This window comes from Bordetella tumbae (assembly GCF_965139195.1).
Lineage (GTDB): Bacteria > Pseudomonadota > Gammaproteobacteria > Burkholderiales > Burkholderiaceae_B > Bordetella_A > Bordetella_A tumbae.
In genome coordinates this window covers 1-57334 of record NZ_CBCSJH010000014.1, presented here as the reverse complement: position 1 = coordinate 57334, position 57334 = coordinate 1, and the positions used below count along the sequence as shown (strand labels likewise).

Sequence of the window (57334 nt, the reverse complement as noted above, 5' to 3'; positions counted from 1 at the left end):
GCCGGACGGCAATATTGGTGGGCAGCGTCAAAATGGGGCGGGGAATCGCGATCTCGGCCAAGGCCGGATTTTTCTTCAGCATGGGCAATGCCAAAATGGCCAGCACCACATTGCAGTCGGCACGGCCCGTCGCCACCGCCAACACGGCTTCATCCCGGGTCTTGAACGACAAAATCGTGGCGTTCGGCGCGTAGCGCCGCGCGATCAATTCGTGCGCCGATCCCATGTCGACGGAAATACGCACTTCAGGCTTATTCAGGTCATTCCAGGTCTCGGGCTTGGCAAACCCCTTGCGCGTGACCGCGGTAAACGAGTGCACCAGGATAGGCGTAGCAAAATCCACCATGAGCGCCCGCTCGGGGGTGGGATTCACGGCGAAAGCCAGGTCAATCTTGTTCGATTGCAGATCCAGAATCTGATTGCCCCAGGTGGTTTCAACGGTCTCCACTTTGGCATTCAGCTTTTTCGCGATGTCGTTCGCCATGCTCAGACACGCACCCGACCACGTGCCATCGGTCAGGTTTTTGGTGAAGTACGGCGCCTGTCCCACGATCACCCCCATGCGCAATATCCCCGTTTTACGCACACGGTCCAAGGTGGAATCATTACTTGACGCCGCCTGTGCCGAAGCACGCGCGGGAATCCCGACGCTGGCAATGGCGGCGGCGCCAATCAGGGCGGAATGACTAAACAACTCTCTGCGCTTCATCGATTAACCCCTTGTATATGTATGAGAAAGGCGCCGAGACGGCACCGCACAGCGGATGAATGTGTACACCAAACTGTGCACATATATTGAATATTGTTTTGTATACAGTCAAGTGTTATGATTTTTTCACCCTGGGCGGCGCTTTACGCCACGTCCTTTCCTCACCGGTATCTCAATGGGCACAGATCAACACATCGTCATCATTGGCGCCGGCGCAGTCGGCGCAGCGACCGCCGTGCAAGCGCTCAACGCGGGAATGCGAGTCACCCTGGTCGAGGCCGACACGCCCGGAGGCCGGCAGGTATCCAGCTATGGCAATGCAGGTTGGTTGTCGTCGCACTCCATCTTGCCCCCAGCCGCGCCTGGCGTCTGGAAACAGGTTCCTACCTGGCTGAAAGACCCCCTGGGCCCATTGGCAATCCGCTGGAACTATCTGCCGCGCGCCATCCCCTGGCTGGTACGTTACCTGGCCTCGGCCTGGACATGGCCGCGCGTGGAACGCATCGCACATGCCCTGCGTTCATTACTGGCCGGTGCGCCCGCGCTGCATCAAGCTTTGGCCGAGCAGGCAGGCGTCTCGCACCTGATCGAGCAACGCGGCCTATTGCATGCCTATCTCTCGGAACAACATTTCCGCGCCGATAGCCGGGCATGGGACATCCGCCGCAACGAAGGAATCCAGTGGCAAGAGTTGAATACCGAGGCCCTGCGCGCGCTGGAACCCGACCTGCACCCGCGCTACACCTTTGGCGTACTGGTTCCTGAAACTGGCCACTGCCGCAACCCAGGCGCCTATGTAGCGGCCCTGGTACAACTCGCTCAAACTCTCGGCGCCGACCTGCGTCATACACGCGCCACCGGGTTTGATATACAGGCAGGAAAATTGCGGGCCGTGCGCACCGAGAGCGGTGACATTCCCTGCGACAAGGCCGTCATCGCGACCGGCATACGCTCACGCGAACTTGCGCGCCTGGCTGGGGATCGCGTCCCGCTTGCGGCTGAACGCGGCTACCACGCCGTCATCAAACAACCAGAGGGTGCGCCGCGCGTATCCACCATGTTTGCCGACTGCAAAGTCGTGATCAACAACATGGAAAATGGCCTGCGAGTCGCAGGGCAAGTCGAAATCGCCGATGTCGACGCACCGCCCGACTGGCGGCGTGCCCACATCCTGCGCGACTTGCTGATGTCTATTTATCCCGCACTGCCGGCCAAGCCCGCCGACGAACGCATCGACTATTGGCAAGGATGCCGCCCCAGTATGCCCGATGGCCTGCCTTGCATCGGTGCGGCCTCGGCGAGTCCTGATATCGTGCATGCGTACGGACACGGCCACATCGGCCTGGTCGGTTCAGCCCGCACAGGAGAGCTCGTCGTGCAACTGCTGCAGGGCCAAGCCACAACGATTCCGCTAGAGCCATTCAGTCCGCGTCGTTTCGCGTGACTCTCCCCTTCCCTCAAGGAACCCGTCATGTCCACGCTTTCCTCACCCGGCCGCATTGCCCGCGGCGGCAAATCGCTATACGGCGCCCCGCTGGGCATATTGATGCTAGATGCGCGTTTTCCCCGGATTCTCGGCGACATGGGCAATGGCCAGACGTGGCCATTCCCCGTTCTATACCGAGTCGTACGCGGCGCCAGCCCTGAAAAAGTCGTTTTACAAGGCGCACGCGGGACATTGGACGCCTTCATCGAGGCAGGCCGAGAATTGGTCGACCTGGGCGCAGAAGCCATCACCACGAACTGCGGCTTCCTGGCCCTCTTCCAACAGGAATTCTCGCAGGCGCTGGGAGTCCCCGTTGCCACATCGTCAATGATGCAAGTGCCATGGGTGCAAGCCACCTTGCCTCCAGGCAAGCGCGTAGGACTGGTCACTGTTAGCGGATCCACCTTGTCCCCAGCGCATCTGGCAGCGGTCAACGTCCCGGCTGACATCCCCGTCGCCGGCACCGAGAACGGCAAGGAATTCTTCCGTGTCCTGATCAAAGCCGAGAAAGAAGACATGGACATCGATCTGGCGCAACAAGACATCCTGGAGGCTGGACGGGACCTAGTGCGCCGCCATCCTGACGTCGGTGCGATCGTGCTGGAATGCACCAACATGCCGCCGTATGCCGCAGCGCTGCAAGCCGAACTCGGATTGCCGGTCTACGATATCTACTCAATGATTACGTGGTTCCATGCCGGGCTACGTCCCCGAGCGTTTGGTTAAGACCACATAGAACTTGCCGCTGCGTGCAGGCGGCTGATCTGCGCAGGCTTGCTTCCACGTCAACGCAAGCCTGCCTTACCCGGTATCCGACCGGTTCGCTCGCCTCTCCTCTGTGGCTCGATAGCCATCCCTTCCCCGCAAAGAAACAAAAAGACACAAATCTCTGCTTGATTCACCTACCTACTAGTAGATAACATACGTCTCATGGTTGGTCAGCAAACAAATCGCCCCAACCACCGCGCAAAAGAGCAGTCACTGAGCGCGTTTTTATTTCCCCAGTTATCTACCTATAAGTAGATAGTTTTAAAGACACTTTACTTTAAAGAGAACCATCATGAAAACCCTCGCTTCCGTACTGCTGATTTCCGCTTCCCTGGCTGGCACCGCTGCCTACGCTGCCGAACCCTCTGGTGAACTGGACTACCCGCCCACCATCACCCAGACCAGCCAATTGACCCGCGCTCAAGTCGTCGCCGAACTGCAACAAGCCCGTGCCGCCGGCCAAGTCACCTTTGGCGATATCGACGAACCCGTTACGCAAGTGGCCGCCAGCACCGTCACCCGCGCCCAAGTCCACGCCGAAGCCGTTCAAGCCAACGCCCACGGCCCTGTCGCATTCGACGGCGAAGGCTACCCCAACACCGGCGCTTGATCGACTTTTTATTTGACTACAAACCTACCTACACATAGATAAAGAGAATCATCATGAAAACCCTCGCTTCCGTACTGCTGATTTCCGCTTCCCTGGTTGGCACCGCTGCCTATGCTGCCGAACCCTCCGGCGAACTGGACTACCCGCCCACCATCACCCAGACCAGCCAACTGACCCGCGCGCAAGTCGTCGCCGAACTGCAACAGGCCCGTGCTGCCGGCCAGGTCACCTACGGCGAAAACGACGAACCCGTCACGCAAGTTGCCGACAGCAACCTTACGCGTGCCGAAGTCCACGCCGAAGCCGTTCAAGCCAACGCCCACGGCCCTGTCGCATTCGGCGGCGAAGGCTACCCCAACACCGGCGCTTGATTGGCTGTCGATCCGACCAAGCCTCTAGCGATAAAAAACTTTTTAAAAAGAGAATGATCATGAAAACCCTCGTATCCGCAGTGATGTTGTCGATGACCATGATGGGCGCTGCCTATGCTGGCGAACCCTCGGGAGAGTTGGACTATCCGCCCGTCCAAAGCAGCATCGGCACGGTCAGCCGCGCCCAGATCCAGGCTGAATTGCAAGCTGCGACAGCAGCCGGTCAAGTAACGTTCGGCGAATTGGAACAACCTGCCGCCTACAACGCCGGCCCGGTTCCCACGCGCGCCGAAGTGCAAGCCGAAGCCCACGCCGCACGCGATAACGGCAGCGACGCGTTTGGCGAACTCGACTATCAAGCCAGCACTGGCGTGAACTCCTCGTCCCGCAGCTAAGGACAGCACATGTTGTGTTCTGCGGCGCCGCCCTGCCTTCATACGGCGGCCCGCGTTTACTTCATTACTTGAGGAGCCTATCCGCCCCTTTTTCTATCAACCCTGCTTTCACCCGGTAGCGTCATGACTATGAAACCCGAAAACACTCGCGAACAAATCGTGCAACATGCCCAGCGTTTGATTCAGGAACGCGGCTACAACGGTTTCAGCTACCGCGACTTGGCCGACCTGATCGGCATCAAGACATCCAGCATCCACTATTATTTTCCGCAGAAAGAAGACCTGCTGCTGGCCGTCATACAGCAATACCAATCGCGCTGGAATGAGGCCATGCAAGGAATCGATCCGGCGTTGAGAGCCGACGCAAAGTTGCGTGCCTATGTCGATGCGCACCGCCGCGCGTTCTGCGGCACCGAACGTATTTGCCTAGGCGCGGCATTGGCAGCAGAACTCGGCGCCCTGCCCGACTGTGCGCGGCAAGGATTGCAGAATTTCTACGCGGCGAACGAAACCTGGCTCGTCAAACTGTTGGAACAAGGCGCCCACGAAGGCAGCCTGCGCGTTCCAGGAGATTTGCGCGCATCGGCCCGCGCGTTATATGCCGCCCTGCAAGGCAGTCTGGTCAGCGCTCGACTTTTTAAAAACGCAGAGCGCGTGGAAGACCTCTTGCCCGCGGTGATGGCGTAACGCAGACCATCAAAACAAGGCCTATGCATATGCGCGCAGGCCTTGGTGCATGATGCGGGCTAATGCCCCGTAACGATGGCGGAATCTCGAGCACGCACAGGCACGGCCTTTTACCGCACAATGCGGGGCCATGGTCACCGCAACAGAATCAACTAGGCGGCGACGCCGTGTTTGCAGCACACAGCGGTGATCACATCATCCAAGCGTTGCTGGTCCTGAAACAGACGCGAGCCCATCAGCGCCCCCTGGAACGCGGCAAACAGCCAACGGCCATCCGCCGCCGTATCGCCGCAAGATTTCAGCGAGCCGTCCTCTACTCCGGCAGCGACGACCTCGGACAGCCAGGTCTCGTGCATACGGAAAAACGCCTGCACCGATTGCCGTGCCCGGTCCGACAGCGAGGCAAAATCCGCAGCCAGCATGCCGCACAGGCAAATCTGGTCGGTGGGTCCGCCCCGGAACAACGCAGCATAACGTGCCAGCCGCTCGTTGGCGGGCACGGACTTGTCGATGCCGTGCAACATTGCATGGACCTGCACCGCGTACTTGTCGATAACGGCGATCAACAGATCGTCCTTGGCGGGGAAATAATAGTGAATACTGGCGGTTTTCACCCCTACGTGATCGGCCAGGTCCCGGTAGCTAAAACCGTTATAGCCCCGCCGCCTGATCAGGCACTGGGCATGTTCCAGAAGTTGGTCGCGGGTGGTAGCAGTATTCATAGTAGGGATATTGTTACCTACTAGTAGATCAGGGGTCAAGGCGAGCGAGTATCCTAGACTTTATTGTCGTTTTCTCCGCCACAAAGCGGCCGATTATTTACATTCACCCCCACTGATGTCCGACACTCTAGCCGCCTGGATTCCCCGTTTAACCGCCATTGCCGCCTCAGACAACCAAGACGACGGCGCACACGACCTGAACCACCTGCAACGCGTCTGGCGTGTCGCCCGGACCTTGCTGGACAGCTATCCCGAGGCCGACGCGCTGGTCGTCCTGACCGCCTGCTATCTGCACGACCTGGTCAACCTGCCCAAAAATCATCCCGAACGCGCCCAGGCCTCGCGTCTAGCAGCGCTCGAAGCCCGCCATCGCCTGGGGCAGACCGATTTCCCGGCAGACAAGCTCGATGCCGTCGCTCACGCCATCGAGGCGCACAGTTTCTCGGCCGGCATTGCGCCCACGACGCTGGAGGCCAAGATCGTGCAAGACGCAGACCGCCTCGATGCCTTGGGCGCCGTCGGCCTGGCCCGACTGTTCTATACCGCGGGCCGCATGGGGTCGGCTTTTGCGCACCCAGACGATCCCCTCGCACGCACCCGCCCGCTGGACGATCGCACCTACGCGTTGGATCACATCGAAGCCAAACTCGCGACACTGCCGCCGACCATGCATACGGCGGCTGCGCGCACAATGGCCGAGGCTCGGCTGGCGTGGTTACGAGAGTTTCGCGATACGTTTGTCGATGAATGGAGTCATCAGAGGTAATCACTGGAACTGATATAAATCAACTCAAGGCCAGCCCCCCTGCATTGCAAATGCGTTCGCCAACACATTCTGGGATATGCCGGCGAACCTTCAGTTGAAAACTTATATATCAACGAACGACACGAACTCCTGCAATTCCAGCTTGTCCAGGTTCATGTTGTTCTCGGGCACGCTGTTGTCGGCGTACCCGAGCGACATCCCGGCCACAACCATCTCACCATCTGGAATTCCCAACGCATCCCGCAGCACGGCCGACTGCAACGACCAGATCTGCTGCGGGCAGGTGTCCAGCCCTTGCGCACAGGCAGCAAGCATGATGTTCTGCAAAAAACAGCCATAACAAATAAAGCTTGCCCATTCGAGACGGCGATCCATCGTAAAGATCAATCCGACCGGCGCCCCGAAAAAACGGAACTGGTGCTCCACGTCTCGTCTTCGCCCCGCCAGATCACTTCGATGCACGCCCTGCGCATCGCCGAGCATGCCGCGAAAAGTATTGAAGCGCGATGAGAATGGCATCGGCAGCTCCTTTGGAAAGAAGGGGTACTGCGGCGCGAGTGCATCCTGCCCCGAGCGATAGGCCTCCACTGCCGCAGTCGTAACTTTTTCACGCGCCTGGCCGGTTAATACATAGCAGCGCCACGGTTGCGTGTTGCTGGAACTGGGTGCGTGCTTTGCGACCGAAAGGATTTGCCTCACCATGGTCGGTGATACAGGCCGATCCAGAAATTTACGTTTGCTGCGCCTCCCGCGAATCAAATCCGCAACCAGACCCGTTTTATCGATCTGCTCGACCATTGTCGTTTCCATCTCTATCTCCATGTCCATCATCTCCGTGGCCTTCTCATCTGTCGCGGCCGTGTTGAAAATCATAGACAAGTAACGGGAACAGAACAGCGGGGGATGTTTGCCTTTTGCGTTCATATGTTTGAACGACACCTCGCTTACGCAGCCAGAATCGAACGTCCATATTCGTGAACGATAAATCCAAGAACCGGACCTGCACGGCCGAGTCCGAATGGCCTATCTTCTTGTCGAAACGGCTCACATCAAATAGCGCCAACACACTTTCGGAGACGGACGGATGGAACAATTGAAATGCTTACCTCAGGAACATATCGTCTGGGGACGGGATATCGCAGGGCAAGTTGCCGTGTCGCTCGGCAGCTACGGCATCAAACGCCCCATCACGTTTACAGTCGAGTTCCTCAAAGCGTTGTACAGCGAATATCTGCAGCCTCATATCGCGGATAGCGTGGGAATATTCAGTGCGCTCCCACCGCACGTACCGGACTTCGCTGTGCATGAGGCTCTGCAAGCCTGTCTGTACGCACGTGCAGAGTCTATCGTCGCGCTCGGTGGCGGATCTGTACTCGATGCTGCAAAAGCGGTGTCGGACCTGCACTACCGCCAAACGGGACGCTACCTGCCGATTGCCGCCTTTCCGACTACGCTGTCAGGCTCTGAGTTCTCTCACTACTTTGGTGTGACAGAAACTGACGGGCCGCGCAAATTCAAACGCAGCTATGCAGTTCGCGAAACCACCCCCAAGCTCGTCGCCATCGACCCGCAGCTTATCGTCAATACGCCGCGCTCGCTGTTGCTGAGCTCCGCCATCAAAGGAATCGATCATGCAGTGGAAGGCATGCGCCTTGTTGGCCGCGATCATCCTCACGCAATACTTGCTGCCCGAGGGGTGGAGCGCTTCTTCAATGTGCTGGAGAAATGGCCCAAACAACTCGAAACCCGCGCAGCGCTCGAGCGCGGCCTAATTGACATCGACGATTTACTCCAACTTCAGCTCGCTGCCTGGCAATGCTATTTTTATCCTGCCTCAGTCATTTATGGTCTCAGCCATCGCATAGGGCATATCCTCGGCGGCACGTTCGGGCTGCCACACAGCATGACGTCATGCATCACACTGGCGCCCGCTATCCGAGCCTGTGCCGGCATCTATGGTGACAAACTGGACATCTTTTTTCCACACCCGCAGGGTATCCCGCCGGCCGCACTGCTCGCCGAACGGATTGCAAATCTCGTTGACGCACTGGAATTGCCCAATCGCCTAGGCTTGCTCGGCATATCTCGCGACCTGCGGCCAGATATCGAAGAAATGCTGGCGCAACACTACCCCGTCGAAGTGAGCGACTTGGGCGACAACGCTCGACGAAAACTCGCAACGTTGCTGGAGACTCTGTGGTGAGCTACTGCATCGAATCATCGTCGCCCATCATGGGGAAGGTTGCCAGTCTGCGGCATATTCACCGGGCCCTCGCAGGACGAGAAATCACGGCGACTGCGCTGACAGAACAAACGCTCAGAGCAGCAGAGGCAAGCCAACGTGCTGTCAACGCCTTTGCCAATATCGACTGGGATAGCTCACTGACCGCGGCTTCAGAGAGTGATCGACGCTACGACAACGGAACGGCACGGCCTCTCGAAGGATTGCCCATCACGATCAAAGATCTGATCGACACAAAGGATATGGACACATGCTATGGCTCGCTGGCATACCTTGGCCATCGTCCTGCCGCCGATGCGGATATCGTCCGCTCGCTGCTCGATTGTGGCGCGATCATCATCGGCAAAACCACCACGCATGAATTCGCATGGGGCGTGACGACGGCTAGCGAACCTTTTGGAGACACACGCAACCCACTCGATCCGACACGAATACCAGGTGGTTCTAGCGGTGGCGCCGCCGCCGCCATCGCGTATGGTGCTGTCACTGCCGGCGTAGGCTCTGACACCGGCGGGTCCGTACGGATTCCTGCCGCTTTATGCGGTCTGGTCGGTTTCAAGCCCACACTCGGCAGGCTTTCCACGCGAGGCGTCTTTCCCTTGTCGCCCACATGCGACCATGTCGGCTTGCTGGGACGGCAGGTCGACGACGTGCTGTATTTGGGCAATGTACTGAATTGCCAAACTCCCGAGAGTCATGCGCCGTCATCGGCACGATTGGGCGTGGTGCGCGAGATCGCTCCCGTGTCGCCGGCCGCCGATGTCGCCCTACCCTTTGATGCCGCAGTGCGGCGGCTCGCGCGGAAGTTTTCCTGCGTAGAGTTGGATTCGGCAGGTCTGTTTGACGGGATATTCGCCGCCTTTTCGAGCATCGTACTGATTGAGGGCGGCATTGAACATTTCAGGCGCAATAGCTGGGACCGCATCGTCACGAGCTACCGTGCGGAAACAGTCAACAGACTCGAGCGGGCGAGAGACATGGACATGCGTGCGTATGTCTGCGCCCAACGGGCCAGGGGAAGATTCATCGCCAGCCTTCATGACGCCATGCATTCGGTCGAGTACCTCATTTTGCCCACCTGCCCGTGCACCGCACCTGCGCTGAATACCGCCAGCATCGACATCGGTAATTGGTCCGGTACGGTGCGAGAGGCGTTGATGACCTATACCGCCCCCTTCAACATCGCGGGATTTCCCGCGATTTCAATTCCTATACCCGCCATGGACAAAGGCCTGCCGGCATCGCTACAGATCGTTGCCAGGCCCGGAGATGACGGTGCGCTGTTGCACATTGCCCAGCAGATCGAAGCGATCGTGTGCGGCGACGGCACCATAGAAAACTAATGAACACGCTCAATAACGAGGAGACCAACATGAACCAACCGTTGAAACTTTCCGTCGGTATCACGCCGACGGGACAGACCCCCTACAGCGCATGGATACAGACGGACGTGCTGCATACGTTGCAAAATCCTGTCAGCAACCATCCGGGAGAACATGCATGGATCACATCGGTACAAGTCTCGGAGCTTTACTGGATGCTCATCATCAAGGAAATCCGCACTGCTCAGACACAGCTGAGAAACGATGATATTACCCGGGCCTGCAACACCCTGGAACGGGTAGTTGCTCACCATGAGCCACTCAATGCAACATGGAAATCCATCGCCTGGATGACGCCGGCCGATCTACTCTCCATTCTTTCACATGCCGTCTCCAAATACGGCCAGGATACCGCCTTGCAAGGATGGACCTATCGGCAAATGGTCTATTTGCTGGGCATCAAGCAGCCTGAACATTTGCAGCACTTCGCTTCCCAACCTGCACGCTGGAAACAGTTGGACGATACGCTTGCTGAACCCAGCCTCTACGACGACGTCCTGGCGTTCTTGCACCGTGCGGGACTGCCGATACCGCGGACGAACGAGCACGATCACCGCGCCCCCTACACACCTCGTCCGGAAGTTGAAAATGCCTGGCGCGAAATCTATGCCGACCCAGACAAATACCACGACCTTCGGCGATTGGGCGAGACGCTGGCCGACATAGCAGAAGGCTTCTCGACCTGGAAGCACCTTCATCTAATGGCCACTCGCCGTACATTCGGCCACCGCGCTGCCTACTTCGGCACTGAGGGCATATCCTGGTTGCTCCCCACGCTGCAAGAGCTGCCTTTCCCCGAGCTCTGGACCGTGCGCAGTACCGTGGGAGAGCCGCCTGCAATATGCCCGCACCTGTCCAGACAACAAGGGAGATAAACGGTATGGCTACTCATCAACTTCTGGCGCTGGCGATTCAGGCTCGCACTCTCATGGCCGATCCTGCACGCAGTATCGTCATCGGCAATGACGCCAATCCTCGCTTCGAGCTGTTTCACGCGGCAAGCTCTTTGTGTTCACAGAAAGTACGAACCGTATTGGCCGAGAAACAACTGTCCTATCGCTCGAACGAGATGATGATTCTGAGTTCAATGAGCGATGATATCTTCGTACCAGCAGAGCACTATCATCCACCCTATGTCCGGCTCCGATTGATGGCCGGCCGGGAGATAGACAAACCGTTCGTCAATAGCTATAGCGGGCGTACCTCCGTGGAAACAGAGGGCTTCGACCCCTGTGTGGTGCCGTTGCTGGTCGATTATGAAGCGGGCCGCGTGATCGCGGATTCGATGCGCATTTGCTGCTACCTCGATGAGATATCGGCCACGCCGGTCCGCCTGGTACCAGAAGCAGAGAAAACCCGCGCTGCCGTGATGCATCAGGCAACCATTGTCGATCGAATTCCAAACGGTGGGTTGCTCTACGGATTTCACCCAGATGCAGACCGTCGTCCCGAAGCACTTCGGACCATGATGCAGACGGTATACGACTACAAGATGATGGCACTCGAATCAATGATTGCCGCCAATGCCACCGATATGGAACTCGTTTCCGCCTATCGTGCGAAAATCATCAAGGAAAGAGGCGGAAAGTCAGTTTGCCACGATGCGGGCTTCCAGCGCGCGATACGCGAACAAGTTGCAGGGCTGCTCCGGCAACTGAATCGAACATTGACATCGGGTATATCCCCTTGGGTAGTCGGTAATTCCTTTACCTTGGGTGACGTGATGTGGGGAGTGAACCTGACCCGGCTCGCCTATCTGGGGCTCGCGTCGATGTGGGAGGAGCTGCCCGCGGTGAGCCTGTATGTCGATACATTGATTCAACGTGCATCGCTGCGCCAGGAGGCGATACAGGCCACGATCGATTCGTTGCCCTACTCTGCCTATTTGGACACGTTGATAAAACGCGCCGAACATTTATAAATTAAAGACATCCCCCCCTTTCATATTGAGAGGGGGGATTTCAAGCAATCAGGTCAGCCTGAGCAGATCAAACAGAGATGGGCTCAAGGCGCGCCAACAATTCATCCTTGCGATCGGCAAGCCAGGGGGGCAGTTGGAACTCTTGGCCAAAATGACCAGGACGCTCGTCGATGGCAAAGCCGATATCCGTGGTGGCCGCTTCAAAGATAACGCCACCGGGCATCTTGAAATACATTGACCGGAAGTAATTTCGGTTCACTGACTCCGACGTGTCGATGTAGCCCAGACCCATGAACTTTTCCTTGAGCTCCATCTGCTGATCGACATTGTCCACGGCAAAAGCCACATGGTGCACAGTGCCTTCACCATAGACTGACGACCCTTGCATCCGGTCAGGTTCATGCAAAAACTCTACCACCATACCAGGGCCCCCGGTATGCGTCTCAAAGCGATAATAGGCCCCCGATTGACCGACAAGGCGAAATCCGATTGCCTCGCTCATGAAACGAACGGATTCGACCACTTCACGCAACGACAACGTAATGCTGTGCACGCCTCGAACCGCATAAGTCTCAGAAATGTCGCCAGTCACGCAAGCCGGACGTTTATCCAGATCTGTCTCGACAAGATCAAACTCGATTCCGCACGGATGATAGAAGCGCTGGCGTCGCTCATCGAAGCGCTCGACAATATGCGCATCGTACCGAATATTCATACTATCGAAGCGGCTCCGCCAGAACTCAAGCGATCCGCGCGGCACCGAATAGTTGATGACCCGTACCTGCCCGGAACCGGGACGTGCCTGTACGCCTCGTTGGCGAAACGGAAATGACGTCACCAGCGTTCCAGGATCGCCGTTCGCATTGCCGTAGTAAAGATGGTAGATAGGGTCATCCCCGTCAAGCAGCACAGTCTTCTTGACCAAGCTTTGACCCAGCAGTTTTACATAGAAATCCACATCTTCCTGGGCATGCCTGACACCCGCAGTCAGGTGGTGAAATCCTTTGATCATCGACATTTTTGCTCTCCACATTGAATAGGCATTACAGAAACAGCATGAGGCTGCTCTTGTGCAATAGCTTAAGCACTTGAATTCGTTTGTGAAGCCGCTTGGCATGTACGCAAAGTTCAGCAAAATCGAACGACGCTCCGGAGGTTTGTCCTTATAGAACAGCTACCTTCCATGAGGTAAGATCGGCGTCCATTTACAGCTTCCTTGCGGGCACCATTGTGATGATGGTGAATGCAAACTCACGCCATGCTGGATCTCAAGGACGTCTATTTTTTTGTTCAAGTCGTCGACCGCGGCGGATTCACGGCAGCCGGAGAAACGCTGCAGTTACCGAAATCGACATTGAGTCACCGCGTCAAGGAACTCGAGGCAATGCTGGGTGTACGCCTGATCAATCGGACGTCACGGCAGTTCAAGATGACCGAAGTCGGGGTGGAGTTCTATCAGTACGCCATGGCGCTGCTGCGCAGTGCCGAACTGGCCGAAGAAGCCATGCGGCAACGGTTGACAGAGCCGAGCGGCATCATTCGTGTGACAGTCGCCATCGAAATCGCACAATTTGCATTGCGCCATGTTCTACCTACGTATTTATCGCAGAACCCAAAAGTCAACATCATTGAAACCGCAACGGACCGCATACTAGACGTCGTAGGCGATGGTTTCGACTTGGCGATCCGAGGACACACAGGGCAATTGCAAGACTCCAATCTCGTCCAGCATCCTCTCGCGCGGACACCCTGGTACCTGTTCGCCGGAGCTGAATATCTTCAACGTATGCCGCCACCACGGCAGCCCGCAGATCTGACGTCTCATTCGATCATTTCGCATTCCGGCAAAGCAGCCCAGCAATGGACACTGCAGGGGCCGGAAAAGCAGGTGGAAACGCTATCGGTAGAGCCAAGATTCCAGAGCAACAGCCTGATCTCTCTAAAAGAGGCGGCCCGCTCGAATATCGGTATCGCCGCGTTGCCAGGATACATCTGCCAAGCCGAACTAAAGACGGGCGAGCTGCACCAAGTGCTACCTGAATGGATTGCCGCAGATGCCCGTATTACAGCGTTGATTCCCTACCGCACCGGGCTGTTGCCAGCAGTACGAACGCTCGTCGACTATCTCGCGGTAGTGCTGCCAACAGTCACGGCGTTCGACCGTAGTTAGCTTTAGAGCGTTCACGGATTAGTACTCGACTATCCCCGGACGAACCTCTGTTAATTCGGCTCCGAAACCACATCCCCGGATAGCTGCACTTTCTTGACCTCCGAGATATACATCACAATCAACGACACCCAGACGATGCCGTACAGCAGCATGAAGCAGCTGGAGCGGATCGGCACCAGTTCAGCCAGCACGCCGAACATCAGCGGCAACAGAAAACCGCCCAACCCGCCGGCCAGGCCCACGATCCCGGTGACGACGCCCATGTTCTCGGGGAAATCATCGGCCACGTATTTAAAAGTCGAGGCCATGCCAAAGGCAAACATCGCGCCCAGCACAAAGAGCAGCAACGTGAATAACCACACGGGCAAATAAAGGTGAAACGACGCGGAGCCGTTCAAGGTCTGGACCGTCAACGTCGTATCTGGATAAGACAGGACAAACAGGGTCATCCAGGCGACCCATAGGCACCACCACGTCATTTTGTGTGCGCCGAAACGATCGGCCAGGCCACCGCCTACCGCGCGCAACACCGCACCAGGCAGGGAAAAACCCGCGGCCAATGCGGATGCCGCTACCAACGTCAGCCCATATTCGGCCTGAAAATACTGAGGGATCCACAACGACAGCGCGGTAAAGCCGCCAAAAGTGATCGAATAATATTGGCAATAACGCCACACTCTGGGATTCTTCAGAATTTTGAACTGCTCGAGCAGTTTGCCGCCCGTTTTCCCGGCGCCGGGATCGGGGGCAGCCACAAACCAGAACATCACGGCAGTCACCAGCAAAGCAACCGCGTAGATCTTGGGCACCATGCGCCATCCGTAAGCCTCCAGCAACACCGGTGTCACAAATAAATTAACCGCAGCCCCAACGGTACCCGCGCCGAAAAACCCCATGGCAAAGCCCTTGCGTTCGGCCGAGAAAAATCGCGAAACATAAGGCGTCCCCACCGCGAAAGATGCCCCGACCAGCCCCAAAAACAAACCAATCACCAAAAACTGCCACAGGGCCTGCGCGTAGCTGACAAAATAGACCGGGACCGCGCAACCCAGCAGTAACACCGTCATCACGATGCGGCCGCCAAAGCGATCCGTCCACATGCCCAGAGGTAGACGAAAGATCGCGCCCGTCAACACGGGGGTAGACGTGAGCAACCCAAACTCAAAGGCATTCAGCCCCAGTTCCTCGCGAATGCGGATGCCCAATACGCCGAACATCATCCACACCACAAAGCACACCATGAACGCAAACGTACTGCTGTACAACACCGCATAGGCACGTGGATGGTTGCTCATCGCGTTATTCCTGTTCGATAGGTTCACATCACGATCAATTGAGTTCGGCTCACTGCAACAGCGGGGAATCAGCGCCGGAGATATCTACGCCCTCGATGCGGGCCTGCCCTACCAACCACTGCAAATACTGGTGCGTCGCACGACGCTCGGAGGCCTGCGCCAGCCAGGCGGCGATACGCTCGTGGACGGCGTCAAAAGTCATGAGCGAGCCCTCGACCTTGCGCCCGGTACGCACGATATGAAAACCATGGCGCGTCTGCACCAGGCGATTCAACAAGGTATGTGCTGGCATGGCGAACACGGTCTCTTCGAACTCGGGCAAGGTCTCGCCGCGGCCGATATCCCCCAGCCGGCCGCCCTCTTGGGCGGACAGGCAGTTCGAATACTGTCGCGCGTAGTCTGCAAAGGCCTCTGGCGGTGCACGATGCACCTCTTGCAACACCTCACCCGCGCGGGCGCGCAGGCGCTGAGGATCCACACGCGGCGTGAGTTGGAACAGGATGTGCCATACCTCGACCAGTGCTCCGCTGATGAAGCGATCCTCATTCTGCTCGTAATAGCGGCGGCAACTGGCCTCGTCCGCGACCGGCGTTTTCACCTCGGCAGCCAACACTGCCTGTATCGCGGCATCGTCACCGTCCTGCGCCACCCCCAATTCACGGGCGCGCTGCAACAGCAACTCGCGCAGCACCAACTCATGGCCTGCGCGCTGTACCGGATCTGCGTCACTCTGATGACGCGCCAATTCTGCCTGCACCTGGGCATCGCTGATCGAAACGCCGTTCACGACAATCATGGTTGCTCCCTATTAACGATTAACGCGAACGCACGAGCTGCCACGCGCGGGTCAGATATCCCACTGATGCAAAGCCGCTCCAGACATGCACCAAACGCGTGAACGGAAAGATCAGGAACAATGTCATGCCCAGCACCATATGCACCTGATACACCCACGGCACGCCCACCATCACCTCAGCAGCCCCGGCACGAAAGGTCACGATCCGCTGTGCCCAATCGCCCAGCAACAACATCAAGGAACCATCCTTGTGTTCGGCCGAGGTCAAGATGGACAACAGTCCCAGCGACAGTACGATCAGGATCCAGATGAGCGTCACCCAATCTGAAACGCGCGAGGTCGCTCTCAAGCGCGGCTCGGACATCCGTCTATAGATCAAGATCAACAGGCCGGCCAGACAGATCAGCCCAAGAATGGCCCCGACCACGACGGCCATCAGTTGCTTCGCCTCGGTAGACAAGCCCACCGCGTGATATACCGCGGGCGGGGTCAACAGCCCGAACAGATGCGTAAAGAACAAAGACAGGATGCCGATGTGAAACAGGTTGCTGCCCCAACGCAACGCGCCTCGTTTCAACAATTGGCTGGAGTCGCTTTTCCAGGTGTATTGATCACGTTCGAAACGCGCCAGACTGCCGAATAAAAAGATGGCCAGCGCAATATAGGGGTACACCGCAAAAAAGAAATGATGCAGATAGGCAGACATGCGGGTCTCCTTATGACGAAGCGGAACCGGACGCAGCCCTTTCGCGCCGAGGGTCCGTTTCGTAGAAATGCACGGGCTGTGCCGTTTGCGTACGCGCCCGCAGCGTGGGCTCGGACCCATCTGCGTCTGGGCCGAATGTGATCATGGACTCATCCAGGTCCTCTGGCGCAGGATCTGGCAAGGGCTGCGGCACAGCAGAGGTCAGCTCGCGCAATACGGCGAACACCGTTGCATATGGGCTGCCGTATTGCGTCAGTTTGTCGCCAATGCGCGCCAGCACATGAATCGCATCGCCCAGCAATGCAGAGGCCTTCTCGGCAGGAATCTGCCCGAGAAACTCCAGGAACAGCGGCACATAATCAGGCAGTTCCGAGGTATCCAGCACCAGCCCATGGCGCAAATACTCTTCACGCAAATCAACCATCGCCTGCCCGCGATCGCGCGATTGACCGTGAATGTGTTCAAACAAATGCAGCGAATGAGCGGGCCGCCGATCAAATGTCGCTACGTATTGCTCCTGCACATCGATCAAATCATCTGCACTGCTCAACATGTCAAACAAAGGCGCCAACTGCTCACGCTGCGACGCCGTCACATTGGCCTGCAGTTCGGGCAACGCCGCCAACAACGCCTGATCGGGATACGTCAACAATGCCGACAGTACGCGGTACACCGATACTGGCGGTGCCGATGATCCGCCCGTCTGGATATGCTCGATTGTCATTACGCCCCCTACCCCGAGACCTTGTCGCGCTGCACTTCCATGAACACCATTTTCTGGGCATCGCCGCGCGGTCTGCTGCCAAACAGACTGCCCTCGGATACCCCATCCGAGCAGCCGTTGCCGAACGAAAACCCGCAACCGCCCCGCATATCAAACGTGTTTTCCGCATACTCGCGATGCGAGGTGGGGATCACGAACCGGTCTTCATAATTCGCAATCGCCAGATAGCGGTACATTTCCTCGATTTCATTCTTGCTCAAGCCCACCTGCTGCAGAATATCCGCGCGCTCCTGGCCATCGACGGTACGAGCCCGCATAAAGGCCCGCATCGCCAGCAGACGTTCCAGCGCAAGCGCCACCGGCACTTCATCGCCCGCTGTCAACATATTGGCTAAATACCGCAAGGGAATGCGCAGCGATTTCACATCGGGAATATCGCCGAACGCCCCGATGTGGCCGCTATTGGCCGCGGCCTGAATCGGCGACAGCGGAGGCACATACCACACCATCGGCAAGGTGCGATATTCCGGATGCAAGGGGAACGCGATGCGCCATTGCACTGCCATTTTGTAGGTCGGCGAATGACGTGCCGCATCCAGCCAGCCCTGAGGCACGCCATCGGCCAGCGCTTGCGCAATCACGGCGGGATCCTCGGGGTCCAGGAACACGCTGAGCTGCGCCTCGTAGAGGTCTTTCTCGTCTTCGGTGGCAGCCGCCTGTTCGATACGGTCAGCGTCATACAACAACACGCCTAAATAGCGTATACGGCCCACACAGGTTTCCGAACAGACCGTCGGCTGGCCGGCCTCGATACGCGGATAGCAGAAGATGCACTTCTCGGCCTTGCCGCTTTGCCAGTTGTAGTAGATCTTTTTATAGGGACAGCCGGATACACACATACGCCAGCCACGGCATTTGTCCTGATCGACCAGAACGATGCCGTCCTCTTCGCGTTTGTAGATCGAGCCCGACGGACAGCTGGCCACACAGCTCGGATTCAGGCAGTGCTCGCACAGGCGAGGCAAATACATCATGAAGGTATTTTCGAACTGACCGTAAATATCCTTCTGCACGTCCTCAAAATTGACGTCCTGCGACCGTTTGGAAAACTCACCGCCCAGGATCTCTTCCCAGTTCGGTCCCCATTCGATCTTTTCCATGCGCTGTCCGGTGATCAACGACCGAGGACGCGCCGTGGGTGCCGCCTGAAGCTCTGGCGCACTCTGCAGATGATCGTAGTCGAAGGTAAAAGGCTCGTAATAGTCGTCGATCTCGGGCAAATTGGGGTTGGCAAAAATATGCGACAGCAGGCGCAGCTTGCCTCCCTGACGCGGCTCGATTTTTCCCGAGGCAGTGCGTTTCCATCCGCCATTCCAGCGTTTCTGGTTTTCCCAATCTTTCGGATAGCCTATACCGGGCTTGGTCTCGACATTGTTGAACCAGGCATATTCCATGCCTTCGCGTGAGGTCCACACGTTCTTGCACGTCACCGAACAGGTATGGCAGCCTATGCACTTGTCCAGATTCAGCACCATGGCGATTTGCGCGCGTACTTTCATCAGTCTGCTCCAGTGCTCAGGCTTGAGAGGTTTCGGCACGGTCGGCACGCTTGCCTTCCAGCCAGTCGATCTTGCGCATCTTGCGCACAATCACAAACTCATCGCGGTTCGATCCTACGGTGCCGTAGTAATTCAAACCGTACGACTGTTGTGCATAGCCACCGATCATGTGGGTGGGCTTGAGCACAATGCGCGTCACCGAATTGTGAATGCCGCCGCGTGCGCCGGTGATTTCCGAGCCCGGCATGTTCACGATTTTTTCCTGGGCGTGGTACATCATCGTCATACCCTCGGGCACCCGCTGGCTCACCACCACCCGTGCGACTAGCGCGCCGTTTTCGTTGTACGCCTCGATCCAGTCGTTATCGACCAGGCCGGCCTTGGCGGCGTCCTTTTCCGACATCCACAGGATCGGTCCTCCACGCGACAGCGTCAGCATGATCAAGTTGTCGGTATAGGTCGAATGAATTCCCCATTTCTGATGCGGCGTGATGAAGTTCAACACCACCTGCGGATGACCATTGTCGTGACGGCCGTCCAGCATGGACTCGAGAGATTTCGTATCCACCGGCGGCCGATAGACGCACAAGCCCTCGCCAAACGCACGCATCCATAGATGGTCTTGATACAGCTGCTGGCGTCCCGTGAGCGTGCGCCACGGAATCAACTCGTGCACATTGGTGTAGCCCGCGGTGTAGCTGACATGATCCGACTCTACGCCAGACCATGTCGGCGACGAAATGATCTTGCGCGGCTGCGCTTGCAAATCGCGATAGCGTATTTTTTCGTGCTCGCGAGGCAAGGCCAGATGCGTATGATCGCGGCCGGTCATCACTGACAGGGCCTTCCACGCCTTGACCGCCACCTCACCGTTGGTTTCGGGGGCCAGGGTCAGGATCGTCTCGACCGCATCGATATCGGTATCCAGACGAGGCAGGCCTTGGCTGACGCCTGCCTCCTCCACAGCATAGTTCAGCTTTGCCAGCAGATCGCATTCGTCGCCAGCAGGCCAATTGATGCCCTTGCCCCCGACACCCAGCTTGCGCGTCAGAGGTCCCAGCGACGTGAATTGTTTATAGAGTTCGGGATAGTTACGCTCGACGACCGAGATCGCTGGCATCGTCTTTCCCGGAATCATCTCGGCCTGGCCTTGCTTCCAGTCCTTGACGCCAAAGGGATCGCCCAATTCCGCCGGGCTATCGTGCTGCATGGGCGTCAAGACCACGTCCTGCGACGCCGGCAACTCGGTCTGCGCAATCTGTGAAAAAGCGCGTGCAATGCCTTTGTAGATTTCCCAATCGCTACGGGATTCCCAGACAGGATCCACGGCGGCGGAGAACGGATGAATGAACGGGTGCATGTCCGAGGTATTGAGATCGTTTTTCTCATACCACGTGGCCGTGGGCAGCACTACATCGGAATACACACAGGTCGTGGACATACGAAAATCCAGCGTGACCAGTAAATCCAGCTTGCCGCGCGGCGCCTCGTCATGCCAGACGATCTCCTGCGGTTTGTCACCGCCGGTCTCGCCCAGATCCTTGCCCTGAACGCCATGCTCTGTCCCGAGCAGGTGCTTGAGAAAATACTCATGCCCCTTGCCTGACGAGCCTAGCAAATTGGATCGCCACAAGAACATATTGCGCGGGTAGTTATCGGGATGATCGGGATCCTCGCAAGACAGCTTTAAACGTCCATCGCGCAGCGCCTGCACGACATAATCAGCAGGCGATTGCCCCGCCTCTTGTGCATCGCGCGTCACCTGCAACGGATTGGTCTGCAACTGTGGCGCCGATGGCAGCCATCCCATGCGTTCGGCGCGCACATTGAAGTCGATCAACTCGCCCTGAAAATCGTCGGATTCGGCCAATGGCGACAGAATTTCAGAGACCTTCAGTTTTTCATAACGCCATTGATCCGTGTGCGCATAGAAAAACGACGTGCCATTCATATGACGCGGCGGACGACACCAGTCCAGGCCAAAGGCCAAGGTCGTCCAGCCCGTCTGCGGCCGCAGCTTTTCCTGGCCTACATAATGACACCACCCGCCGCCCGATTTGCCGACACAGCCGCACATGACCACCAGATTGATGATGCCGCGATACGCCATGTCCATGTGATACCAGTGATTCAGGCCGGCTCCCAGGATCACCATCGACTTGCCCTGCGTCTTGTCTGCCGTCTCGGCAAACTGCCGCGCCACCGTAATGACGTCCTCACGTTTGACGCCAGTGATGCGCTCTTGCCACGCAGGGGTATACGGCACATCATCGTCGTACGAGGTAGCGACGTTCACGTCCCCCAGACCTCTGTCCAGGCCGTAATTGGCCATCAGCAGGTCGTACACCGTCACGGCCAATACCTCGCCCTCGACGGTCTGTACTCGCCGCACTGCCATGTTGCGTTCCAGCACCTCGGGATGATCCGTACCCTGGAAATAATCGTGCTGACGCCCGCCAAAATACGGAAACGCCACCGGCACCACGTCGTCATGGCTACCCACCAGCGACAGGCGCAGCGGCAAGGGATTCCCCTGCGCATCCTTGGCGTCCAGATTCCATTTACCGAGATCGCCGCCTTCTTTCTGTCCCCAACGAAAGCCTATCGACCCATTCGGCGCGACCAGATCGCCCGTCGTGTCGTCGCAGGCCACGGTTTTCCATTCGGGATTATTGGTTTGCCCCAAACCATCGGCAAAATCCGAGGCGCGCAACATACGCTCAGGCACATAGCGCGTGCCCTGGCGCACCAGCCGCACCAGGAACGGCATGTCGGAATACTGCCGGCAGTACTCGCGGAAATACTCGCTCTTTCCCTCGAGGTGAAACTCTTTGAGAATCACATGTCCCATGGCCAACGCCAGCGCAGCGTCAGTGCCCTGTTTGGGATGCAGCCACACATCGCCGAATTTCGCGCCCTCGGCATAGTCGGGGAAAATCGATACGATCTTTGCGCCGCGGTATCGTGCTTCGACCATGAAATGCGCATCCGGTGTGCGCGTCTGGGGCACATTCGAACCCCACATCATGATGAAGCTCGAGTTATACCAATCCGCGGATTCGGCCACGTCCGTTTGCTCGCCCCAGGTCTGAGGACTGGCGGGAGGCAGATCGCAATACCAATCGTAGAAGCTCAGAATCGTGCCGCCCAGCATCGACAGATATCGGCTGCCCGCGGAAAACGACACCATCGACATCGCCGGGATAGGCGAAAAACCGATGATGCGATCTGGACCATAACGCTTGATCGTGTAGACGTTGGCCGCCGCGACCAACTCGTTCACCTCGTCCCACGTCGCCCGGACAAAGCCCCCCATTCCGCGCATGCGTTTGTAATCGTCTGCCAGGCCCGGCGTCGTACAGATATGCTCCCACGCCGCCAAGGGCGCCATGGTCTTGCGGGCCTCGCGCCACAGGCGAGCCAGGCGCCCGCGCAACATGGGATATTTGATGCGGTTCGCGCTATACAGATACCAGGAATACGACGCGCCGCGGGAACAGCCGCGCGGCTCGTGATTCGGCATGTCGGCACGGGTGCGGGGATAGTCCGTCTGCTGGGTTTCCCACGTCACGATGCCGCCTTTGACGTAGATCTTCCACGAACAGGAGCCTGTGCAGTTCACGCCATGCGTCGAGCGCACGATCTTGTCATGCTGCCAGCGATCCCGATAGGCTTTTTCCCAGCCGCGGTCTTCGTGGACAACGGCGCCGTGTCCGTCCGAAAAGGACTCTTTGGCGCGCGTAAAGTATTTGAGGCGATCAACGAAATAACTCACTGTCAGGCTCCTGGCGTTATTGGGGAAACAACAACATGCTCAGAAGCTAGGGTGGCGGTCGAACGCGTCTGCACGAGAGAAATGCCATCGAACCTTCCTTGTCGACGATCAAGCTACATGCAAAACGTGACTACCGTACTGTGCGCAATAAATAACGTCAAGATTCGAAATAATTAATAAGAATCATCATTATTAGCAATAAGTGTCGCGTTCTGGGCAACGGGGCTACGATAAAGCTCATGCCGACTTGATCCACGCATCGGCCGGCCGAAAGATTGATAAAGATCAAGCGCACAGCATTTAGTCTCGCGCCAGCCCTAACATTCCGATCACAAAAGATACAGTTTTGCGCAGTGAGGGCTTGCTAAGCTTGCCGGCTCCACAGAGAGGAACCAGCATGCAAGGGATCACCGCACCGTTTGCACTGACCTTTCGCCTATGGCGACGCTTCTGGCCGCAATTGGTCGCCCTGGTGCTGATCGGCAGCCTGGCCCATGTGCTCTTGCTGCGATTGGCGGTCCATACCGGATTCGCAAACCATATGGCGGGGCTGGTGATGCTGACGCTCGTGGCCCTGGCCCAGTTGGTGGTTACCGTGACGATGTTCCAGGTGTTGCTGCCCGGCCTGCCGGCGATCCGTGCCGCCCAGGACGCGGCGCGTGGCGATGTTGCACCAGACCCGAAATCACGCCGCTTCCTGTCCGTAGTGTCCGTGGCCCTGCTGCCCTTTTTTGCCTACTACGCCGCCTGGGGATTCCTGGGCGACACCGTCAGGCAATACTCACGTCTCGCGTACAGCCTGGATCCCATGGGGCAACACGGCATGATCCTGGACGCGCTGGATTCGCGCTGGCTATTGATTTCAGTCGCCATCTCGTGGCTCGTGCGCAAGCTGGCGCTGCGACTACAAAAAGCCACGGGGCGCCCCTTCTGGCAGATCGTGGTGGTGATCTGTGAGACCAACTGGATCCTGGTCGGCCTGTATGTCATCAGTCGCTGGAAAGACCAGTTTTGGGCATGGGTCGCAAACAATTCCGTGTGGGAAAACCTGCTGTCATTCCTGAACGTGGTGCTCACGCCGATCGCCACCGCCTGGGCGGCGGCCGCAGACAACGGCCCGCCCATCCCTGTCGAAGACCTGGGCGATACGCCGGGAAAGCTGCTGGTGAGCTTGTTTTTCTATGCCTTGCTGCCTGTGGTCTGGTTAGTGATGACCGCGTTGGTTTACGGCTATGACGTGCGCAACGATCAAGAACTGCTGCGATCCCATCGCCGCATCGAGCGTTTCGGCGAACGCTATCAAGCCATTCCGAAATTCTTGCGCGATTTCCTCGCGCACTTCATCGGCGGATACCGGTCGCGTTATCTGCCGGTAGCCAATAGCGTGCGGCTGACATTGAATGCCGGGGTACTGCTGTTGATCACCTTGATCGTGGGCTATCGCCTGATTGATTGGTGCAGCGCTCAGCTATGGATCGTCGGCGGCCGTCTGCTCGGACCACTGGATATTGATTCGGCACAGGTCGCCGCCCAGGGCTTGTCCTTGTTGCTTGGCAGTCCGTTTCGGGATTCGTCTACAGGCATTTTGATCGAACCGCTGCGGATATGTTTTCTGGTGGCGATTCTGGAAACGGCATTTGCCCAGCCTCTGAGACGCGCTTCATCCCCTGCGTCTCCTGCCGGACAGGCTGCCTGATCGCGCTTTCGGCGACTCTCTGACGGCCTGTCGCCAGGGGCGTTCCTCTTGTCTCGAAAACAACAATCCGAAAACATTAATGGAAATGAGAATCATAATTAGATAATATCCAGGCCGGTCACCTATCCAAGAAGAATTCTCATGTGCCACGCCGGTCCTCGAAAGCTGCTCCCCTTTTTCCTCTGCGCCGGTACGTTGACTCACCTGCCGCTCGCTGCGCAAGACGCCGACACCACGACATTGGCGCCCGTCATCGTCCAGGGCGCGGATGACGGTGAGAACGGTCTGGCCACAGCGCCTGTATCCAACGGCGCGCTGGGGACCCGCAATGCGTTGAATACGCCGTTCTCCATCACCTCGGTCGGCGAAGAGGCGCTGGCCGACCGCCAGGTGTCGTCATTAGGCCAAGTCTTCGCGCGCGACGCCAGTGTGATTGCGGTGGGTAACAGCTATAACAGCCGGCCCTCGACGCTGGTGGTGCGTGGTCTGCAGCTGGATGCGTTCAACAGCTACAAAATCGACGGCATGTCCATCGTGAACTATGGCGTAGAGCTCCCGCTGGAACAGTTCGAACGCGTGGACCTATTGAAAGGTCCCGGCGGCTTTATGTACGGGTTCGGGTCACCAGGAGGCATCGTCAACTACGTCACGAAAAAGCCGACCGAAGACTTTTTGGCCAGTGTGGATGTGGGCTATCGGTCGGACAGCATTTTTCAAGAACATGTGGACTTGGGCGGACGCGTGGGGCCGGACAAGCGCCTAGGCTATCGCCTGAACTACACGCACGAACAAGGCGATACCTATAACGATGGCCGCATCAACCGCGACTCGTTCTCGCTGGCGCTGGACTTGCGGCTGACGCCGGACCTGCTCTGGACGTTCGAAGGCCTGTATCAAGACCGCGACACCGACGGCACCGTGCAGGCAGTCGCGCTACCGGCTGCGCGATATACAGGCAACGGCCTGCCGGACACCATCAGCGGACGTACCCAATTGTCGACCGATGGCAGCGGGTATCACGCAGTCAGCAAGTTCGCCAAAACGGGGCTGCAGTGGAAGTTCGCGCCAACATGGACGGCGTCGGTGGACTACAGTTTCAGTCAGGCGATTCGTACCTACAAAGAAGAAACCCTGAATCTGCTGAATGAGGCTGGCGACTATGACGACTACATGTACGATCAGAAAAATGCGTACCGTTTTAACCAACTGCAAGCCATGGTCCAAGGCCAATTCGCTACCGGCTTTCTGACGCATGAGGTGGTGCTGGGCGCTGCGACCCAGACGCAGGCCAACGATTTCAATTCAAATGGATTTTACGGATCGATCGGCTACGGCAATCTCTATGACGGTGCACGTCCGTCTCCATACACCGGATCGCGAACGCCTCAAATGTACCGCGGCGCGGAATTCGATCAGGATGCCTTGTTTGCCAGCGATACGATCAGCATAGGCGAGCATTGGTCGTTATTGGCCGGCGCGCGCTATATCTCGTATCGCCAGCGCAGTTTCAATGCCGCAGGGGTTGCAGGCGAGGCCTATAAAAAACATCCTCTCACACCGACTTTCGCGTTGATGTACAAGCCCGCGGCAGGAACCACGGTGTACGCCAGCTATGTCGAATCCTTGGAACAGGGCAGCACAGTAGGCAGTCAGTATGCGAATGCGGGTGCCACGCTGGCACCGCTCAAGAGCAAGCAGTACGAATTCGGCGTCAAGACGGCGCAAAGCGATTGGGGCGCTTCCGCGGCGCTGTTCCGCATCGAACGCGGAACCGGCTATGTCAATAACGCCAATGAATATGTGCAGGATGGCGAGGGCCGCATCCAAGGCCTGGAACTCGCCGGCAATGTCCGTGTGGCACACGACTGGGATATCCAGGCCAACGCCATGTGGCTGAGCGCAAAATACCAGACCGGCAACGCCGCCTTGGAGGGCAATCGCCTGCCGGGCTCCGCGCGCTTTATCGCATCGGGTCAAGTTGCTTATGCCCTGCCCGCCCTGCCGGGGCTCAGCGTCGCCGCCGGCGTGAAATACGTGGGGTCGTCCAATCTCGATTCGGCCAATGATCTGACCGTGCCCAGCTATTACACCGTAGATCTGGGCGCGGTATACCGTACGCGAATCGCCACCAAAAACGTGGTGCTGCGCGCAGCCATCGATAACCTGACCAATCGCCGCTACTGGTACTACGTGGGAGAAAACAGCATCCTGCCCTCGCCGTCGCGCACCGTCAGCCTGAATGCCCAGGTCTATTTCTGATTATCAGGCGGGTTGACCTGCATCAACTGCGGTGGCTGCGCAAAACGTAGATAGCGGGGCTGCTGCGGCTGTAGCGTCACCACTACCCGGAGCGAATCGGCCACATCTCGGGGCGCGAGAAACGCCTCGCGCACGCGCACGGTAGAGCCAGACTTTGCACCCGACATATAGATCGTCGCCGTGCAAGGCCGCGCTTGCGAGCGAGGCAGGCGCATGGCTTCTGTCGCCCCCCAACGCCGGCCATCGGGGCTTTCCAGGGAAATAGCACAGTCCCGCCAGTTCTTGGCCAGATCCGCGTCCTGCACCTGTACCTCGAATTCTGCCAACATCCCCATGGCCCCCTCGGGAATGTCTTTACCGGCAGGGACCGGCACCATGCGGAATTTACTCAGTTTCCATTGCGAGCCCCCGAAATCGCCGCTGCCATTGATGGCGACATCTTGGGCCAGACGATCCCGGCTCAACCACCATGTACTGATCGACTCATAGGCAGTCACGCCGATAAACAGAGGCAGCAGCACAATCAATGCGTAAAGACCGCGGCGGCGCCAGCGCTTTTCATCGACATCCATCGGACTATCGGTGCGCCCATTCATGGCTGCGCTCCGTCCAATCGATTGAGAGACACGAGATCTGTCACTTCCAACGCGCCATCCGCTGCCCAGGGCAGGTCGTCCAACGCGATATGGGCCTCGGCATCCAGGCGCGGCGGCAGCCCTGACGGCCACACGACCAAGGTCGCATCGCCCACCTGATCCGGCCGGACCTCGAACAGAAAACGGCCGAGTGTGGACAGGCCCGGATCCAACCTGATGGGCGTCATATGGGGCGGATTCACGGCGCGATCGGATTGCTCGTAGCGCAGCCCCTGCGGCCCGTCCCAAAAACCTCTCGTGATAGACACGGATTCCGAGCGCGCCGTCAGGGAGGCAGTCACAATCGCCCACAGACCCGATGTCGTAAGGACCACGTCTTTACCGATATACCGATACGCGATTTTCCGGGCAAATTGCACGCGCTGCACCTCGATATCGAACAGCCGCGTCGACGCGGTCTGGTGCATGCCGGCGCGCACCGGGATCGCGCCGGTCAACTCGTCATAACGCGGCGTCGTTCGCTGCATCGCGAACAGTACGGCAGCGGCGATCAGAATCAACGCCAAAGTCGCCAGGCGCCGCTTCACGAGGCTCGCTCCGTCGAGCCGGCAGTGCGCGCAGCGGCGGGTAGCGTGCGAGTGGCTGCTGCGGCAGGTGGCGTGCTAGTGGCCGGTGCCGTAGCGGTGTCCACCGGCAGCGTGAATTGCCCGATCACTTTAGGATTGGTCCACAAGGGCGTGCCGTAGAGGTTATCGACACGTTTATAGGTCTGTGCGATAACCTCTATCGGCATTTTTTCCGGTAGCGCAACCGAGCCGGACAAGACCCAGACATAGGCCACGCGTTCAGGCATGCCAGGATGCAGCAGAGGAATCAGTTTCCCATCACGCAACAGCGCCACGTCGGGGTTCTCGGGTTTGGCGCCCGCCGGCCATTTGGGTTTGAGCGTGTCGTCATACGCACGGCTCGAAGACGCCGAACGATTATTCAAATCGACTTCCACGACCAGGGCCTGTTGCCCCGGCTGCACTCGGACGCCATAGACGCGTTCTGCCTTGCTGATCCACGCGCGATGCGGCACCACCTGCCAGCGGCCCGCATCGATTTGCGCGCCTGCTTGATACTGCGTCACGGGCGCAACGGCCCCCGCACCCATGATGGTGTAGACCGTCGCCGTGCAGACCGCCACGGTAGAACCCACCCCAGTGGCAATCCGGGTTTTGAGCTTGCCCAGTGCTGGACGCATCCGCGCTCCCATATCAACGTGCGTAGATTGGGTGTTGCCGAAAGTCCGAAATCGTAGCGCCCTCGCCGCGCCAGAATCTTGCAGTTTTGTTTCTATACGTACAGCATTATTTCTTGCTGCGGTGCTGCAACTGCTGCGAAGCGAACCCACAGCACGGCCGCCCTGCGTTTCTGGAACACGTTGCCAAGCATGCATGCCAACGGCATTTTTATGCGTGGCTCTCTGCTGCAACGTCAACAGAGAGAGCCACGAGCTCACTACAAAAGATGTCTACGATCCTTCCTTTGCCGTCGGCTTATACTTTCTCACCAGGTCCAACATAGGGCTTGTCTCGTCCCTGTTTACAGGCGCATATTGGTATACAGACTTTCCGCCCCTATCCATGGCTTGGATATTTGCTCCCTTATCCAAAAGGAACTTCACTAATTTCCCATTCTCCTCAGGTAGCGCGTGCATTAGCGGAGTTTTTCTATAATTTCCCGCCTTGTTAACGTCAGCGCCATTTTCCGTCAGGAACTTTACCCTTTCGAAATCGTTATCTCGCGCTGCGTCTATCAATAACGTATCGCCATTCGCTCGTTGCGCATTGACGTCGGCTCCGACTTTAATGAGTGAGAGCAAACCCTCGGATCTATTATCAAAGGCTGCTATCAACGGGGTATTTCCCGCCTCGTTTTTAAAATTAATGTCGGCGTTATTCTTGAGCAATGCTTGGACAACGCCGTCAATAGATTCCTTAGGCGAGTCTGCGGCATACGCCAGCGCCGTGCGGCCAATCGAATCCTCGTCGTTAAAATTAGCACCATACTTGGCCAACAGGTTTATGGCAACGATGTGGCCACTCAGAGCCGCCAGCATACCTGCCGTAGCCCCGTCTTTCGCCCTGGCGTGAACGTCTGCCTTATTTTCAAGCAGCAGCGCCGCCACATCGAAGTGTTTATTTTCCAACGCTCTCATGAGAGCGTTTTTTCCCTCATTATCCTGTGCATGAATATCCGCAGCCGGAGCCGAGCGCGCTACATCGCCGGCCGATGCGTAGCCTAAAAGCATTTTTATCACTTCCAGCGCACCAGAAAGCGCTGCATATATGAGCGCCGTAAGCCCCCGATTGTCTTGCATATCAGGAGACGCGCCAGCTGTCAGCAATGTCTTGACCACGTCCACGTTTCCGTGTTTTGCAGCCAATATCAAAGGCGTACTGCCATCTTGATTTCGCGCATTGAGGGCTTGTGGCGGCAGATTCCGGACCAGGAGTTCTATCATGTCCGCATGCCCCAGATCGGCAGCTCGATGCAGCAGTTCTCCCTTTTCCGCCAGCCCTGCTATCAGCTCGACTGAATGAGGCTTGGAGAAAAAACCCTGAATTGCTTCTTTATCGTTGGACTCTATGAGCTTGGTTATCGTAACTTTAGCGTCCTTAGTCTCTTTGTCTATGGACATCTCGGAAGCGGGCATTTCTGAAATTGCCTCCGAAAGACCAGGATTACTTCTATTGACACCGATGCCAAGTTCCATGAATGCTCCTCGTTGATGTGTCTCGACGCTAAAAGCCTCGGCCTAGCGTTATGGCCCAGTCATTAGCAATACGCGCATTAGTAACAGGAGCGTTCCCTCAGTTCCATACTGAACGAGGTGTTGTGGTCATTATTTTTTACACAACTCGGAGACATGCCCTTCAAACTCTCGGGCAAGCAAGGACGCCACATCCGCGAAAACGGACGTTGCGACACAGCAGAATGAAACAGTAAAAACTGGCCTAAACAAATACCGCGCCTCGATCGGCCAACAATTGGCGTAACACACTGCGGTGGCAGCGATTTTCGTCTTCGCAATAACATCCCACGGAAAAATCCGTGGTCGACGACAACGCCGCCAATACGTCCAGCACCTTGGCCGCATCGCCATGATCCAGTTCAGTGCGCATCTTGCGGGCGACCGTGCGCCATTGTGCGTCCGTTGTTACGGCCAGTGCCTGCGTGACCAGCTCTGGGCTAGGAGACAGCGTAGGCAGCCAGACATCGTAATAGTTGCGGCTGGCGAACTCGGCCTTGGGCACGCCACGCGGCGGACGCCGCACGGTCCCGATACGCAGCCCCTCACCCTCCAGGCGCGGGGAACCCAACCGCACGATGCGAACGCTCATGAATCACCTCCGCCGCTGCAACCGATATACCAACGTATCCAGTCTCGCCAAGCCGCGCTCTTTGAATTTTGGTTCTTTGTCCAGAATATCGCGCCGATCGATCAGCGTCGCATCCGAGTGCCCGGCATAGATGACCTGCACCTCATCATCGCCGACTGAGAATGGCGGCCCCTCCATCTGACTTTGATCGTAGTCCAAGGTAATCAACAGGCCACGATACGCGTCGGATAACTGTCCGTAGACGTGCTTCGCGTAGCGTTCGCGCATATCCTCAGGCAACGCCACCAGTGCCGCCCGGTCATAGGCGCCCACGCATTCGCCGAGCACATCAGCACCCAACGCAAAAATATCGCCGCAATAAATCTCGATACTGCCGGCGGCGTAATACATCCCTTGGTCCGCTTCGCGCACCGAGGGGGTCAGATTGTTTTCCGCGAAAAACTGCTCCACGGCCAGCGACGACAATTCGACACCCAATACTTGATGCCCCTGCTCGGCCAGCCACACCATATCCAGCGATTTCCCGCTCAGCGGCACCAGCACTTTGCTGCCTGCCGGCAATTCCAACGCTGGCCAATATTTCGCCAACAGCGGCGTCACGCGCGTCTGATGAAAGTGCGTGCGCCCATCACGCCAGCGTTCCAGCCAAAATTCTGCGTCCATCCGATGCCCCTGCTCCAGGTGTTGTCGATATGGATATTATTGTAGAAACAACGGGACAGCAGTGGCGCTTTTGCAAACAAGCGGACTTCCGGTATGCTCTTACCCATGGACAACACGTATGCCTGCTTCTGCCACCCGCATTCGCGACGAACGACTCGACGATTTCGTTGAGTGGCTTTGTCTTGTCCCGACACCGTAATTGGTGTTCCCCTCAAAGGCCACGATACCGCGTGGCCTTTTTGTTGCGTATTACGTTTCCTCGCCCCCGCGGTATCCCACGGCCTTTGTTTTTCAACCCTGAAGGAACAAAGCGTGAATCCGACCGAGTTTTCAATCCGTACATACCAGCCCGCTGACGCGGATGCCGTTGTGCAATTATGGACAGACTGCGGCCTGACGCGGCCGTGGAATGATCCCTATAAGGACATCGCTCGCAAGCTCACCGTGCAACCCGAAATGTTTCTGGTGGGCACAGTGGGCAATACCCTCGTGGCGGCCGTCATGGGCGGCTATGACGGCCATCGTGGCTGGGTGAATTATCTAGCTGTAGCGCCCGATTATCAGCGGCGCGGCTACGCCGCGGCATTGATGCAGGAAATCGAGCAGCGGCTGCTTGCCCTGGGCTGCCCCAAAATCAATCTGCTGGTACGCGGCGGCAATACGGCGGTGGTGTCGTTCTATGAAAAGCTGGCTTTCAAACAGGACGATGTCATCAGTTTGGGGAAACGGCTGATTCCCGATACCGCAGCCCAATCGACTATGGCAACGGCATCTTGATCTCGCCATACTGTACGAAAAAACTTCCTGGGGATAGCGATGTGCCATACCCCAGGAACAACTGCGGATATTTTGCTACCGAGAAACGGAATCGTTATCCCGCTCTGGCATTCTCTGGCGTAGGGAAGAGTGCCGGGTGGACAGCGAGGACGCCAGGGTTCGCAGCCGCCGCCAGCAGCGCGCCAAAGTTAGCCTGTGCATTTTCATGACCGGCAAGTGCCTGGTGGACAGCGGGGACGTCAGGGTTCGTAGCCGCCACCAGCAGCGCGCCAGCGTTAGCCTGCGCATTTTCATGACCGGCGAGTGCCTGGTGGGCAGCGTCCTCTGTATGGATGGCAGCTTGAACTAGTGCATTTACGGCATTCGTCGGCAGGATGGGCTCATCACCACTGCTCTCCGTAGCGATATCGGCACCGTGCGTATCCGATGTCATGTGATCGCCATAAAGGCTAGAAGGCTCTTCGTTGCTTGGTTCTGAAGTATCAGACCAAAAGGCGGTCATGATCGAATTTAGAATGTTGCTGAGTTGCATGAATACGCCTCGTTAATGTGTAATCCACGTCAATGGCCCGCGCCGGTTTCGTTGACGGGCCATTGACGGTACGATGACATTAGTAACAGGGAAACTTCCTCAGTTCCCTATGCAGAGGTGTAACCTAGTTATTCGTTTCACATGATTCGGGAGCTGGCCGTTCAAACTCCCGCGCATGCCTATACGGAGGAGTTATGAAGCGTCATCTGAAGGTCACGTTACTGGCAGGTTTATTCGGTCTGGCGGCCAACGCCTACGCCGATGTCACGGTACCGCTCCACCTGGCCACGGACAAAGGCCCGGGCCAGGAAATTGGCTCCGTCAGCCTGGCCGATAGTAAGTACGGTCTGGTACTGACGCCCAACCTGAAAGACTTGCCGCCGGGTGTGCATGGATTTCATGTGCACGAGAAAGGCAGTTGCGACGCTACGCAACAAGACGGCAAGACCGTGCCTGCGGGCGGCGCTGGGGGGCACTACGACCCGGACGGTACCAAGAAACACAGTACGCCCTGGGACGACGGCGGCCATCGCGGCGACTTGCCCGCGCTGTATGTCGGTGCCGATGGCACCGCGACCACGCCAGTGTTGGCTCCCCGCCTGAAACTGTCAGAGGTCCAGGGACGCGCATTGATGGTGCATGCGGGCGGCGATAATCACAGCGATCATCCCAAACCGCTGGGAGGCGGCGCAGGCCGTATCGCCTGCGGTGTTATCCCGAAATAACGGGCACAACGCAGGCATTCGCCGCGGGAAACTCCGTCAGGAGTCCGCCGCGGCGACCATTCCCACTAGCCCGCTGCCGCCTGAGGCTCTGCCACCGGCGCCTGAGTTTCCTGCCCATCGATCGCATAGCGGATGGCATCCTCTATCCGGTCCAGCAGCAGGAACTTCAGTTTTTGACGCGCTTCGGCGGGCACATCGTCCAGATCCTTTTCATTGCGTCGAGGAATCATCACCGTCGTGATCCCCGCGCGCAATGCAGCCAGGGTCTTTTCCTTTACGCCGCCGATAGGCAACACCAGACCGCGCAGGCTGACTTCACCCGTCATCGCGATATCCGAACGCACGGGCCTGCCGGACAGCAGCGAGGCCAACGCCAAGAACATAGCAACGCCCGCGCTAGGGCCGTCTTTAGGCGTAGCGCCAGCCGGCACGTGGATGTGCACGTCGATTTTTTCCAGCGAATCGCCGCTCCAGATTTTGGCCAGCGTCAGCGCGGTCTGCGCGGATTCCTTCATCACGTCGCCCAGTTGGCCGGTCAAAATCAAGCGGCCCGCACCCGGGGTTTTGCTCGCCTCGATGAAGAGGATATCGCCGCCCACCGGCGTCCAGGCCAAACCTGTGGCCACGCCCGGCACGCTGGTGCGCAAGGCAACTTCGTTCTCGAAACGATGGGCACCCAGAATTGCAGGCAGATCGGGAGCATCGATCACGATATGCTCGGCCTTGCCCGCCGCCACCTGCATGGCGGCATGACGCAGCGTCGCACCGACCTCGCGTTCGAGCTGGCGTACGCCCGCCTCGCGGGTGTAGTCGCCCACGATGGAGGACAAAGCTGCATCCGTCAATTCGGCTTGCTCGGGCTTGAGCCCATTGGCTTCCAACTGACGCGCGACCAGATACCGGCGGGCGATCTGGATTTTTTCTTCTTCCGTATAGCCAGGAAGTTGAATGATTTCCATACGATCGCGCAGCGGCCCTGGAATCGTGTCCAGCATGTTCGCCGTGCAAATGAACATCACGTGCGACAGATCGAAATCCACGCCCAGGTAGTTGTCGCGGAATTTGTGATTCTGCTCGGGGTCCAGCACCTCCAGCAAAGCGCTGCCCGGATCGCCATGAAATCCACCGGCGCCGAGCTTGTCGATCTCATCCAGCATCACGACCGCATTATTCGTGCCTGCACGCCGCATGGCCTGGATGATGTTGCCCGGCAAGGCGCCCAGATAGGTGCGGCGATGCCCGCGGATTTCCGCCTCGTCATGGACACCACCCAGCGCCACCCGCTGAAAAGCGCGCCCGGTCGCCCGTGCGATGGATTGCCCCAGCGAGGTCTTGCCCACACCCGGAGGCCCGGCAAAACACAGAATCGGGCTGCGGCCCTGCGGGTTGAGTTTACGTACCGCCAGGTATTCCAGGATACGACGCTTGATTTTGTCCAGGCCGAAATGGTCTTCGTCCAGGATTTTGCGCGCCTCGGTCAAGTCAATGGGTGGCTGCGGCGACTGCTTCCAGGGTAGCTCGGTCAGCCACTCCAGGTAGGTGCGCAGCATGGCCGACTCGCCGCTGGCCTCGCCCATGCGTTGCAGACGGCCCAGTTCCTTGCGCGCGTGGCTCAGCACCTCATCGGGCATGCCCGCTGCTTCGATGCTTTCTTTCAGGCGTGCGACTTCCGCCGCGCTGTCATCGACCTCGCCCAGCTCTTTCTGAATCTGACGCAGTTGCTCGCGCAGCACCGTCTCGCGCTGACGCTCATCGAATTGCGCGCGAGTACGGTCGCCGATTTCTTTGGACAGCCGCAATACCTCGACACGCCCGGACAGCAGTTCGATGGATTTATCCAGGCGGCGCGACAAGTCGAACGTTTCCAGGATGTCCTGTTTTTGCTCGGGCTTGATGTCGATCATGTGGGTGACCATATCGGCCAGCAAGCCTGGAGACTCAATGCTGCGCACGACACCCACCAACTCGTCGGGCACATTGGGCAACAGCGCAATGGCCTCGATCGCCTGCTCTTTCAATTGCAGGAACCGTGCCTCGGTCTGGCTGTCCTGCGCTTCGGCCTCTGCGACCTCGGCGACACGGGCCACCATGTACGGCCACCCCTCCAGGAACTCCAGCACGCGAAAACGCGACTGCCCCTGCACCAGCAGGTGATGCGCGCCTTCCTGGCCCGTAATGTACCGGGCGATCGGCCCTTCGGTGCCTACCCAGCACAAGTCATTCGGCCCAACGTCGTTCTTGGACGGATCGCGCTGCAGGAGGAACCCGACGGGGCGCTCGGTTTTGACGGCCTCTTGAGCCGCAGCAATGGAAGACTCGCGCCGCACTGTCACAGGCGACAGTACGCCGGGAAATAGCACCGCGTCGCGCAACGGAATGATGATACGTGCGTCGTCGGGCAGAATGCGGGTGTCGCTCATGGAGCCTCCCTTACTTTGTTCAGCGTCAAAACCAGGCAGCCATCTGCCAAGGTAGAGGATTCGGGTTCCAGCGCATGCAGCGGCAACGCGATGCGGCGGCGGAAACGGCCGTAGGGAATTTCAAATCGATGAATGCGGGCGTTGGCCGCACACGGCATGGGGCGCGCGCCCGACACCGTAATGCCGCCAGGATCGAACGCCACCACGAGCGTGTCAGACGGCACACCCGGCAGCGCCACATAGACCATGACGGCAGTAGCGGTTTCAATGATGTCCACCGGGGGTTCCCAGTGGGGTGCATCCGCGGGGCCGGCGCGCAGCAACTGACGATGCAGGCGCTCGGCGTGTTCTAGCAGCGATAGTGCATCGCCCCAGATCCAGGATGAAAAATCTCGCGATCTCATGAGCTTGCCCTCTTAACCATACTAGGTATGTAGCGGCGAGTTGGCGTATTTCAAGCCGGTCGGGGCGAATCGCGATCAGGCCGCGTGACTCAACATTTTTGATGTGGTGCGTGAGCGACACCACAGAAACATCAACCAAAATCCTATCGGGACCGGATCCATGCCGGTCCCCTTCAGGTTACCTCTACATGAGGTGCCGTGCACATCTCGTTCAGTGACGCCTACGCCGCCTTGTCCGCGACGGCGACGGGCCTGCCGTAGAACGGGTAGCTGGGATCGCTATAACCCGGTGTCGAGGCATGGCCAGGTGTCACCCATGCATTGACCATGGATTCCTCCTCAGGCGTGATCTCCAGATCCACGGCGGCGTAGTAATCCTGCATCTGGGCCAGCGTACGCGGGCCGGCGATGACGGCGGAAATCAAGGGATTGGCCAACACCCATGCCGTGGCCAGTTGACCTGGTTTGACGCCTCGCCCTTCGGCATAGGCTGTCAATTCAGCCGCGATTTTCAGCGACTCCTCGCGAAACTCGGTGTCCATGATGCGCTTGTCCCCACGGCCGGCGCGGGTATCCGCTGCGGGCTGTTGACCCGGCGCATATTTGCCCGTCAACACGCCGCGGGCGATGGGGCTGTATGGAACCACGCCCAACCCATAATGGCCGCAGGCTGGCAAAATCTCGACTTCCGGGCCCCGGTTCAACATGTTGTAGTAGGGCTGGCACACCACTGGCTGAGGCACACCGAGCTCGCGGCACAAACGAACGACTTCGGCGATCCGCCAGCCGCGGAAATTCGACAGGCCAAAACTGCGCAGTTTCCCGGCGCGAATCAAATCACCCAACGCGCGGATTGCCTCTTCGAGGTTTTCCTCGTGGAAATCGCGGTGCATGTACAAAATATCAATATAGTCAGTGGCTAGACGAGCCAGGCTCGAGTCCACGCTTTGTACAACCCACTGACGGGAATAATGCGACCGGTTCGGGGCTTTGGCGACGGCATTCCCCATTTTGGTAGCCAGGATCCAGTCATGGCGCTGTCCGCTCAGCAACTTGCCGACAACCTCTTCCGATCGTCCGCCGTTATAGACGTCGGCAGTATCAATGAAATTGATCCCCGCCTCACGAGCCGAGGCCACAATACGCTGCGCCTCGTCAAAGGGCGTTTGCTCGCCAAACATCATAGTTCCCAGGCACAACGGGGAAACACGCAAATTGCTGGTACCGAGACGACGGTATTTCATTCGAGATTTCCTTGCTGAAGAAATTGAAAAACACACAGACGATCTATAAGCGACAGCGTACTGCGGCAACCTTTCAATGCCTAGGGTCTGGGCGAGCTGCCTTTTAGGGCGAACAGATGCTGGTGGTCGCCCCCAGCCATATCCCCTGCTCTGCGAACGTTCTCGCCATGCGGGTCAACATCACGCGCGCTGCGAGTCCGGCGGGTGACAGCTCATCATCAGACAGGCTGACCAAAAAACATTTACGCGCCATACGGCTGCCTGCGACGGGAATGACAGACAGGTCATCGTCCTTGCCATAACCAAAAGAAGGAAAACCAGCCTGGCTCGACAACAACGAACCTGGCTGGACGCTAGCGCCCACCCCTGCCCGCACTGCCCTCATCAAGGTATGGGCGCCGTCGATTTCGAGAATCACATTCGGCGTCGCACCGTCAGTCCGAAAACCCTCATCGACCAGCGAACGCAAAGCATGCCCGGGGCCCGGCAGGATGAGGGGCAGCCGCTCGATGGCGCTGAGCCTGATCCCGTCAGCGTTACTACAGGCGGGCCATCCTGCCAGATTGGGCCTGCCGATAATGAACAGGCGCTCTTCGGCCAACGGGATGACGCTCCAGCGTTTTGCTTCGATCCCTCCAAAAACGACAGCGAGATCGAGCTGCCTCGAGTTAAGCATCACCTGCAGATTGCTGGTCAGGCCTTCGATCAGGCGCACATTGACTGTGGGATAACTCTCGCGCATCGCTTGCACAAAGGGCAAGGCCAACATGGTCGCAGTGGACCCGGTCATCCCGACGGTCACTTGGCCGGACAGCCTGCCTTTCTGTGCCACAGACGCCGCGATATCGACCTGTTTAAGAATGACTTGCGCCTGGTGCCAGAAATCCAATCCGGCATCGGTCGGATAAACCCCCGTCGGCCTGCGCTGCAATAAACGCGTGCACAACTCGCTTTCCAGCATGCTGATCTGCTGGCTCAGCGTAGAAGTCGCCAAACCCAGTTCCACCGCGGCGCGTCCCATGCTGTTGAGTTCCACCACCCGAACGAAAGAACGCAATTGTCTGAGTTCCATGAGAAACCTGGAAATGAGGGACCGATCAACCGATTCAACCAGTATAGCGTGTTCGAAAAAACCGAAGCCCTCTTTGCACCAACCTAATGCGTGGGTCGGCAGAACCCGTCAGACTCTCTGGATACTCAGCATCCATCTGTGTCCGGCCACATTATTAGCCGCTCAGGAATGAATGCACGACAACCCGTCAACCACGAGAAGCACATGTCTCATACAGGTCGAATCCATATCCCGTCGATGAAATCCCACTGCAGCGAAGCGGAATGGAAAGCCCGCGTCGATCTGGCCGCCTGTTACCGTCTGGTCGAGCTCTACGGCATGGCCGATATGATGGCGAACCATATTTCCGCCCGCGTACCGGATGAAGACGGCGCTTTCCTCATCAATCCGTACGGCATGATGTACGAGGAAATCACTGCCTCCAGCCTCATCAAGGTCGACCTGGCCGGCAATATTCTGTCCAAACCGGATTTTGGTGATTTGAACTACGGCATCAACAAAGCCGGCTATGTCATCCACAGCGCCATCCATGGGGCGCGTCACGAAGTGGACTGCGTCATTCACACACATAGCTGGGCCTCGATGGCCGTCTCGTCTCTCGCGTGCGGGCTGCTTCCGCTCACGCAAACGGCAATGCGATTCCTGAAAATCGGCTATCACGATTATCAGGGTGTGGTGCTGGATACCAAAGAACAAGCCTCGCTGATCGAGGACTTGGGCAACGGAGAGGCCTTGATTCTGCGTAATCACGGTGCCCTCACGGTGGGCCGCACGGTCGGCGAAGCCTTTAACTGGATGCATCGACTGGAACTCGCATGCCGCGCGCAGTTGGCTGCACAGGCTGCGCAACAACCCTTGCAGGCGGTTTCGCCTGAAGTATTAGAGGAAACCTGGAATAACTACCAACCAGGCACACGGCGCCCCTACGGCGTCATGGAATGGCCCGCATTGCTGCGCAAGCTGGATCGTCTGGACAACAGCTACCGGGACTGACGCGTCATAGTGCGCGCACGATAACGATAAAGAGAAGGAGACTACGATGAAAGCAAGCTGTATTTCCATGTTGGCTGCGGGCATGCTGGCCCTGTTCACGGGACTGCCCGCGCAAGCTGCCTATCCGGAACGACCCGTCAAGGTGGTCGTAGCATTCACTGCCGGAGGAACCACGGACAAACTCACTCGCAGCACCAGCGAGAAACTTGGGCAAGCACTGAAGCAATCGTTCATCGTCGAAAATCGCCCCGGCGCGGGCGGTAATATCGGCACGGAGTATGTGGTGCGCTCTGATCCCGATGGCTATACGCTCATCGTGGACTCGGTGGGGCCGATCGCGGTCAACCCGTCGTTGATGAAGCTCGACTATGATCCCTTGACCGATCTGGTTCCCATCGTACAGATTGCTACCGTCCCGAACGTGCTGGTCGTGCCGCCCAATCTGCCGGTCAAGACTTTCGAAGATTTTTTGAAGTATGCCAAATCCAAGAAAGGGTTGAACTATGGATCGACAGGCGTAGGCACCTCGTCACACCTGTCTAGCCATTTGTTGATGCAACACATCGATGCACAGGATGCTACGCACGTACCTTATAAAGGTGCCGATGCGCTCAACGATCTCATGTCCGGTCGACTGGATTTCATGTTCGCGACCGCACCTTCTGTCATGGGCCAGATACGCGCAGGCAAGCTACGTGCGTTAGCCGTCAGTACGCAACAACGCCTGGCGTCGCTGCCGGACGTACCCACCGTCGCCGAAAAAGGCTTCAAGGATTTTGACTCAGGATCATGGTTTGGTTTCTTTGCACCCAAGGATACCCCTGCGGACGTCATCGCCACCATCAACAAAGGTGTGAACGACGCGTTGCCGACACTAAAGGCCGACATGCTGAATGAAGGTGCGATCGCGGTAGGCGGCACGCCGGAAGACTTCGGAAAATTCACCCATATCGAATACGAAAAGTGGAAGAAAATCGTCGAGAAACTGGATACCAAAGCGCAATGAGCCAGAAGCATCCATTGCATGTCCTGTGCTCGGAACAGGAAGCCTCAGCCCTCGCTGCAGGTATTGCGGCGCTGGGCCAGACGATAACGTTGTGCCATCCCGGCGAGGAACGGGCAGCCCTCGCCGAGGCTGCCTTTATCTCACGGGATATCACGGGGCGCTCGACCAAATTCGAGATCATGCCCGAGACCGAGCATTTCTACACCGCCGTACGCGCCGCCTCTAATCTGCAATGGATGCACGTGCATTCTGCAGGTGTGGATCGCGACTTTTATCAGGAACAACAGCAACGCGGCGTCCGTGTCACCGCATCGCACGGCGCATCAGATGCGGTCGTGGCACAAACTGCGCTGACAGGTGTGCTGGCGCTAGCCCGAAAACTGCCGCAACTGATGCGAGCTCAGCAACGTCACGCCTGGGAACCGTTGATGGGCAAAGACCGGACTCCCCGCGATCTGCAAGGACAGCGCGCTGTCGTCGTCGGGTGGGGCGGTATCGGACAGCGTATCGCGCAGTTACTGCAAGTGCTGGGATTAACCGTTTCTGTCGCCAGACACGGGAGCGAGCCGGCCGGCCCCGGCCTGCACACCGTACGCTATGACGGCCTGCGTGACATTCTGCCCGAGACGTCCTGGCTGATTCTGGCCTGTCCGTTAACGGACACCACGCGTGGCCTCATCAGCGCGGAGCTGCTTGCGATGTTGCCCGCGCATGCTTGCCTCATTAATGTGGCGCGCGGCCATGTGGTCGATGAGCCCGCGCTCATTCAGGCTCTACAGAACAACCAGCTCGCTGGGGCCTTTCTGGATGTGTTCTACCACGAGCCGCTGCCTGCCGAATCGCCGATATGGGATTTGCAGAATGTCATTGCCTCGCCGCACAGCGCGGGCTTTTCTGATGGCAATCCTGCCCGGGTGCGGCAGATATTCATTGACAATCTGCAACGGTGGATACAAGGCACCCTTTGACGTGACGCGATGCCGATTCGCGTCATACGGTTGAAAACGGTGCGCCGTACAGATAACACTGACGGCGCACTGCCATGATTACTCTACGGTAATACCGCCGCGCTTTATCAACTCGCGCCACTTGGTGATCTCTGTGTTGATACGCTGAGCAAATTCCGCAGGCGAGCTGCCGACTGGATTAAAGCCCATATCGGTCAATTGCTTATGCATACTGCCGGACTGTATCGAGGTTGCGACCGTCGACGATAATTTGTCGATCACGGCGACAGGTACTCCCGCCGGCGCAACCAGGCCGAACAAGGGTGAGAGATTCACGCCTGGCAGTCCGGCCTCCGTAAAGGTGGGCACGTCAGGCAATTGCGTTGAACGTTGATCACTGGTCACTGCCAATGCCCGCAAGCGCCCCGCCAAAATATGGTCACGCAAGCTCGGCACGGTCGCAAACGCAAACTGAATCTGCCCGCCCAGTAAATCGGTAAAGACAGTACCGCCACCGCGATACGGCACATGCAAAATTTCAATATTGGCCTCTTGCCGCAATTGCTCCCCAGCCAAGTGCGGACCACTGCCCACACCTGCCGATCCGTACGACAAGCTGCCCGGCTTGGATTTCGCCAAACGGATAAACCCTGCCAAGTCTTTAACAGGCACAGAGGGATGCACCACCAGAACAAACGGGGCCGTGGCCATCAACGAAATCGGTGCAAAATCTTTCTGCGTGTCATAAGGCAATCGATCTCCCAACAATCCCGGATTGATCGTGAAGGACGAATCCACCATCCCTATCGTGTAACCATCCGGCTTGGATGTCGCCAGCGTGCGCGTACCGATCGTCGTACCGCCGCCGCGATTTTCCACGATGAACGATTGCCCCAGCGTCTGGGTATAGGTCTGGCCCGCCATCCGTCCCAAGGTATCCGTGGCCGCCCCAGGAGGATAGGGAATGATCAAGCGCACGGGTTCCGTGGGATAGTCTGCGGCAAAAGCGGGCCGCCCCCATGCCGCTGCCATTGAACCGAAAGCAAACGCGGCACTGCCGGCTATGAATGTTCTGCGTGATGTGTTCATGGTGTCTCCTGTCTTTTCATTGATCTACGGGGCTGCGCCGATACTGAGCATCCACGTTTTGCGCACTACACCGCCGGGTTCCGATCAAGCTGTCTATTGCCGATACTGTCCTTGCGCCAGCGCCTGCTCCGGATCTGCTCCCAACCCCGGCGCACCGGGCACAACGACCCATCCGTCCTTGATCGGCACCGTTTCGCCGTAAGGCACGTGCGCGAGCTCTACGTACAAGCGCTCCAACGACACCTCGTCCTGTTGCGCGGCGATCAGATGCAAGCTCGCCAAATATCCCGGGCCAAAAAACGCCACCTGCGGCGCGCACCGTACCGACGTTCCCTGGCATTGCTGCGCCAGCCCCCATGCTGCGGTGAAGCCCAGTTTGATTACGCTGGGTTGTACGTACTCCACCGCCTCTTGCTCGATCAAACGCGTCAGCGCATACACACTGCTGGCGTTTTCCCCCACGGCCAAAGGCACCGCACATTGACGCCCTAACTGCATCAACGCCTGGTCGTCCTCCGGCGGCCACAAGGGCTCCTCGATCCAGAACGGGGCATACGGCATCATCGCAGCGATGGCGGCAGGGGCTTCGGCTGGCAGCCATGCACAGTTGGTATCGACCATGATGGGAACCTGCGGGCCTGCTGCGCCTCGTGCCGCCCCCAAGGCATCAGCCGTGCGCTCATGCAATTTGATTTCGGTATAGCCTTCGTCCAGAGCGCGCGTCACGACTTCGTGCAAACGTTGCGCATCGCCGTAGTACTGCAACAAAGACGCGTAAGCGCGAACGCGATCCCGGCGCTTGCCGCCCAGCAGCGCATAGAGAGGAACGCCCTCGCGCTTGGCGCGTAAATCCCATAACGCAATATCCAGGCCTGCCAGGGCATGCACGACAGGCCCCGATCGCCCCAGGTTATGCAGCGTGCGCTGCATCAGCGGCAACAGGGTCTGGTCCGCGGCATCTTTGCCGCATGCCAGCGGCGCAATCAATGTCTCGAATACCGCCTGCAGCGCACGCGGCTCTACACAATAGGACTCGCCCCAAGCGACTGTACCGTCCTGGGTCTGGACACGAACCAGTGCGCTGTCCAACTTGTCGCGCGGACGCCCCGCAAACAAAGGGGGAGGACTCCAGTGAAAAAAAGGCAGCCGCATCGGGATGCAGTCGACAGACACAATCGTATTAGCGCTCATTGATTCGGCTCGGGCTGAGCACCGCGGGTCTTGCGGGCAGCTCATCTCACAAAACAGGATGAGCAGGATTGTGTTGGCTCGCCTACCATATGGTCAAATAGATAAATTGGCTGATTTCATACAAATTTCATATGCTAAACCGTCGCGAACTGACCTTGTTGCGCGCTATGTACCAACACGGCACGGTGACTGCCGCAGCCGCTGCTGCTCACATGACGCAGCCTGCAGCCAGCGCCCTGCTGCGCGATCTGGAAATCCGTCTCGGCTTTGCGCTCTTTAGCCGTGAAAACCGCCGGCTGCAGCTCACGAGCCAGGGGCGCACGTTGATACCTGAAGTCTTGAACGCGCTGGCCGGGATCGAAGCAGTCGACCGGCTGGCGGGAGACATCCGCCAGGGCGCTCAGGCACGCTTGGCGGTGGGCGCTGTGGCTATCGCCGCCTCCAGCCTGCTGCCCGCAGCACTGGCCAGCATGCGTGAGCGCCATCCTTCGATCGCCGTCACGGTGCGGGCAGGCACAGCGCTGGAAATCATCGAAATGGCCGTAGACCATCGGATCGATCTGGGCATCATTATTGGCTCCCCTGCCGATCAGACGCGCGTAGCCAGCCAGCAACTCAGCCCGTTGAGCTTGTATGCCGTCATGCGCGCCGACCACCCTTGGGCTGAATTGCCCGACCTGACGCTGGAGAAAGTCGCGGCAGCCTCCCCCATCGCGCTAGCAGCGGCCGTGCCCGCCGGTCGCGCTACCCGGCAGGCCACCGAGGGGCGCGGCCTGGCCTTTCAGCCCACGATCGAAGTCGCTCAGTCGTCCGCCGCCTGCGCCCTCGCTGCCGAAGGATTGGGTATTGCCATCGTCGAAAGCCAGGGGGCGCGCTATGCGCAGCGTCAGGGATTGCTGGCCCGCCACCTCCTGACACTTTCCGATCCGGTGTTGGCCCTGGTATGGGCTCATGACCGTGCGCTCAGCGATGCCGCACGATGCCTGCAGCAGTGCCTGCAGTCGCAGGCGGCAGGCCAGCCTGAATCATTGCTGCCAGCCTGACGACACGATTGCCCATAATTTGTTCACTTTTACCGATTTTAGGGGGCAAAACCGTGCAAATAGGCCGCAACGCGTGCCCATCCGCCTCACACCCTGTAAACTGCCGGATTTTGACTCTGGCCGTATGGTGCAAGTACCCCGGCGAGGTGTCAGCGGCCCCACGCTTATCCGTCTGCTTGCCCGGCTGACGGACGCTGACGTTTCCGAATCCCGCCAACCGCTCTCAGATCGACTCAGCCTCTGGTTAGGCTGGACGGACGCGATCGCCCTTTCTACTGTGTTAGAGGGCGGTCCGTTGGCGGTGACCGCCAATCCAAAGTCGCTCGATAGCGCCGAAATGCGGGAATACGATCGCATGCGCGCAGCGCTGACCTACGCCATCGCCGACGAAAAGGCGTATACGGCGGACGTGTTTGTGCCGACTCAACGCGGTGCGCCACGAGCCGCCCCTGTCTCGCCCGACGAGGCGCTGCTCGAATACACGATTTACCGGAAACGCTATCAGACCATCCAGCAGGCGATGGAAACCAACATTGCCAAATTACGCGGCAGCCTGCGAGCCGTTCTCGCCGCGCAAACGCCTGACCGGGCTCGGCTGGCCATGGTGGACGCTATCCTGGAACGCTCATTGAGCCTGCAGGAACGCCGGCTCTTGGCTACCGTGCCCACCCTGCTGGAAAAGCACTTCAAACGCCTGCGCCAAGCCGCTCAGAAAGCCGAAAAAGAAGCCCAAGAGCGCGCGGCGAAAGCCGCCGAGGCGGCAACGGCCGCGCCNGCTGGCCCGGCCGCCGACGCAATAAATAATGACGCCCAGGCAGACTCCGCCGCCTCCTCCCCTATCGAAGGGGCTCAGTCCGCCGGCGAATCCGTGCCGCAGACATCAGCCTCGCAGGCCTCTGCAGCAAAAAATACTGCATCATCTCGCTTTGCGGCAGCACCGGCCACGACTGCCGAAGCCGCCGCGACGACCTCTCCCCCTGTCCAGCCCACGACGCGCGCCGTTCCCCTGGCCAATACCCGCTACACAGCGAACCGCGCCAATAAACCGGCCGCGCCCGTCGTGCCCTTGTGGCTCTCCACGTTTCGCAAAGACATGCGCAGCGTGTTGCTGGCCGAACTGGACATCCGTTTACAACCGATCGAAGGCTTGCTAGCCGCTCTGCGCGCCAGTTGACCGAACCCCTATGACCCGAACAATCATCTCTCTCGTCGTTTTCCTGGCCGGTCTGGCCGTTGTAGGCTGGATCGGTGCCGGTTACATAGGCACCAACCTGCTGGCATTAGCCATCATTTTCCTGATTGGTCTCGTCTATCTGACCGGGGTCATAGAACTCCAGCGTTATCAACGGACCACAGACACGCTGTCTCGTGCCGTCAGCAGCCTGACCGTGGCGCCGTCGAGCCTGGATGGCTGGCTTAGCCAGTTGCACCCGAGCCTGCGCGGCGCGACCCGCTTGCGCATCGAGGGCCAACGAGTCGCCCTGCCCGGCCCCACACTGACTCCCTATCTGGTGGGAATGCTGGTGCTGCTCGGGATGCTCGGGACTTTCCTGGGAATGGTCGCCACCTTGCGCGGCACGGGCGTCGCCCTCGAGAGCGCCGTCGATCTGCAAGCGATCCGCGCCTCTCTCGCCGCCCCTGTCCAGGGCCTGGGTTTCGCGTTCGGCACCTCGGTCGCCGGCGTAGCGACCTCTGCAGCATTAGGTTTGCTGGCCACGATCTGCCGGCGCTCGCGCATTCAGGCTGCGCAACAACTGGACGTCATGATCGCGACCACGTTGCGGCCCTATTCCCAGAACCATCATGGCGAACAGACCTACAAACTGATGCAGCAGCAAGCCGAGGCCATGCCTCTGCTGGTCGAACGCCTGCAAGCCATGATGACGTCCATGGAAAAGCAGAGCCAAGCCTTGCATGACCGCCTGGCCGCCAGCCAGGACGCCTTTTACGGCAAGACCGAGACCGCCTACACCGGCCTGGCCTCGTCCATCGAACAATCGCTCAAGCAAAGCGTCATCGATAGCGCCCGCATGGCCGGCGAAGCCATCCAGCCTGCCGTGCAAACCACACTGGCGGGCTTGGCACGTGAAACCAGCGCCTGGCAGGACACCCTCGCCATTGCCGTTCGCCAACAGTTGGACAACCTGTCCGGCCGTTTCGAAGCCACCACCTCATCTGTTGCTGACATCTGGAATCAAGCCCTGTCACAGCAGCAACAGGCCAACACCAAACTGGCCGACGACAACCAACGCGCGCTGACAGCCGCCACCGCCAGTTTGGAACAGCACGCCTCGGCATTGCTGCGCAGCGTGGACCAGTCCCATGCAGCGCTGCAAAACAAACTGGCCGCGCACGATCAACAACGCCTGGATACCTGGAAAGCCTCGTTCGACCAGGTCGCCTCCGGTTTGAACGCGTCGCTGGAAAATACCGCGTCCACCCTGCAAACGTCGATCGCAGGGATCGCATCGTCGCTGGATACCTCACTGCAAGACACCGCCTCGGCGATGCGCCAGGAATGGCAACAAGCCAGCGCTCACGCCGTGGAACGCCAACAGGCCATCTGCGACACCCTGGCCCACACTGCCCAGGAACTGACCGCGCAAACTCAGGCTCATGCTCGCGACACCATTACCGAAGTGTCCCAGCTGCTGCATACCGTTTCCGAAGCCCCCAAGGCAGCAGCCAGCGTCATCGCCGAGCTGCGCCAATCGCACGCCGACCTGCAGGCCCAACTGATTGCCCAGGACCAGCAACGCCTGGACAATTGGAAAGCCTCGCTCGATCACATCGGATCCACGCTGGGCACGTCAATGAAGGACGCGACCTCGACCCTGCGCCAGGAATGGGAACAAGCGAGCGCACACGCCACCGAACGCCAGCAGCTCATCTGCGATACCCTGGCTCAAACTGCTCAGGAACTGACCGCGCAAACGCAGGCTCATGCTCGCGACACCATTACCGAAGTGTCCCAGCTGCTGCACACCGTTTCCGAAGCCCCCAAGGCAGCGGCCAGCGTCATCGCCGAGCTGCGCCAATCTCACGCCGACCTGCAGGCCCAACTGATCTCCCAGGACCAACAACGCCTGGACAACTGGAAAGCCTCGCTCGATCACATCGCCTCAAACTGGAATACCTCGCTGGAAACCACGGCAGGCGCACTGCATACGTCGATGGCGGACACGGCATCCACATTGCATACGTCCTTCGAGAGTCTGTCGTCCTCATTGGACACCTCGTTGAAAGACACCGTCGCGACCCTGCGCCAGGAATGGGAGCAGGCAAGCTCGCATACAGCAGACCGTCAGCAACTGATCTGCAACACCCTCGAAAATACGGCCTCCACGCTGAATGCCACGCTGAGCGACACCGCCAAGTCACTGCACTCGTCCATCGAAGGCATCACCACCTCGCTGGACACCTCGCTCAAAGACACCGCGTCGGCACTCCGCCAGGAATGGGCGCAAACCAGTTCGCAGGCCGCCGAGCACCAGCAAGCCATCCGCGAAACGCTGGCCCAGACCGCCCAGGAACTGACCTCGCAAACGCAAGCCCATGCTCGCGACACCATTACCGAAGTGTCCCAGCTGCTGCACATCGTCTCCGAGGCACCCAAGGCTGCAGCCGACGTCATCGCGGAACTGCGCCAATCGCACGCCGATCTGCAGACCCAGCTGATTGCTCAGGACCAACAACGTCTGGACAACTGGAAAGCCACGCTCGATCACATCGCATCGACCTGGAATACCTCGTTGGAAAGCACAGCCAGCACACTGAGCACCTCGCTGCAGACCACCGCGACTGCGCTGAATGACTCGCTGGAAAAGACCTCCACCGCGCTGAACGCCTCAATGGAAGACACCGCGGCGTCCTTGAACGCCTCGCTGACAGGCACGACCTCCACCCTGACCGTCACGCTGGAAAACACCGCGTCCACCCTGCACAACTCGTTCGACGATATTGCATCCTCGTTGAATGTGTCTCTGGAAAACACCGCCTACGCGCTGCGCCAGGAATGGGAGCAGGTCAGCGCCCAGACGACCAGCCGTCAGCAGGAAATCTGCGACACGCTGATCCAAACCGCACAGGAACTGTCGTCCCACACGCAAACCCAGGCGCGCGACACGATTGCCGAAGTCGCCCAGTTGGTGCAAACGGCCGCCGAGGCTCCTCGCGCCGCCGCCTCGGTGATCTCCGAGCTGCGTCAAAAACTGTCCGATGGCATGGCCCGCGACAACGAATTGCTCGACGAACGCAACCGTCTGATGGAAACCCTCAGCACCCTGCTGGATGCTGTGAATCATGCCTCGACGCAGCAACGCGACGCTGTGGATTCGCTCATCTCCAGCTCGTCCGAGCTGCTGGAACGCGTCGGATCACAATTCACCGACACCGCCCAGACAGAAACCGTCAAACTGACCGACGCTGCCGCAACCATCACCGGCAGCGCCGTCGAAGTCGCCAGCCTGGGCGAAGCCTTTGGCACCGCGGTGCAGCTTTTCAGCCAGTCCAACGACAAACTGGTCGAACACCTGGAACGCATCGAAGCCGCCCTGGACAAATCCATGGCGCGCAGCGACGAGCAGTTGGCCTATTACGTCGCACAGGCTCGCGAAGTCGTGGATCTGAGCGTCATGTCGCAGAAACAGATCATCGAAGACCTGCAACTGCTTGCGGCCCAACAGACCGCAGCCAATAGCGAAACCTCGGCATGAAAGACGACATCGACGCGGGCGTAGAGCCCTCCGCTCCTGCGTGGGCGGTATTCGGCGACTTGATGTCGGTGCTGCTGGGCGCGTTTGTGCTGATCCTGGTCGGCGTCATCGGCATGCAGCTGGAGCTTTCCACCAAGCTTGAGACCGAGGTCAAAAAGCGACTGGATCTGTCCAGCAAACTGGAAACCGAAGTCCAGCAGCGCGAGGTGGAAACGCAGCGCCGCGAAGCCCTGGAACACGCATTGGCCGTCCCCTTGGCCGCGGGCCAGGTCACGTTGATAGATGGCCGCATCGGTATCAGTGGCAGCGTGCTGTTTGCGCTGAATTCCGACCAACTGCAACCCGAAGGCCGCAAGGTCCTGCAAAGCCTGATCGCTCCGCTGTCTGCCTATCTGAAAGAGCACGACGAGGTCTTGATGGTGAGCGGTTTTACCGACGACCAGCCTATCCACGAGAACAATCGACGCTTTGCCGATAACTGGGAACTCTCCGCGCAACGTGCATTGACTGTAACCCGCGCCCTGATCAATGACGGTATCTCGCCAGAGATCGTGTTTGCCGCTGCCTTCGGCGAACAACGCCCAGTCGCTGCCAACACAGACGAAGCAGGCCGCGCCAACAATCGACGCGTGGAAATCGCGCCGATTCCAAAATCCGCCAACGCGGGGGCCGCAACCAGTGAGTAACGCCCAGCCTGCCGACATTCAACAAACCCTGGACGCTTGGCGCGAACAGGGCGCCGATCGTCTGGACCCAGTGCGTTTTCAGCTCATCCAGACCATGGCGAATCGAGCAGCAGGCCTGGCTGACGAGAACACACAGCGCGTACTGCACGCGAGGCTGGCGCAATTGCTCCAGCAATATGGCGCACGCATAGAAAAAGCGGCCAATACCGGCGCCACGGCAACCGCCTCCGCCCCTGCCGCCAGCGCAGCAACCTCTCGCGACGGCGCGCTCACCGGCCTGCTCGCTCACCTCGCGGCACTGACACCCGCCGACCACACTCGCACGTTTGCCACTAGCGTCGGCAATCTGCGCGAACGCTATCCGGAGCTTCCAGTACTCGACGAGTTCCGTTCGACGTGGTCTCGCGTCAGCGCGAATCGACAAGTACGCCAGTCCGAAGAGCAAGTCCACGAAAACGCCGGACCGCTGAACTCAAATCATCTGGTGCACCGCGCCCTGGCGTACATGCGCGATGTCTCGCCGGGTTATTTGCACCAATTCCTGAGCTACCTGGATACGCTGGCCTGGGTGGAGCAACTGCAAATGAGCAGCGAGCCGCCGGCGAAAGAAACCAAGCGCGGTGCGGGCAAAGCGGCGAAAAGCACCAAAAGCCCTGCAAAAACCGCCAAGAAAAAAACTCCCAAGGCAGATAGCTAAGCCTTCAGCGACTGCGCCACCTCGCGCAAATATTCCAACAACTGCCGGCTGCTCGCAGAGAGTTGCGCCTCACGCAAGGTCATCACCCCCACCGGCGGCACCGATACCTCCAGCGCAATATTCAAGATCCTGCACAAGCCTTGCTGCTCAAAATACTGCGCTGCATACTGTGCCAGAAAGCCTACGGCGCCTCGCTGGCCGACACATGCCAGTGCCGTCAAATACGAGGATGTCTCGATCAAATCGGTCGACGGAGTCACATCGTGCCGATGAAACTGCTGCTCCAGTTTGACACGCAGTGATGCCCACGGCGGTGGCATGACACAGGGCAAGGCCGCGATATCCGCCCAGGTTGGCGCCCGCTTTTTCGCGATGGCGCTCTTTCTCGCACCCACCGCCACCATCGGTTCCTCGTACAACACTTCCGTAGACAAATCTGGGGCAGCATAGCCGGGCTCTAAACGGCCCACAAAAAAATCCAATTCCCCCAAACGCAATTTGGGCAGCAAATGGGTCAGATCGCCTTCTTCAACCAGAACCGTCGCGCGCGGGGACCTGACCTTTAGACGTTCAATGGCCTGAGTCAACAACACAGGCACTGTCACCGCCATCGCCCCGACTCGCGTCTTGCCCATCGCGCCGCTGGCAGCTGCATCGATCTCGTCACGCGTACGCTCATATTGCGCCAATACACTGCGCGCAAAGCGCACCACAGGCTCGCCCGCCAGGGTAGGCTCGGTCCCGCGCGATGAACGTTCAAACAAAGTCAGGCCCAGCATGGACTCAACCTCGGACAACATGCGAGACACTGCGGGCTGGCTGACGGTCAGGAATTCTGCCGTTCGCCCTAGATGGCGAAACTCATCCAGTGCCACGACCAACTGCAGATGACGAAGCTTCAGATTTGAACGAAACACGCGGTCCAAATGTGCCATGACGATAAAAGCCTTTGTTAATCGAACGGCTGAGGGAAACGGTCCTTACATAACAATTATGTTATCTAAAGATGCGCTCATTTTATTGGATCGTTATAAAAACTTCCCACAAAATGGCCTTCGATCGCAGCAAGCCACACAGACCACGACAACCGGCTGACGATCGCATAAAAACCAAGGAGACGACCCAATGAAGCCCGCATTCCCCCTGGACCACCAGCGCCGCCGGTTACTGGCAGGCGCAGCCTGTGCTGGCGTAGCCAGCCTGCTCGCCCCACTTTCAGCCCGTGCCGCCAGCTATCCTTCGCGGCCTATCACGTTCATCTGTCCGTGGCCCGTCGGCGGTACAGCGGATCAATCGATGCGGGCACTGTGTCAGGTGGCCTCCAGCAAGCTGGGCGTCTCCATCGTCGTCGAGAACCGCGCAGGCGCCTCAGGCATGATCGGCACCGCGGCCCTAGCACAGGCTCAACCTGACGGCTACACCATCGGCCAAATCCCGATCTCCGTCACCCGGTTTTCGCAACTGGGCATGCTGCAATTGGACCCTCGCAACGACTTGACCTATCTGGCTCGCACGTCCGGCCAGACGTTCGGCATCGCCGTACTGGCCAGCTCACCCTTTAAATCCCTGCAAGAGGTCGTCGCTTACGCCAAAGCCAACCCCGGCCGCGTCACCTACGGACATGCAGGCGTGGGCGGCGCGACCCACGTCGGCATGGAACAGTTCGCCATGGCGGCCGGTGTGCAATTCAATCCCATCGCCTACAAAGGCGGCTCGGCGGCGCTGCAGGATCTGCTCGGTGGCCAGGTCGACCTGCTCGCGGACTCCAGTTCCTGGGCTCCGCATGTCGAGTCGGGAAAACTACGCCTGCTGGCGACGTGGGGAGCAGAGCGCACCCCGCGCTTTAACCAGACCCCTACCTTGAAAGAACTCGGCTACGACGTCGTCGTGGAGGCTCCCAATGGTGTCGGCGCTCCTAAAGGACTGCCGCCGGACGTCGAAAGCAAGCTGCGCGAGGCTTTCCGCGCCGCTGTCGAAAGCGACACGTTCAAGCAGGTTGCCAGCCGCATCGATGCCCCCGTCATGTACCTGGACGGCCCTGACTACAAAGCCTACGTGGCAGAGGTCTACCAACAGGAGACCGCATTGATAGACAGCCTGAAACTCAAAGCCTTGCTGCAAAAAGGTTGATGCCGCAGTGAATAACCTTCCTCTGATACGATTGCACGCCAACGACAATGTCTTGATCGCCAAACAGACCTTGGCACTGGGCATGGCCATTGACGAACTGGACCTGCGCCTGCGCGCGCAGGNCCCCGGCGGACACAAAATCGCGGCGTGCCGCATTCCTGCCGGCACGCCCATACGCAAATACGACACCATCATCGGCGTCGCGGCACGCGATATCGAAGCCGGCGAACATGTGCACACCCATAACCTGGCATTGGTGGATTTCGACCGCGACCCCGCATTCTGCCAAGACGTGCGTCCCGTCATGCTTTTGCCCGATCACGAGCGCGCGACATTTCAGGGCTACGTGCGCCCGGATGGCCGGGTCGGCACCCGTAATTTCATCGGCATTATTGCCTCGGTCAACTGTTCCGCCACCGTCATCAACCATATCGCCAACCACTTCACCGCCGAACGTCTGGCCGCGTTTCCGAACGTCGATGGCGTGGCGGCGTTTGCGCAGACCAGCGGCTGCGGCATGTCATCCCCCAGCGAACACTTTGACGTGCTCAGGCGCACACTGGCCGGCTATGCCCGTCATCCGAACCTGGCCGGCGTGCTCATTGTGGGACTGGGCTGCGAGCGCAATCAGGTTTCCTCCCTCGTGGAATCGCAAAACCTCGCATCAGACACCCGGCTGCGCACGCTGGTCATGCAAGACAGCGGCGGCACGCGCGCCACCATCGCCGCCGGCATCCGCGCCATCGAGGAAATGCTGCCCGCCGCCAACGCTGCACAACGTCAGACCGTCTCGGCGAGCCACCTCAAAATCGGGCTCGAATGCGGCGGCTCAGATGGCTTCTCCGCCATCACCGCCAACCCAGCGTTGGGGGCTGCCATGGATATTCTGGTACGTCACGGAGGCACTGCAATTCTGTCGGAAACGCCCGAGATCCATGGCGTCGAATACATGCTGACCCGCCGCGCCGTCACGCCCGAAGTCGGCCAAAAACTCCTGGATCGCCTCGCCTGGTGGGAAAAGTACACCGCCGGCCAGAATGCCCAATTCAATGGCGTGGTCGGACACGGCAATCAACAAGGCGGCCTGGCCAATATCTTTGAAAAATCGCTAGGCTCTGCCATGAAGGGCGGCACGACTCCCCTGCAAGCGGTCTATGAATACGCAGAACCCATCGACAAGCCGGGTTTCGTATTTATGGATTCCCCAGGCTACGACCCGGTGGCAGTCACCGGCCAGATCGCCAGCGGCGCAAACATGATCTGCTTTACTACCGGACGCGGCTCCATGTTCGGCTCCAAGCCTGCACCCACATTGAAACTCGCCAGCAACACCGCGATGTATTCGCGGCTGCAAGACGATATGGACATCAACTGCGGTGTCGTACTCGACGGTGAGCTCGACATCGACGCCATGGGTCAGCGGATTTTCGAACGCATTCTGGCTGCTGCCTCTGGCGAACGCACCAAAAGCGAAATGCTCGGCCTGGGCAGCTACGAATTCGTTCCGTGGCATTTAGGTATTGTGAGTTGAGCCGATACTCTGCGACTATTGCAGTCCCGTTTCCTTTTTTCGCAAAATAGGCGCTTTCCCCATGTCCGCTGACAACCCCTTTAAATCCGCCCTGGCCGCCGGTCAAGCACAAATCGGGCTATGGCTTTCCATGGCTGATCCCTATCTGGCCGAGGTCTCGGCCACGGCGGGCTTTGACTGGCTGTTGATCGATGGCGAACATGCACCCAACGATCTGCGCAGCGTCCTGGCGGCACTGCAATCCATCGCCCCCTACCCTTCGCAGCCCGTCGTGCGCGTCGTAGCGGGAGAAACTGCCATCATCAAACAGGCTCTGGACATAGGTGCCAAGAGCATCCTCGTGCCCATGGTGGACACCGCCGAACAAGCCAAGGCCGTCGTCTCGGCCACCCGCTATCCCCCCGAGGGCGTACGCGGTGTCGGCAGCGCCGTTGCACGCGCCTCCCGCTGGGCACAGCGCAGCGACTATCTGGACGTCGCCGACGACGAAATCTGCCTGCTCGTCCAGGCCGAAACCGTCACGGCCCTGAGCAACCTGGAAAGCATCTGCGCCGTACCTGGCGTAGACGGCGTATTTATCGGCCCGGCAGATCTGGCCGCGTCCATGGGTTTTCGCGGGCATCCTGAAAACCCGGCCGTACAAGCCGCCATCGAGCAGGCAATGAAAACGATCATCGCCAGCGGCAAGGCGGCCGGCATACTGACGTCGGACCCGGCATTGGCGCGGCGCTACCTGGAGCTGGGATGCACCTTCGTCGCCACGGGTGTAGATGTCTTGGTCTATGCGGGTGCCGCGCGGCGCTTGGCCGCACAGTTTCAGGCGCCGGGCACCGCGGCTGCAGCACCGGCCTCGTCTTCGGCCGCCTATTGAGATTGACGTTTCAGGCAATCGCCTCGAAACGATTCTCTCTCCATTCGGGTTATCGATTCGCCCCGCATCCTTGCGCCGATCACGGTACAAGGATGCGAAAATCTGCGCTCCCAGGACGACAAAATACCCATTCAGCACCTGTCACGGCGCAGATACATCGCTTACGCGCACTTGCAAGTACTTCGCTGGCTCCAGAGGTACTCGATGCCGATTGTCACGCGCGGCATACACTCCGTCACGAATATGCGCATTCGTCACGATTAAGTGATTTCTAAACGATTACAGAATCGAACGCGGCCCCTTGCTCTATGCCTAAATAGGCGCGTCTGTGCATTACCGGCACGACGTTAAAGGAGCTACCATCATGAGAACCCTCGCCATATTGTTCATCGCCGCCACCACGCTGGCAGGATGCATTGTGGTCCCGCATCACGGCGGGCACGGCCACTATCGTGGTGGTCATGGCTACTATTCTCAACCGGGACCGTCACCGTATTACTACTCCGGCCCTCGCTACTATAGATACTGATTTTCCCCACGGGAGATCACCATGAATACATTAAAACGACTATCCGCTGGCGTCTTGATATCGGGCTCACTGCTCGTCACGCTGGCCGCACCTCTACCGGCTGCAGCGGCCGATGTCTCGATCAGCATCGGCGTCAACGCATGGGACGCGCCGCCACCGCCGCTGCCGGTCTACGATCAGCCGATGATCCCCGGTCCGGGTTATATCTGGACGCCTGGCTATTGGGCGATTAATCCTGGCGGGTACTACTGGGTGCCTGGCGCCTGGATCATGCCGCCTTTCATCGGCGCACTCTGGACGCCGGGTTATTGGGGTTTTGTCGGCAACGTCTACCGCTGGCACCCGGGTTATTGGGGCCGCCAGGTAGGCTATTACGGCGGCATCAATTATGGCTTTGGCTATATTGGCTCGGGATACCACGGCGGCTATTGGAAGAGTAATCGCTTCTACTACAACCGTGAGGTCAACCATATCGACGTGCACCGCGTCACGAACGTGTACAACCGCAAGGTCGTAGTCAACAACGTAGACAATCGTCGTATCAGCTACCACGGCGGCAGGGACGGTATTCAGCGTCGTCCCAGCGACAGGGAACGGCAAATCGACCGCGATCACCGTCGCACTGTCGAGGCGCGCGACCGTCAGAATCAGCGACGCGATGAAGACCGTGATCATTCACAACGCGGCGATCAACGTCCGGGGCAACCGGGACGAGGCGACAATGACCACCGGCCGAACGGGCAACCCGACCGGCGCGATTTCCAGCAGAACCAGAATGCCAACCGTGGTGATGACGGGCGACGTGCTCAAGAGCAGCGTCAGCAGCAAGATCGCCAACAGCGGCAGGAAGATCAGCGCCAACAACAAGCTCGCCAGCAGCAGCAAGAGCAACGCCAGCAACAAGATCGTCAACAGCGGCAGAACGAACAACGCCAGCAGCAAGATCGTCAACAGCGGCAGAACGAACAACGCCAGCAGCAAGATCGTCAACAGCNGCANCAAGNGCAACGNCAGCAGCAAGCCCGNCAACAGCAGCAGCAAGNGC

53 protein-coding genes and 2 pseudogenes (1 of these 55 cut by a window edge) are annotated in these 57334 nt (G+C 58.7%); 31 read left to right on the top strand and 24 right to left on the bottom strand.

The features are described from left to right. Window positions 1-709 carry the 5' portion of a transporter substrate-binding domain-containing protein gene (locus tag ACNA0J_RS16000; protein ID WP_415819865.1) on the bottom strand. 146 nt of this gene lie to the left of the window's left edge, so the window shows 709 of its 855 coding nt (coding positions 1-709); the start codon lies at window positions 707-709; its stop codon lies off the left edge, out of view. Between the two features lie 175 nt (window positions 710-884). On the opposite strand from ACNA0J_RS16000, the gene ACNA0J_RS15995 reads away from it, so the two are divergent. The 6 genes from ACNA0J_RS15995 (at window position 885) to ACNA0J_RS15970 (ending at window position 5026) form a co-directional block, all read left to right on the top strand. Next, on the top strand, window positions 885-2153 hold the full coding sequence (locus ACNA0J_RS15995; RefSeq protein WP_415819864.1) for an NAD(P)/FAD-dependent oxidoreductase: 1269 nt from the start codon (window positions 885-887) through the stop codon (window positions 2151-2153). A gap of 27 nt (window positions 2154-2180) precedes the next feature. Beyond that, window positions 2181-2921 carry an aspartate/glutamate racemase family protein gene (locus tag ACNA0J_RS15990; RefSeq protein WP_415819863.1) on the top strand — a complete coding sequence of 247 codons (741 nt, stop codon included), beginning with the start codon at window positions 2181-2183 and terminating at the stop codon, window positions 2919-2921. Between the two features lie 334 nt (window positions 2922-3255). Then, window positions 3256-3573 (top strand): DUF4148 domain-containing protein, encoded by a 318-nt coding sequence (locus tag ACNA0J_RS15985; protein ID WP_415819862.1) that lies wholly within the window; start codon window positions 3256-3258, stop codon window positions 3571-3573. 53 nt (window positions 3574-3626) lie between these two features. Beyond that, window positions 3627-3944 (top strand): DUF4148 domain-containing protein, encoded by a 318-nt coding sequence (locus ACNA0J_RS15980; RefSeq protein ID WP_415819861.1) that lies wholly within the window; start codon window positions 3627-3629, stop codon window positions 3942-3944. Between the two features lie 59 nt (window positions 3945-4003). Continuing rightward, a complete protein-coding gene (locus tag ACNA0J_RS15975) occupies window positions 4004-4339 on the top strand; it encodes a DUF4148 domain-containing protein (protein WP_415819860.1) in 336 nt (111 codons plus the stop codon). A 123-nt stretch (window positions 4340-4462) separates the two neighbouring features. Beyond that, the gene (locus tag ACNA0J_RS15970) at window positions 4463-5026 is read left to right on the top strand and encodes a TetR/AcrR family transcriptional regulator (RefSeq protein WP_415819859.1); all 564 of its coding nucleotides are present in this window, start codon (window positions 4463-4465) and stop codon (window positions 5024-5026) included. 152 nt (window positions 5027-5178) lie between these two features. Here the strand turns inward: ACNA0J_RS15970 and ACNA0J_RS15965 are convergent, their stop codons facing one another. Then, window positions 5179-5748 carry a TetR/AcrR family transcriptional regulator gene (locus ACNA0J_RS15965; RefSeq protein ID WP_415819858.1) on the bottom strand — a complete coding sequence of 190 codons (570 nt, stop codon included), beginning with the start codon at window positions 5746-5748 and terminating at the stop codon, window positions 5179-5181. A gap of 115 nt (window positions 5749-5863) precedes the next feature. Between ACNA0J_RS15965 and ACNA0J_RS15960 the strand changes: the two genes are divergently transcribed. Next, window positions 5864-6514, top strand: coding sequence for an HD domain-containing protein (locus tag ACNA0J_RS15960; protein WP_415819857.1), 651 nt, complete (start codon window positions 5864-5866; stop codon window positions 6512-6514). Between the two features lie 102 nt (window positions 6515-6616). Here the strand turns inward: ACNA0J_RS15960 and ACNA0J_RS15955 are convergent, their stop codons facing one another. Further along, window positions 6617-7312, bottom strand: a complete 696-nt coding sequence (locus tag ACNA0J_RS15955; RefSeq protein ID WP_415819926.1) for a nitroreductase — start codon at window positions 7310-7312, stop codon at window positions 6617-6619. A 286-nt stretch (window positions 7313-7598) separates the two neighbouring features. On the opposite strand from ACNA0J_RS15955, the gene ACNA0J_RS15950 reads away from it, so the two are divergent. Genes ACNA0J_RS15950 through ACNA0J_RS15935 form a run of 4 tightly spaced genes read left to right on the top strand, consistent with a single transcriptional unit; the run spans window position 7599 to window position 12059 of the window. Beyond that, entirely contained in the window at window positions 7599-8717 is a 1119-nt protein-coding gene (locus ACNA0J_RS15950) for an iron-containing alcohol dehydrogenase (protein WP_415819856.1), read from the top strand. A gap of 29 nt (window positions 8718-8746) precedes the next feature. Next, window positions 8747-10099, top strand: a complete 1353-nt coding sequence (locus tag ACNA0J_RS15945; protein WP_415819925.1) for an amidase — start codon at window positions 8747-8749, stop codon at window positions 10097-10099. Window positions 10100-10128: 29 nt separating this feature from the next. Beyond that, a complete protein-coding gene (locus tag ACNA0J_RS15940) occupies window positions 10129-11013 on the top strand; it encodes a tryptophan 2,3-dioxygenase (RefSeq protein WP_415819855.1) in 885 nt (294 codons plus the stop codon). Window positions 11014-11018: 5 nt separating this feature from the next. Beyond that, entirely contained in the window at window positions 11019-12059 is a 1041-nt protein-coding gene (locus ACNA0J_RS15935; protein ID WP_415819854.1) for a glutathione S-transferase family protein, read from the top strand. A gap of 67 nt (window positions 12060-12126) precedes the next feature. Here the strand turns inward: ACNA0J_RS15935 and ACNA0J_RS15930 are convergent, their stop codons facing one another. Beyond that, on the bottom strand, window positions 12127-13077 hold the full coding sequence (locus tag ACNA0J_RS15930) for a ring-cleaving dioxygenase (protein ID WP_415819853.1): 951 nt from the start codon (window positions 13075-13077) through the stop codon (window positions 12127-12129). 240 nt (window positions 13078-13317) lie between these two features. On the opposite strand from ACNA0J_RS15930, the gene ACNA0J_RS15925 reads away from it, so the two are divergent. After that, the gene (locus ACNA0J_RS15925) at window positions 13318-14229 is read left to right on the top strand and encodes a LysR substrate-binding domain-containing protein (protein WP_415819924.1); all 912 of its coding nucleotides are present in this window, start codon (window positions 13318-13320) and stop codon (window positions 14227-14229) included. Window positions 14230-14279: 50 nt separating this feature from the next. Here ACNA0J_RS15925 and ACNA0J_RS15920 read toward each other — a convergent pair whose 3' ends face one another. The 6 genes from ACNA0J_RS15920 to ACNA0J_RS15895 are packed head-to-tail and all read right to left on the bottom strand — an operon-like array spanning window position 14280 to window position 23084. Next, window positions 14280-15524 (bottom strand): MFS transporter, encoded by a 1245-nt coding sequence (locus ACNA0J_RS15920; protein ID WP_415819852.1) that lies wholly within the window; start codon window positions 15522-15524, stop codon window positions 14280-14282. Between the two features lie 49 nt (window positions 15525-15573). Next, the gene (locus tag ACNA0J_RS15915; protein WP_415819851.1) at window positions 15574-16320 is read right to left on the bottom strand and encodes a peptidylprolyl isomerase; all 747 of its coding nucleotides are present in this window, start codon (window positions 16318-16320) and stop codon (window positions 15574-15576) included. Between the two features lie 19 nt (window positions 16321-16339). Continuing rightward, window positions 16340-17026: a respiratory nitrate reductase subunit gamma gene (gene narI / locus ACNA0J_RS15910; RefSeq protein ID WP_415819850.1), complete on the bottom strand. Its 687-nt coding sequence runs from the start codon at window positions 17024-17026 to the stop codon at window positions 16340-16342. 10 nt (window positions 17027-17036) lie between these two features. Next, window positions 17037-17750 carry a nitrate reductase molybdenum cofactor assembly chaperone gene (gene narJ, locus ACNA0J_RS15905; RefSeq protein ID WP_415819849.1) on the bottom strand — a complete coding sequence of 238 codons (714 nt, stop codon included), beginning with the start codon at window positions 17748-17750 and terminating at the stop codon, window positions 17037-17039. An 8-nt stretch (window positions 17751-17758) separates the two neighbouring features. Then, window positions 17759-19309, bottom strand: coding sequence for a nitrate reductase subunit beta (gene narH, locus ACNA0J_RS15900; protein WP_415819848.1), 1551 nt, complete (start codon window positions 19307-19309; stop codon window positions 17759-17761). A 16-nt stretch (window positions 19310-19325) separates the two neighbouring features. Then, complete coding sequence (locus ACNA0J_RS15895; RefSeq protein WP_415819847.1) at window positions 19326-23084, bottom strand: nitrate reductase subunit alpha; 3759 nt, start codon at window positions 23082-23084, stop codon at window positions 19326-19328. 397 nt (window positions 23085-23481) lie between these two features. On the opposite strand from ACNA0J_RS15895, the gene ACNA0J_RS15890 reads away from it, so the two are divergent. Beyond that, on the top strand, window positions 23482-24780 hold the full coding sequence (locus ACNA0J_RS15890) for a hypothetical protein (protein WP_415819846.1): 1299 nt from the start codon (window positions 23482-23484) through the stop codon (window positions 24778-24780). Between the two features lie 141 nt (window positions 24781-24921). Next, the gene (locus ACNA0J_RS15885; RefSeq protein WP_415819845.1) at window positions 24922-27039 is read left to right on the top strand and encodes a TonB-dependent siderophore receptor; all 2118 of its coding nucleotides are present in this window, start codon (window positions 24922-24924) and stop codon (window positions 27037-27039) included. On the opposite strand, the gene ACNA0J_RS15880 is transcribed toward ACNA0J_RS15885, so the two are convergent. The 6 genes from ACNA0J_RS15880 to ACNA0J_RS15855 form a co-directional block, all read right to left on the bottom strand. Next, entirely contained in the window at window positions 27030-27635 is a 606-nt protein-coding gene (locus tag ACNA0J_RS15880; protein WP_415819844.1) for a hypothetical protein, read from the bottom strand. The genes ACNA0J_RS15885 and ACNA0J_RS15880 overlap by 10 nt on opposite strands. After that, a complete protein-coding gene (locus ACNA0J_RS15875; RefSeq protein WP_415819843.1) occupies window positions 27632-28222 on the bottom strand; it encodes a hypothetical protein in 591 nt (196 codons plus the stop codon). The genes ACNA0J_RS15880 and ACNA0J_RS15875 overlap by 4 nt, the downstream gene beginning before the upstream one ends. Next, the gene (locus ACNA0J_RS15870) at window positions 28219-28881 is read right to left on the bottom strand and encodes a hypothetical protein (protein WP_415819842.1); all 663 of its coding nucleotides are present in this window, start codon (window positions 28879-28881) and stop codon (window positions 28219-28221) included. The genes ACNA0J_RS15875 and ACNA0J_RS15870 overlap by 4 nt, the downstream gene beginning before the upstream one ends. Before the next feature lie 270 nt (window positions 28882-29151). Then, a complete protein-coding gene (locus ACNA0J_RS15865; RefSeq protein ID WP_415819841.1) occupies window positions 29152-30396 on the bottom strand; it encodes an ankyrin repeat domain-containing protein in 1245 nt (414 codons plus the stop codon). A gap of 241 nt (window positions 30397-30637) precedes the next feature. Then, window positions 30638-31024: a DUF488 domain-containing protein gene (locus ACNA0J_RS15860; RefSeq protein ID WP_415819840.1), complete on the bottom strand. Its 387-nt coding sequence runs from the start codon at window positions 31022-31024 to the stop codon at window positions 30638-30640. Window positions 31025-31027: 3 nt separating this feature from the next. Then, on the bottom strand, window positions 31028-31687 hold the full coding sequence (locus tag ACNA0J_RS15855; RefSeq protein ID WP_415819839.1) for a thiopurine S-methyltransferase: 660 nt from the start codon (window positions 31685-31687) through the stop codon (window positions 31028-31030). A 312-nt stretch (window positions 31688-31999) separates the two neighbouring features. Between ACNA0J_RS15855 and ACNA0J_RS15850 the strand changes: the two genes are divergently transcribed. Then, entirely contained in the window at window positions 32000-32464 is a 465-nt protein-coding gene (locus tag ACNA0J_RS15850) for a GNAT family acetyltransferase (protein WP_415819838.1), read from the top strand. 94 nt (window positions 32465-32558) lie between these two features. Here ACNA0J_RS15850 and ACNA0J_RS15845 read toward each other — a convergent pair whose 3' ends face one another. Continuing rightward, window positions 32559-32996, bottom strand: a complete 438-nt coding sequence (locus tag ACNA0J_RS15845) for a hypothetical protein (RefSeq protein WP_415819837.1) — start codon at window positions 32994-32996, stop codon at window positions 32559-32561. 194 nt (window positions 32997-33190) lie between these two features. Here ACNA0J_RS15845 and sodC point away from each other — a divergent pair, with 194 nt between their 5' ends. Next, on the top strand, window positions 33191-33721 hold the full coding sequence (sodC, locus tag ACNA0J_RS15840) for a superoxide dismutase [Cu-Zn] SodC (RefSeq protein WP_415819836.1): 531 nt from the start codon (window positions 33191-33193) through the stop codon (window positions 33719-33721). A 65-nt stretch (window positions 33722-33786) separates the two neighbouring features. Here the strand turns inward: sodC and lon are convergent, their stop codons facing one another. The 4 genes from lon to ACNA0J_RS15820 form a co-directional block, all read right to left on the bottom strand. After that, on the bottom strand, window positions 33787-36141 hold the full coding sequence (gene lon / locus ACNA0J_RS15835) for an endopeptidase La (protein WP_415819835.1): 2355 nt from the start codon (window positions 36139-36141) through the stop codon (window positions 33787-33789). Then, the gene (locus tag ACNA0J_RS15830; RefSeq protein ID WP_415819834.1) at window positions 36138-36545 is read right to left on the bottom strand and encodes an Hsp20/alpha crystallin family protein; all 408 of its coding nucleotides are present in this window, start codon (window positions 36543-36545) and stop codon (window positions 36138-36140) included. The genes lon and ACNA0J_RS15830 overlap by 4 nt, the downstream gene beginning before the upstream one ends. A 221-nt stretch (window positions 36546-36766) precedes the next feature. Further along, window positions 36767-37789 carry an aldo/keto reductase gene (locus ACNA0J_RS15825; RefSeq protein WP_415819833.1) on the bottom strand — a complete coding sequence of 341 codons (1023 nt, stop codon included), beginning with the start codon at window positions 37787-37789 and terminating at the stop codon, window positions 36767-36769. 103 nt (window positions 37790-37892) lie between these two features. Then, window positions 37893-38861: a LysR substrate-binding domain-containing protein gene (locus ACNA0J_RS15820; RefSeq protein WP_415819832.1), complete on the bottom strand. Its 969-nt coding sequence runs from the start codon at window positions 38859-38861 to the stop codon at window positions 37893-37895. Window positions 38862-39065: 204 nt separating this feature from the next. Here ACNA0J_RS15820 and ACNA0J_RS15815 point away from each other — a divergent pair, with 204 nt between their 5' ends. The 3 genes from ACNA0J_RS15815 to ACNA0J_RS15805 are packed head-to-tail and all read left to right on the top strand — an operon-like array spanning window position 39066 to window position 41828. Then, window positions 39066-39854, top strand: a complete 789-nt coding sequence (locus tag ACNA0J_RS15815) for a class II aldolase/adducin family protein (RefSeq protein WP_415819831.1) — start codon at window positions 39066-39068, stop codon at window positions 39852-39854. A gap of 46 nt (window positions 39855-39900) precedes the next feature. Then, the gene (locus ACNA0J_RS15810) at window positions 39901-40860 is read left to right on the top strand and encodes a Bug family tripartite tricarboxylate transporter substrate binding protein (protein WP_415819830.1); all 960 of its coding nucleotides are present in this window, start codon (window positions 39901-39903) and stop codon (window positions 40858-40860) included. Next, window positions 40857-41828 (top strand): D-2-hydroxyacid dehydrogenase, encoded by a 972-nt coding sequence (locus tag ACNA0J_RS15805; RefSeq protein ID WP_415819829.1) that lies wholly within the window; start codon window positions 40857-40859, stop codon window positions 41826-41828. Before ACNA0J_RS15810 ends, ACNA0J_RS15805 begins: the two co-directional genes overlap by 4 nt. 78 nt (window positions 41829-41906) lie before the next feature. Here ACNA0J_RS15805 and ACNA0J_RS15800 read toward each other — a convergent pair whose 3' ends face one another. Next, entirely contained in the window at window positions 41907-42896 is a 990-nt protein-coding gene (locus ACNA0J_RS15800) for a Bug family tripartite tricarboxylate transporter substrate binding protein (RefSeq protein ID WP_415819828.1), read from the bottom strand. A 93-nt stretch (window positions 42897-42989) separates the two neighbouring features. Further along, entirely contained in the window at window positions 42990-44087 is a 1098-nt protein-coding gene (locus ACNA0J_RS15795; RefSeq protein WP_415819827.1) for a mandelate racemase/muconate lactonizing enzyme family protein, read from the bottom strand. Between the two features lie 131 nt (window positions 44088-44218). Here ACNA0J_RS15795 and ACNA0J_RS15790 point away from each other — a divergent pair, with 131 nt between their 5' ends. The 6 genes and pseudogenes from ACNA0J_RS15790 (at window position 44219) to ACNA0J_RS15765 (ending at window position 51228) form a co-directional block, all read left to right on the top strand. Continuing rightward, a complete protein-coding gene (locus tag ACNA0J_RS15790; protein WP_415819826.1) occupies window positions 44219-45130 on the top strand; it encodes a LysR family transcriptional regulator in 912 nt (303 codons plus the stop codon). Continuing rightward, window positions 45039-45904 (top strand): annotated as a pseudogene (locus ACNA0J_RS15785) (DUF3348 domain-containing protein); the annotation flags it as partial. The gene ACNA0J_RS15790 and the pseudogene ACNA0J_RS15785, both read left to right, overlap by 92 nt. A 1-nt stretch (window position 45905) precedes the next feature. Beyond that, window positions 45906-46304 (top strand): DUF3348 family protein (locus tag ACNA0J_RS15780; protein WP_415819825.1); only part of this gene is annotated, 399 nt, incomplete at its 5' end. Window positions 46305-46314: 10 nt separating this feature from the next. Next, the gene (locus ACNA0J_RS15775) at window positions 46315-49845 is read left to right on the top strand and encodes a DUF802 domain-containing protein (protein WP_415819824.1); all 3531 of its coding nucleotides are present in this window, start codon (window positions 46315-46317) and stop codon (window positions 49843-49845) included. Continuing rightward, window positions 49842-50531 (top strand): OmpA family protein, encoded by a 690-nt coding sequence (locus ACNA0J_RS15770; protein WP_415819823.1) that lies wholly within the window; start codon window positions 49842-49844, stop codon window positions 50529-50531. The genes ACNA0J_RS15775 and ACNA0J_RS15770 overlap by 4 nt, the downstream gene beginning before the upstream one ends. Then, window positions 50524-51228 carry a DUF2894 domain-containing protein gene (locus tag ACNA0J_RS15765; RefSeq protein WP_415819822.1) on the top strand — a complete coding sequence of 235 codons (705 nt, stop codon included), beginning with the start codon at window positions 50524-50526 and terminating at the stop codon, window positions 51226-51228. The genes ACNA0J_RS15770 and ACNA0J_RS15765 overlap by 8 nt, the downstream gene beginning before the upstream one ends. Here the strand turns inward: ACNA0J_RS15765 and ACNA0J_RS15760 are convergent. Beyond that, window positions 51225-52163 carry a LysR substrate-binding domain-containing protein gene (locus tag ACNA0J_RS15760; RefSeq protein WP_415819821.1) on the bottom strand — a complete coding sequence of 313 codons (939 nt, stop codon included), beginning with the start codon at window positions 52161-52163 and terminating at the stop codon, window positions 51225-51227. The genes ACNA0J_RS15765 and ACNA0J_RS15760 overlap by 4 nt on opposite strands. Before the next feature lie 190 nt (window positions 52164-52353). Here ACNA0J_RS15760 and ACNA0J_RS15755 point away from each other — a divergent pair, with 190 nt between their 5' ends. The 6 genes and pseudogenes from ACNA0J_RS15755 to ACNA0J_RS15730 form a co-directional block, all read left to right on the top strand. Continuing rightward, window positions 52354-53358, top strand: a complete 1005-nt coding sequence (locus ACNA0J_RS15755; RefSeq protein WP_415819820.1) for a Bug family tripartite tricarboxylate transporter substrate binding protein — start codon at window positions 52354-52356, stop codon at window positions 53356-53358. A 7-nt stretch (window positions 53359-53365) separates the two neighbouring features. Further along, window positions 53366-53480, top strand: a pseudogene (locus ACNA0J_RS15750) (hypothetical protein); the annotation flags it as partial. A 1-nt stretch (window position 53481) separates the two neighbouring features. Then, a partial coding sequence (locus ACNA0J_RS15745; RefSeq protein ID WP_415819819.1) for a UxaA family hydrolase occupies window positions 53482-54889 on the top strand: 1408 nt, incomplete at its 5' end. 61 nt (window positions 54890-54950) lie between these two features. Beyond that, on the top strand, window positions 54951-55760 hold the full coding sequence (gene hpaI, locus ACNA0J_RS15740; RefSeq protein WP_415819818.1) for a 4-hydroxy-2-oxoheptanedioate aldolase: 810 nt from the start codon (window positions 54951-54953) through the stop codon (window positions 55758-55760). A 364-nt stretch (window positions 55761-56124) separates the two neighbouring features. Further along, window positions 56125-56289, top strand: coding sequence for a hypothetical protein (locus ACNA0J_RS15735; RefSeq protein ID WP_415819817.1), 165 nt, complete (start codon window positions 56125-56127; stop codon window positions 56287-56289). Window positions 56290-56310: 21 nt separating this feature from the next. Continuing rightward, on the top strand, window positions 56311-57283 hold a 973-nt coding region (locus tag ACNA0J_RS15730; RefSeq protein WP_462935926.1), incomplete at its 3' end, for a YXWGXW repeat-containing protein. Between the last annotated feature and the right edge of the window lie 51 nt (window positions 57284-57334).

Bases quoted from the DNA above. Each gene is read 5' to 3' on its own strand.
- ACNA0J_RS15995 (WP_415819864.1), top strand. From the start codon at position 885: ATGGGCACAGATCAACACATCGTCATCATTGGCGCCGGCGCAGTCGGC.
- ACNA0J_RS15990 (WP_415819863.1), top strand. From the start codon at position 2,181: ATGTCCACGCTTTCCTCACCCGGCCGCATTGCCCGCGGCGGCAAATCG.
- ACNA0J_RS15985 (WP_415819862.1), top strand. From the start codon at position 3,256: ATGAAAACCCTCGCTTCCGTACTGCTGATTTCCGCTTCCCTGGCTGGC.
- ACNA0J_RS15980 (WP_415819861.1), top strand. From the start codon at position 3,627: ATGAAAACCCTCGCTTCCGTACTGCTGATTTCCGCTTCCCTGGTTGGC.
- ACNA0J_RS15975 (WP_415819860.1), top strand. From the start codon at position 4,004: ATGAAAACCCTCGTATCCGCAGTGATGTTGTCGATGACCATGATGGGC.
- ACNA0J_RS15970 (WP_415819859.1), top strand. From the start codon at position 4,463: ATGACTATGAAACCCGAAAACACTCGCGAACAAATCGTGCAACATGCC.
- ACNA0J_RS15965 (WP_415819858.1), bottom strand. From the start codon at position 5,748: ATGAATACTGCTACCACCCGCGACCAACTTCTGGAACATGCCCAGTGC.
- ACNA0J_RS15960 (WP_415819857.1), top strand. From the start codon at position 5,864: ATGTCCGACACTCTAGCCGCCTGGATTCCCCGTTTAACCGCCATTGCC.
- ACNA0J_RS15955 (WP_415819926.1), bottom strand. From the start codon at position 7,312: ATGGTCGAGCAGATCGATAAAACGGGTCTGGTTGCGGATTTGATTCGC.
- ACNA0J_RS15950 (WP_415819856.1), top strand. From the start codon at position 7,599: ATGGAACAATTGAAATGCTTACCTCAGGAACATATCGTCTGGGGACGG.
- ACNA0J_RS15945 (WP_415819925.1), top strand. From the start codon at position 8,747: ATGGGGAAGGTTGCCAGTCTGCGGCATATTCACCGGGCCCTCGCAGGA.
- ACNA0J_RS15940 (WP_415819855.1), top strand. From the start codon at position 10,129: ATGAACCAACCGTTGAAACTTTCCGTCGGTATCACGCCGACGGGACAG.
- ACNA0J_RS15935 (WP_415819854.1), top strand. From the start codon at position 11,019: ATGGCTACTCATCAACTTCTGGCGCTGGCGATTCAGGCTCGCACTCTC.
- ACNA0J_RS15930 (WP_415819853.1), bottom strand. From the start codon at position 13,077: ATGTCGATGATCAAAGGATTTCACCACCTGACTGCGGGTGTCAGGCAT.
- ACNA0J_RS15925 (WP_415819924.1), top strand. From the start codon at position 13,318: ATGCTGGATCTCAAGGACGTCTATTTTTTTGTTCAAGTCGTCGACCGC.
- ACNA0J_RS15920 (WP_415819852.1), bottom strand. From the start codon at position 15,524: ATGAGCAACCATCCACGTGCCTATGCGGTGTTGTACAGCAGTACGTTT.
- ACNA0J_RS15915 (WP_415819851.1), bottom strand. From the start codon at position 16,320: ATGATTGTCGTGAACGGCGTTTCGATCAGCGATGCCCAGGTGCAGGCA.
- narI (WP_415819850.1), bottom strand. From the start codon at position 17,026: ATGTCTGCCTATCTGCATCATTTCTTTTTTGCGGTGTACCCCTATATT.
- narJ (WP_415819849.1), bottom strand. From the start codon at position 17,750: ATGACAATCGAGCATATCCAGACGGGCGGATCATCGGCACCGCCAGTA.
- narH (WP_415819848.1), bottom strand. From the start codon at position 19,309: ATGAAAGTACGCGCGCAAATCGCCATGGTGCTGAATCTGGACAAGTGC.
- ACNA0J_RS15890 (WP_415819846.1), top strand. From the start codon at position 23,482: ATGCAAGGGATCACCGCACCGTTTGCACTGACCTTTCGCCTATGGCGA.
- ACNA0J_RS15885 (WP_415819845.1), top strand. From the start codon at position 24,922: ATGTGCCACGCCGGTCCTCGAAAGCTGCTCCCCTTTTTCCTCTGCGCC.
- ACNA0J_RS15880 (WP_415819844.1), bottom strand. From the start codon at position 27,635: ATGAATGGGCGCACCGATAGTCCGATGGATGTCGATGAAAAGCGCTGG.
- ACNA0J_RS15870 (WP_415819842.1), bottom strand. From the start codon at position 28,881: ATGCGTCCAGCACTGGGCAAGCTCAAAACCCGGATTGCCACTGGGGTG.
- ACNA0J_RS15865 (WP_415819841.1), bottom strand. From the start codon at position 30,396: ATGGAACTTGGCATCGGTGTCAATAGAAGTAATCCTGGTCTTTCGGAG.
- ACNA0J_RS15860 (WP_415819840.1), bottom strand. From the start codon at position 31,024: ATGAGCGTTCGCATCGTGCGGTTGGGTTCCCCGCGCCTGGAGGGTGAG.
- ACNA0J_RS15855 (WP_415819839.1), bottom strand. From the start codon at position 31,687: ATGGACGCAGAATTTTGGCTGGAACGCTGGCGTGATGGGCGCACGCAC.
- ACNA0J_RS15845 (WP_415819837.1), bottom strand. From the start codon at position 32,996: ATGCAACTCAGCAACATTCTAAATTCGATCATGACCGCCTTTTGGTCT.
- sodC (WP_415819836.1), top strand. From the start codon at position 33,191: ATGAAGCGTCATCTGAAGGTCACGTTACTGGCAGGTTTATTCGGTCTG.
- lon (WP_415819835.1), bottom strand. From the start codon at position 36,141: ATGAGCGACACCCGCATTCTGCCCGACGACGCACGTATCATCATTCCG.
- ACNA0J_RS15830 (WP_415819834.1), bottom strand. From the start codon at position 36,545: ATGAGATCGCGAGATTTTTCATCCTGGATCTGGGGCGATGCACTATCG.
- ACNA0J_RS15825 (WP_415819833.1), bottom strand. From the start codon at position 37,789: ATGAAATACCGTCGTCTCGGTACCAGCAATTTGCGTGTTTCCCCGTTG.
- ACNA0J_RS15820 (WP_415819832.1), bottom strand. From the start codon at position 38,861: ATGGAACTCAGACAATTGCGTTCTTTCGTTCGGGTGGTGGAACTCAAC.
- ACNA0J_RS15815 (WP_415819831.1), top strand. From the start codon at position 39,066: ATGTCTCATACAGGTCGAATCCATATCCCGTCGATGAAATCCCACTGC.
- ACNA0J_RS15810 (WP_415819830.1), top strand. From the start codon at position 39,901: ATGAAAGCAAGCTGTATTTCCATGTTGGCTGCGGGCATGCTGGCCCTG.
- ACNA0J_RS15805 (WP_415819829.1), top strand. From the start codon at position 40,857: ATGAGCCAGAAGCATCCATTGCATGTCCTGTGCTCGGAACAGGAAGCC.
- ACNA0J_RS15800 (WP_415819828.1), bottom strand. From the start codon at position 42,896: ATGAACACATCACGCAGAACATTCATAGCCGGCAGTGCCGCGTTTGCT.
- ACNA0J_RS15795 (WP_415819827.1), bottom strand. From the start codon at position 44,087: ATGAGCGCTAATACGATTGTGTCTGTCGACTGCATCCCGATGCGGCTG.
- ACNA0J_RS15790 (WP_415819826.1), top strand. From the start codon at position 44,219: ATGCTAAACCGTCGCGAACTGACCTTGTTGCGCGCTATGTACCAACAC.
- ACNA0J_RS15775 (WP_415819824.1), top strand. From the start codon at position 46,315: ATGACCCGAACAATCATCTCTCTCGTCGTTTTCCTGGCCGGTCTGGCC.
- ACNA0J_RS15770 (WP_415819823.1), top strand. From the start codon at position 49,842: ATGAAAGACGACATCGACGCGGGCGTAGAGCCCTCCGCTCCTGCGTGG.
- ACNA0J_RS15760 (WP_415819821.1), bottom strand. From the start codon at position 52,163: ATGGCACATTTGGACCGCGTGTTTCGTTCAAATCTGAAGCTTCGTCAT.
- ACNA0J_RS15755 (WP_415819820.1), top strand. From the start codon at position 52,354: ATGAAGCCCGCATTCCCCCTGGACCACCAGCGCCGCCGGTTACTGGCA.
- hpaI (WP_415819818.1), top strand. From the start codon at position 54,951: ATGTCCGCTGACAACCCCTTTAAATCCGCCCTGGCCGCCGGTCAAGCA.
- ACNA0J_RS15735 (WP_415819817.1), top strand. From the start codon at position 56,125: ATGAGAACCCTCGCCATATTGTTCATCGCCGCCACCACGCTGGCAGGA.